At 41.4% G+C, this 57,527-nt stretch carries 64 protein-coding genes and 3 pseudogenes (2 of these 67 running past the window's edge); 56 read left to right on the forward strand and 11 right to left on the reverse strand.

All coding sequences use genetic code 11. The annotated features are described in order from the left end of the window. Positions 1-2, reverse strand: a 2-nt sliver of a protein-coding gene (locus MKX60_RS12360) for a hypothetical protein (protein WP_042190481.1). It extends 340 nt beyond the left edge of the window; only 2 of the gene's 342 nt are visible here; only part of the start codon is in view: it crosses the left edge, with 2 bases visible at positions 1-2; its stop codon lies beyond the left edge, outside the window. Between the two features lie 7 nt (positions 3-9). Beyond that, complete coding sequence (locus MKX60_RS12365) at positions 10-957, reverse strand: DUF1385 domain-containing protein (protein ID WP_371916578.1); 948 nt, start codon at positions 955-957, stop codon at positions 10-12. Positions 958-1,164: 207 nt separating this feature from the next. On the opposite strand from MKX60_RS12365, the gene MKX60_RS12370 reads away from it, so the two are divergent. The 4 genes from MKX60_RS12370 to MKX60_RS12385 all read left to right on the forward strand — a co-directional run bounded on the left by MKX60_RS12370 (position 1,165) and on the right by MKX60_RS12385 (position 4,961). After that, positions 1,165-1,656, forward strand: a complete 492-nt coding sequence (locus MKX60_RS12370) for a YqhR family membrane protein (protein ID WP_076284474.1) — start codon at positions 1,165-1,167, stop codon at positions 1,654-1,656. Between the two features lie 74 nt (positions 1,657-1,730). Further along, a complete protein-coding gene (locus MKX60_RS12375) occupies positions 1,731-2,801 on the forward strand; it encodes a M24 family metallopeptidase (RefSeq protein WP_076300855.1) in 1,071 nt (356 codons plus the stop codon). A gap of 47 nt (positions 2,802-2,848) precedes the next feature. Then, positions 2,849-3,406, forward strand: a complete 558-nt coding sequence (gene efp, locus MKX60_RS12380) for an elongation factor P (protein WP_042190473.1) — start codon at positions 2,849-2,851, stop codon at positions 3,404-3,406. A gap of 301 nt (positions 3,407-3,707) precedes the next feature. After that, positions 3,708-4,961: an aspartate kinase gene (locus MKX60_RS12385; RefSeq protein ID WP_341059963.1), complete on the forward strand. Its 1,254-nt coding sequence runs from the start codon at positions 3,708-3,710 to the stop codon at positions 4,959-4,961. Between the two features lie 880 nt (positions 4,962-5,841). On the opposite strand, the gene MKX60_RS12390 is transcribed toward MKX60_RS12385, so the two are convergent. Beyond that, entirely contained in the window at positions 5,842-6,423 is a 582-nt protein-coding gene (locus MKX60_RS12390; protein WP_341059964.1) for a helix-turn-helix transcriptional regulator, read from the reverse strand. Between the two features lie 34 nt (positions 6,424-6,457). Between MKX60_RS12390 and MKX60_RS12395 the strand changes: the two genes are divergently transcribed. Further along, positions 6,458-7,957 carry an extracellular solute-binding protein gene (locus MKX60_RS12395; protein WP_341059965.1) on the forward strand — a complete coding sequence of 500 codons (1,500 nt, stop codon included), beginning with the start codon at positions 6,458-6,460 and terminating at the stop codon, positions 7,955-7,957. A gap of 97 nt (positions 7,958-8,054) precedes the next feature. On the opposite strand, the gene MKX60_RS12400 is transcribed toward MKX60_RS12395, so the two are convergent. Continuing rightward, positions 8,055-8,921, reverse strand: coding sequence for a YitT family protein (locus MKX60_RS12400; protein WP_081382878.1), 867 nt, complete (start codon positions 8,919-8,921; stop codon positions 8,055-8,057). A gap of 302 nt (positions 8,922-9,223) precedes the next feature. Between MKX60_RS12400 and MKX60_RS12405 the strand changes: the two genes are divergently transcribed. The 28 genes from MKX60_RS12405 (at position 9,224) to MKX60_RS12540 (ending at position 33,282) form a co-directional block, all read left to right on the forward strand. Next, positions 9,224-9,487, forward strand: coding sequence for a YqhV family protein (locus tag MKX60_RS12405; protein ID WP_371915730.1), 264 nt, complete (start codon positions 9,224-9,226; stop codon positions 9,485-9,487). A gap of 82 nt (positions 9,488-9,569) precedes the next feature. Continuing rightward, on the forward strand, positions 9,570-10,571 hold the full coding sequence (gene spoIIIAA / locus MKX60_RS12410; protein ID WP_076284476.1) for a stage III sporulation protein AA: 1,002 nt from the start codon (positions 9,570-9,572) through the stop codon (positions 10,569-10,571). After that, positions 10,564-11,082: a stage III sporulation protein SpoIIIAB gene (gene spoIIIAB, locus MKX60_RS12415; RefSeq protein ID WP_076284477.1), complete on the forward strand. Its 519-nt coding sequence runs from the start codon at positions 10,564-10,566 to the stop codon at positions 11,080-11,082. Before spoIIIAA ends, spoIIIAB begins: the two co-directional genes overlap by 8 nt. Before the next feature lie 13 nt (positions 11,083-11,095). Continuing rightward, a complete protein-coding gene (spoIIIAC, locus tag MKX60_RS12420; protein WP_036682849.1) occupies positions 11,096-11,299 on the forward strand; it encodes a stage III sporulation protein AC in 204 nt (67 codons plus the stop codon). A 7-nt stretch (positions 11,300-11,306) separates the two neighbouring features. Further along, positions 11,307-11,696: a stage III sporulation protein AD gene (spoIIIAD, locus tag MKX60_RS12425; RefSeq protein WP_042129828.1), complete on the forward strand. Its 390-nt coding sequence runs from the start codon at positions 11,307-11,309 to the stop codon at positions 11,694-11,696. A 42-nt stretch (positions 11,697-11,738) separates the two neighbouring features. Beyond that, on the forward strand, positions 11,739-12,974 hold the full coding sequence (gene spoIIIAE / locus MKX60_RS12430) for a stage III sporulation protein AE (RefSeq protein ID WP_341059966.1): 1,236 nt from the start codon (positions 11,739-11,741) through the stop codon (positions 12,972-12,974). Between the two features lie 104 nt (positions 12,975-13,078). Next, positions 13,079-13,840 carry a stage III sporulation protein AF gene (gene spoIIIAF, locus MKX60_RS12435; protein WP_341059968.1) on the forward strand — a complete coding sequence of 254 codons (762 nt, stop codon included), beginning with the start codon at positions 13,079-13,081 and terminating at the stop codon, positions 13,838-13,840. A gap of 40 nt (positions 13,841-13,880) precedes the next feature. Continuing rightward, a complete protein-coding gene (gene spoIIIAG / locus MKX60_RS12440) occupies positions 13,881-14,522 on the forward strand; it encodes a stage III sporulation protein AG (RefSeq protein ID WP_042190462.1) in 642 nt (213 codons plus the stop codon). Positions 14,523-14,589: 67 nt separating this feature from the next. Continuing rightward, on the forward strand, positions 14,590-15,510 hold the full coding sequence (locus tag MKX60_RS12445; RefSeq protein ID WP_076284480.1) for a SpoIIIAH-like family protein: 921 nt from the start codon (positions 14,590-14,592) through the stop codon (positions 15,508-15,510). A gap of 147 nt (positions 15,511-15,657) precedes the next feature. Continuing rightward, positions 15,658-16,167 (forward strand): acetyl-CoA carboxylase biotin carboxyl carrier protein, encoded by a 510-nt coding sequence (gene accB / locus MKX60_RS12450; RefSeq protein WP_076284481.1) that lies wholly within the window; start codon positions 15,658-15,660, stop codon positions 16,165-16,167. 54 nt (positions 16,168-16,221) lie between these two features. Then, positions 16,222-17,565 carry an acetyl-CoA carboxylase biotin carboxylase subunit gene (accC, locus tag MKX60_RS12455; protein ID WP_076284482.1) on the forward strand — a complete coding sequence of 448 codons (1,344 nt, stop codon included), beginning with the start codon at positions 16,222-16,224 and terminating at the stop codon, positions 17,563-17,565. Positions 17,566-17,679: 114 nt separating this feature from the next. After that, positions 17,680-18,096 carry an Asp23/Gls24 family envelope stress response protein gene (locus MKX60_RS12460; RefSeq protein ID WP_042132343.1) on the forward strand — a complete coding sequence of 139 codons (417 nt, stop codon included), beginning with the start codon at positions 17,680-17,682 and terminating at the stop codon, positions 18,094-18,096. A gap of 74 nt (positions 18,097-18,170) precedes the next feature. Continuing rightward, positions 18,171-18,710 (forward strand): alkaline shock response membrane anchor protein AmaP, encoded by a 540-nt coding sequence (amaP, locus tag MKX60_RS12465; RefSeq protein WP_042129814.1) that lies wholly within the window; start codon positions 18,171-18,173, stop codon positions 18,708-18,710. A 15-nt stretch (positions 18,711-18,725) separates the two neighbouring features. Beyond that, entirely contained in the window at positions 18,726-18,959 is a 234-nt protein-coding gene (locus MKX60_RS12470) for a DUF2273 domain-containing protein (RefSeq protein ID WP_042190453.1), read from the forward strand. A gap of 298 nt (positions 18,960-19,257) precedes the next feature. Next, complete coding sequence (gene nusB, locus MKX60_RS12475) at positions 19,258-19,710, forward strand: transcription antitermination factor NusB (RefSeq protein ID WP_042190451.1); 453 nt, start codon at positions 19,258-19,260, stop codon at positions 19,708-19,710. A gap of 144 nt (positions 19,711-19,854) precedes the next feature. Continuing rightward, a complete protein-coding gene (folD, locus tag MKX60_RS12480; RefSeq protein ID WP_042129810.1) occupies positions 19,855-20,712 on the forward strand; it encodes a bifunctional methylenetetrahydrofolate dehydrogenase/methenyltetrahydrofolate cyclohydrolase FolD in 858 nt (285 codons plus the stop codon). 12 nt (positions 20,713-20,724) lie between these two features. After that, positions 20,725-22,104 carry an exodeoxyribonuclease VII large subunit gene (gene xseA, locus MKX60_RS12485; protein ID WP_341059969.1) on the forward strand — a complete coding sequence of 460 codons (1,380 nt, stop codon included), beginning with the start codon at positions 20,725-20,727 and terminating at the stop codon, positions 22,102-22,104. Next, on the forward strand, positions 22,082-22,339 hold the full coding sequence (gene xseB, locus MKX60_RS12490) for an exodeoxyribonuclease VII small subunit (protein ID WP_042129807.1): 258 nt from the start codon (positions 22,082-22,084) through the stop codon (positions 22,337-22,339). The genes xseA and xseB overlap by 23 nt, the downstream gene beginning before the upstream one ends. Next, positions 22,326-23,273, forward strand: a complete 948-nt coding sequence (locus tag MKX60_RS12495; RefSeq protein ID WP_076299520.1) for a polyprenyl synthetase family protein — start codon at positions 22,326-22,328, stop codon at positions 23,271-23,273. Before xseB ends, MKX60_RS12495 begins: the two co-directional genes overlap by 14 nt. A gap of 99 nt (positions 23,274-23,372) precedes the next feature. After that, complete coding sequence (gene dxs, locus MKX60_RS12500) at positions 23,373-25,277, forward strand: 1-deoxy-D-xylulose-5-phosphate synthase (RefSeq protein ID WP_076284485.1); 1,905 nt, start codon at positions 23,373-23,375, stop codon at positions 25,275-25,277. A 46-nt stretch (positions 25,278-25,323) separates the two neighbouring features. Further along, complete coding sequence (locus MKX60_RS12505; protein WP_341059971.1) at positions 25,324-26,226, forward strand: TlyA family RNA methyltransferase; 903 nt, start codon at positions 25,324-25,326, stop codon at positions 26,224-26,226. A gap of 111 nt (positions 26,227-26,337) precedes the next feature. Continuing rightward, on the forward strand, positions 26,338-26,811 hold the full coding sequence (locus MKX60_RS12510; RefSeq protein WP_256716299.1) for a hypothetical protein: 474 nt from the start codon (positions 26,338-26,340) through the stop codon (positions 26,809-26,811). Between the two features lie 146 nt (positions 26,812-26,957). Then, positions 26,958-27,407 (forward strand): transcriptional regulator AhrC/ArgR, encoded by a 450-nt coding sequence (gene ahrC, locus MKX60_RS12515; protein WP_042190440.1) that lies wholly within the window; start codon positions 26,958-26,960, stop codon positions 27,405-27,407. A 59-nt stretch (positions 27,408-27,466) separates the two neighbouring features. After that, positions 27,467-29,194, forward strand: a complete 1,728-nt coding sequence (gene recN / locus MKX60_RS12520; protein WP_341059972.1) for a DNA repair protein RecN — start codon at positions 27,467-27,469, stop codon at positions 29,192-29,194. A gap of 138 nt (positions 29,195-29,332) precedes the next feature. Then, entirely contained in the window at positions 29,333-30,445 is a 1,113-nt protein-coding gene (gene spoIVB / locus MKX60_RS12525; protein ID WP_081382880.1) for a SpoIVB peptidase, read from the forward strand. A 199-nt stretch (positions 30,446-30,644) separates the two neighbouring features. After that, positions 30,645-31,460, forward strand: a complete 816-nt coding sequence (gene spo0A / locus MKX60_RS12530) for a sporulation transcription factor Spo0A (protein WP_042129795.1) — start codon at positions 30,645-30,647, stop codon at positions 31,458-31,460. A gap of 184 nt (positions 31,461-31,644) precedes the next feature. Next, entirely contained in the window at positions 31,645-32,622 is a 978-nt protein-coding gene (locus MKX60_RS12535; RefSeq protein WP_341059973.1) for a tyrosine-type recombinase/integrase, read from the forward strand. Between the two features lie 513 nt (positions 32,623-33,135). Further along, complete coding sequence (locus MKX60_RS12540; RefSeq protein ID WP_341059974.1) at positions 33,136-33,282, forward strand: hypothetical protein; 147 nt, start codon at positions 33,136-33,138, stop codon at positions 33,280-33,282. Positions 33,283-33,782: 500 nt separating this feature from the next. Here MKX60_RS12540 and MKX60_RS12545 read toward each other — a convergent pair whose 3' ends face one another. Continuing rightward, positions 33,783-34,022 (reverse strand): hypothetical protein, encoded by a 240-nt coding sequence (locus tag MKX60_RS12545; RefSeq protein WP_341059975.1) that lies wholly within the window; start codon positions 34,020-34,022, stop codon positions 33,783-33,785. Beyond that, entirely contained in the window at positions 34,019-34,261 is a 243-nt protein-coding gene (locus tag MKX60_RS12550) for a helix-turn-helix domain-containing protein (protein ID WP_341059976.1), read from the reverse strand. The genes MKX60_RS12545 and MKX60_RS12550 overlap by 4 nt, the downstream gene beginning before the upstream one ends. Positions 34,262-34,435: 174 nt before the next feature. Here MKX60_RS12550 and MKX60_RS12555 point away from each other — a divergent pair, with 174 nt between their 5' ends. The 7 genes from MKX60_RS12555 to MKX60_RS12585 all read left to right on the forward strand — a co-directional run bounded on the left by MKX60_RS12555 (position 34,436) and on the right by MKX60_RS12585 (position 39,850). Then, positions 34,436-34,867: a hypothetical protein gene (locus MKX60_RS12555; RefSeq protein WP_341059977.1), complete on the forward strand. Its 432-nt coding sequence runs from the start codon at positions 34,436-34,438 to the stop codon at positions 34,865-34,867. Positions 34,868-35,314: 447 nt separating this feature from the next. Continuing rightward, entirely contained in the window at positions 35,315-35,782 is a 468-nt protein-coding gene (locus MKX60_RS12560) for a winged helix-turn-helix domain-containing protein (RefSeq protein WP_341059978.1), read from the forward strand. A 53-nt stretch (positions 35,783-35,835) separates the two neighbouring features. Continuing rightward, the gene (locus MKX60_RS12565; protein ID WP_341059979.1) at positions 35,836-36,246 is read left to right on the forward strand and encodes a hypothetical protein; all 411 of its coding nucleotides are present in this window, start codon (positions 35,836-35,838) and stop codon (positions 36,244-36,246) included. A 33-nt stretch (positions 36,247-36,279) separates the two neighbouring features. Beyond that, the gene (locus MKX60_RS12570) at positions 36,280-36,840 is read left to right on the forward strand and encodes a hypothetical protein (protein WP_341059980.1); all 561 of its coding nucleotides are present in this window, start codon (positions 36,280-36,282) and stop codon (positions 36,838-36,840) included. 115 nt (positions 36,841-36,955) lie between these two features. Then, on the forward strand, positions 36,956-37,141 hold the full coding sequence (locus MKX60_RS12575; protein WP_312149892.1) for a hypothetical protein: 186 nt from the start codon (positions 36,956-36,958) through the stop codon (positions 37,139-37,141). Between the two features lie 87 nt (positions 37,142-37,228). Further along, positions 37,229-39,076, forward strand: coding sequence for a hypothetical protein (locus tag MKX60_RS12580; protein WP_341059983.1), 1,848 nt, complete (start codon positions 37,229-37,231; stop codon positions 39,074-39,076). Positions 39,077-39,592: 516 nt separating this feature from the next. Then, entirely contained in the window at positions 39,593-39,850 is a 258-nt protein-coding gene (locus tag MKX60_RS12585; protein WP_341059985.1) for a hypothetical protein, read from the forward strand. 82 nt (positions 39,851-39,932) lie between these two features. On the opposite strand, the gene MKX60_RS12590 is transcribed toward MKX60_RS12585, so the two are convergent. Next, the gene (locus MKX60_RS12590) at positions 39,933-41,126 is read right to left on the reverse strand and encodes a protein kinase domain-containing protein (RefSeq protein WP_341059986.1); all 1,194 of its coding nucleotides are present in this window, start codon (positions 41,124-41,126) and stop codon (positions 39,933-39,935) included. Positions 41,127-41,434: 308 nt separating this feature from the next. Here MKX60_RS12590 and MKX60_RS12595 point away from each other — a divergent pair, with 308 nt between their 5' ends. After that, the gene (locus tag MKX60_RS12595; RefSeq protein ID WP_341059987.1) at positions 41,435-42,007 is read left to right on the forward strand and encodes a recombinase family protein; all 573 of its coding nucleotides are present in this window, start codon (positions 41,435-41,437) and stop codon (positions 42,005-42,007) included. 407 nt (positions 42,008-42,414) lie between these two features. Here the strand turns inward: MKX60_RS12595 and MKX60_RS12600 are convergent, their stop codons facing one another. The 3 genes from MKX60_RS12600 to MKX60_RS12610 are packed head-to-tail and all read right to left on the reverse strand — an operon-like array spanning position 42,415 to position 44,058. After that, positions 42,415-43,251, reverse strand: coding sequence for a Swt1 family HEPN domain-containing protein (locus tag MKX60_RS12600; RefSeq protein WP_341059990.1), 837 nt, complete (start codon positions 43,249-43,251; stop codon positions 42,415-42,417). 4 nt (positions 43,252-43,255) lie between these two features. After that, positions 43,256-43,792 carry a restriction endonuclease gene (locus MKX60_RS12605; protein ID WP_341059991.1) on the reverse strand — a complete coding sequence of 179 codons (537 nt, stop codon included), beginning with the start codon at positions 43,790-43,792 and terminating at the stop codon, positions 43,256-43,258. Beyond that, on the reverse strand, positions 43,717-44,058 hold the full coding sequence (locus tag MKX60_RS12610) for a hypothetical protein (protein WP_341059993.1): 342 nt from the start codon (positions 44,056-44,058) through the stop codon (positions 43,717-43,719). Before MKX60_RS12610 ends, MKX60_RS12605 begins: the two co-directional genes overlap by 76 nt. A gap of 133 nt (positions 44,059-44,191) precedes the next feature. Between MKX60_RS12610 and MKX60_RS12615 the strand changes: the two genes are divergently transcribed. From MKX60_RS12615 to MKX60_RS31685, 14 genes and pseudogenes are all read left to right on the forward strand, one after another. Further along, positions 44,192-44,542 carry a DUF6979 family protein gene (locus MKX60_RS12615; protein ID WP_341059995.1) on the forward strand — a complete coding sequence of 117 codons (351 nt, stop codon included), beginning with the start codon at positions 44,192-44,194 and terminating at the stop codon, positions 44,540-44,542. A gap of 90 nt (positions 44,543-44,632) precedes the next feature. Continuing rightward, complete coding sequence (locus MKX60_RS12620) at positions 44,633-45,097, forward strand: hypothetical protein (protein WP_341059997.1); 465 nt, start codon at positions 44,633-44,635, stop codon at positions 45,095-45,097. A gap of 643 nt (positions 45,098-45,740) precedes the next feature. Then, a complete protein-coding gene (locus MKX60_RS12625; protein WP_341059998.1) occupies positions 45,741-46,589 on the forward strand; it encodes a hypothetical protein in 849 nt (282 codons plus the stop codon). Then, positions 46,586-47,809 (forward strand): hypothetical protein, encoded by a 1,224-nt coding sequence (locus tag MKX60_RS12630; protein ID WP_341060000.1) that lies wholly within the window; start codon positions 46,586-46,588, stop codon positions 47,807-47,809. The genes MKX60_RS12625 and MKX60_RS12630 overlap by 4 nt, the downstream gene beginning before the upstream one ends. Positions 47,810-48,096: 287 nt before the next feature. After that, positions 48,097-48,978 (forward strand): DUF5677 domain-containing protein, encoded by an 882-nt coding sequence (locus tag MKX60_RS12635; protein ID WP_341060002.1) that lies wholly within the window; start codon positions 48,097-48,099, stop codon positions 48,976-48,978. Between the two features lie 156 nt (positions 48,979-49,134). Further along, positions 49,135-49,782, forward strand: coding sequence for a restriction endonuclease (locus MKX60_RS12640; RefSeq protein ID WP_341060004.1), 648 nt, complete (start codon positions 49,135-49,137; stop codon positions 49,780-49,782). Between the two features lie 16 nt (positions 49,783-49,798). Then, positions 49,799-50,671: a hypothetical protein gene (locus MKX60_RS12645; RefSeq protein WP_341060006.1), complete on the forward strand. Its 873-nt coding sequence runs from the start codon at positions 49,799-49,801 to the stop codon at positions 50,669-50,671. A gap of 85 nt (positions 50,672-50,756) precedes the next feature. Further along, the gene (locus MKX60_RS12650; RefSeq protein WP_341060008.1) at positions 50,757-52,181 is read left to right on the forward strand and encodes an SEFIR domain-containing protein; all 1,425 of its coding nucleotides are present in this window, start codon (positions 50,757-50,759) and stop codon (positions 52,179-52,181) included. Between the two features lie 127 nt (positions 52,182-52,308). Continuing rightward, positions 52,309-53,175 (forward strand): SHOCT domain-containing protein, encoded by an 867-nt coding sequence (locus MKX60_RS12655; protein ID WP_341060009.1) that lies wholly within the window; start codon positions 52,309-52,311, stop codon positions 53,173-53,175. A 209-nt stretch (positions 53,176-53,384) separates the two neighbouring features. Continuing rightward, positions 53,385-53,516 (forward strand): annotated as a pseudogene (locus tag MKX60_RS12660) (sporulation initiation factor Spo0A C-terminal domain-containing protein); the annotation flags it as partial. Between the two features lie 374 nt (positions 53,517-53,890). Continuing rightward, positions 53,891-54,484 carry a hypothetical protein gene (locus MKX60_RS12665; protein ID WP_076284488.1) on the forward strand — a complete coding sequence of 198 codons (594 nt, stop codon included), beginning with the start codon at positions 53,891-53,893 and terminating at the stop codon, positions 54,482-54,484. A 66-nt stretch (positions 54,485-54,550) separates the two neighbouring features. After that, positions 54,551-54,674: pseudogene (locus MKX60_RS31680) on the forward strand (tyrosine-type recombinase/integrase); the annotation flags it as partial. Positions 54,675-54,878: 204 nt separating this feature from the next. Beyond that, a complete protein-coding gene (locus tag MKX60_RS12670; protein WP_234532344.1) occupies positions 54,879-55,025 on the forward strand; it encodes a hypothetical protein in 147 nt (48 codons plus the stop codon). A 536-nt stretch (positions 55,026-55,561) separates the two neighbouring features. Then, complete coding sequence (locus MKX60_RS31685) at positions 55,562-55,777, forward strand: HNH endonuclease (protein WP_076284490.1); 216 nt, start codon at positions 55,562-55,564, stop codon at positions 55,775-55,777. Positions 55,778-56,178: 401 nt separating this feature from the next. Here MKX60_RS31685 and MKX60_RS12675 read toward each other — a convergent pair whose 3' ends face one another. Then, positions 56,179-56,712, reverse strand: coding sequence for a hypothetical protein (locus MKX60_RS12675; protein WP_341060011.1), 534 nt, complete (start codon positions 56,710-56,712; stop codon positions 56,179-56,181). A 709-nt stretch (positions 56,713-57,421) separates the two neighbouring features. Here MKX60_RS12675 and MKX60_RS12680 point away from each other — a divergent pair. Beyond that, positions 57,422-57,527, forward strand: a pseudogene (locus MKX60_RS12680) (M15 family metallopeptidase); its annotated part runs 239 nt beyond the window's last position; the annotation flags it as partial.

Below are 57,527 nucleotides of genomic sequence, written 5' to 3' on the forward strand. Positions count from 1 at the left end.
ATAGATCACTCATCCTTTCGCAGGATCCAATATGCCGCCTGACACACTTGCCTCCGAATATCCTCTTGCTTCAATCGCAGCATCAAGCTCACGCATACGGTTAAAAGAGGCAATAGATACTTCTACCTGATCGTCTTTTGGCTCTTTGGTTGTAAGGAGTTGCAGCCACAATCCAGGGTAACCCAGATATTTAAGGCCTGGTACTTCTCTTACCGCATTGGTTCCCTTTAGAACTTCGAACGATACACCAATTACGACTGGCAACAAGATAATCCGCTGGATCACTCGTTCCCAAAGATTATCCCATGGGACTACGGAGTAAATGATCACACCGAGGATAATCGTCAGCATCATAAAGCTACTTCCACAGCGGTAATGCAGACGGCTGTATTTCTGAACGTTCTGAACAGTCAGTTCTTCGCCTGCTTCAAAAGCGCTGATGACTTTATGTTCGGCGCCGTGATACTGGAACAGTCGCTTGATCACAGGTGTTTGAGAAATCGCCCATAAATAGACCAGCAAGAGAATCATTTTGATGCCGCCTTCTATGAGGTTGTGCAGTACGTAGTTATCAAATACATTTTTAAATAAAAAATCCTCTACAAATACCGGAACAAGCGTAAAAATGAGCTTTCCGAACAAGAAGGAGAGAATACCCATTACAGCAACCCCAAAAATCATTCCAAGGCTCCAGCCCTCATCCTTTTTCTTCGGCTTCGCTTTTTCCTTCTCGATATCTTCCGGTTCCAATTCATCTTCAGCGTAGGATTCGGCTGAATAGTTCAAGTGCTTAGAGCCTTTAGCGCTGGCATCTATTATACTGACAAGGCCGCGAAGCAGCGGAATCTTGCGCAGTTTCGTGACCCAGCTCTTATCGCTTTTGGGTACTTCTAAAAATGTGATTTCCTGATTCTTGCGTCGCACGGCTGTTACATTGATATGCTTACCGCCGAACATGACGCCTTCAATGACGGCTTGGCCGCCGTAACTGGGAGTTTCCTGGGACAACCAATTCACCTTCTCGTATTTAATATGATTTATATAATACATTGTAACTAATTTTTGAAGACATTACTAGTTGGATCGCCTTTTGCTGTACATACTATCTTCTAGAGAGAACGAGAGATAAATTGGCATTGAAAATAAAGAAAGCGAGGCAATTTCATGAGCAAATCACATCAACAACAATCGGGGCATACAAATATTTGGCTTTTTGCACTCGAATTAGGTTTTTTTGCAGGATTAATTTGGGGTGGGCTTCATTGGCTAGTCTATTGGTTCAGTTTTACCAAAGTAAGCCCTGGCTTTATCGCAGAGCCTTTTTTCAGGCATGCGTTTTTGACAACAGCATTTGGACATTTCGTGGGATATATGATGTTTATTGTATTTTCGGTCATCGCCTCCATGCTGTATGTACTGCTTCTCCGCAAGCTGAAGGGACCTTGGCCAGGCCTGGTCTACGGCGTTTTATGGTGGGCGATTATATTTATTCCTGGTTCGCAGATGTTTCTTATGCAGCCCCCATTCAAGCTGCCGTGGAACACTGTCATTAGTGAGTTCTGCATTTTTCTGCTATGGGGAATGTTCATTGGATATACAGCAGCGATCGAGTATACGGACGAACGGAAGCGTGAGCAAAGTACAGCGCTTGCCTAACGGCGCGAAAAAACTTCTCAAGGGGATATCCCTATGTTAAAATACAATGTGGCTATTTCGAGAGGAGAATGAAAATGGGTAACAAGCGTGTCTCCAAGCTGCGTAAGGTTTTGCAGGATCAAGGATTGGATGCAATGTTGATAACTAGCGGTTATAACCGCCGCTATTTAAGTGGATTTACCGGATCGTCCGGTTATGTACTGGTGACAAGTGATGATTGTTATCTGCTGACTGACTTCAGGTATATGACACAGGCCGCGGACCAAGCAATGGGGGTTAAAGTTGTAGAACATACAACTAAGTTCATTGATACAGTTCGCGAGCTTCTGCCTTCTGGTAAAGAGGTACGTATCGGTTTCGAACAGGATGATGTTTCATTCAGCGCGTACACCTCATATGCAGAAGCACTTAAGCCGGCAGTGTTAGTTCCAATTTCCAAAGCTGTGGAAGACCTTCGTATGTTCAAGGATGAGGAAGAGCTTGCCGTTATGCAACGTGCAGCAGATCTGGCCGATGCTACATTCAGTCATATTCTGAACGTGATCAAGCCGGGCATGACTGAGCGCGATGTTGATTTGGAAATGGAATTTTATATGCGGACCCATGGTGCAACTTCTTCATCGTTTGATACGATTGTTGCTTCAGGTGAACGCTCGTCTATGCCACACGGCGTAGCAAGCAGCCGTGTAATTCAAGGTAATGAATTCATTACCCTTGATTTCGGTGCATTACTTGATGGCTATTGCTCAGATGTGACAAGAACTATCGCACTCGGAGCACCGGATCCGAAGCTGAAAGAGATCTATGATATTGTGCTGGAAGCTCAGCTACATACTTTAGCACATATCAAGCCGGGTATGACTGGACGGGAATGTGATGCCTTGGCACGTGATATCATTGCTAGCTACGGATATGGTGAACAATTTGGACACAGCACAGGCCATGGACTTGGAATGGAAGTTCATGAGTGGCCGCGTTTGTCCAAACTTAGCGACGATATTATGCAGCCGGGGATGGTAGTAACTGTGGAGCCTGGTATTTATTTGCCGGGAATTGGCGGAGTACGTATTGAAGACGACATTGTGATCACGGAGAGCGGAATATCACTGCTGACCCATTCGTCTAAAGAATATACAGTACTGTAAGTAAGTGTGATGTATTAGATTGATTATAAATTTTGGAGGGATTTTTAGTGATTTCAGTAAATGATTTTAAAACAGGTTTGACCGTAGAGGTAGAGGGAGATATTTTTACCGTTATTGATTTCCAACACGTTAAGCCAGGTAAAGGCGCAGCATTTGTTCGTTCCAAGCTTAAGAACTTGCGTAACGGTAATACAGTAGAGCGTACATTCCGTGCAGGTGAAACGATTGGCCGTGCTATTATCGAAAACCGTGGTGTACAATATCTCTATGCCAGTGGATCGGACCACGTATTCATGGATAACGAAACTTATGACCAATTCGAATTGTCCGAAAAGCAATTGGAATGGGAATTGAATTTCCTTAAAGAGAACATGACTGTAAACATCGTTAGTTACAAAGGTGAGATTCTTGGGATCAACCTTCCTACCAGCGTAGAGTTGAAGGTTGTTGAAACTGAGCCTGGCGTTAAAGGAAACACGGCTCAAGGTGCTACGAAATCGGCCAAGCTTGAAACCGGACATAGTGTTCAGGTTCCATTGTTCATCAACGAAGAAGACATCTTGCTGGTTGATACTCGTGAAGGTAAATATATCTCCCGCGCGTAGGAAACAGAACAATAACCTAGATATTACCAGAAGAGCCTCCCCGTTTATACGGTGGAGGTTTTTTTATGAACAGTAACGGATAAAGATGCTATGGAAACCTACATTAAAATACTGGAAGTTGAGTAAAATAAGCACAGCTGAAGGGCAGATGCTGACCTTATCTTTTTTTTGACAGCGGGGAAATTTAATAAATTTTTTATGAAACCATTAACGCAAGGCACTGTTTTCGTATTATACTGATTTAAAGCGGGAAACCGATTAGAAGCAACTACATAGACCGATATGGGGAGTGAATGGGACTTTGTCACTTTATGTTATGAAATTCGGAGGCAGCTCCGTCGGCGACACTGAACGAATGAAACGCGTCGCCAAGCGCATCGCAGACAAGCAAGATGAGGGACATCGCTGCGTTGTGGTTGTATCTGCAATGGGGGATACAACAGATGATTTGATCGATACGGCGAAGCAACTAAACGGGCAGCCGCCCGCACGTGAAATGGATATGTTGATGACGACAGGTGAACAAATCTCCGTCGCTCTATTGTCCATTGCCCTGCATGGGATCGGGCGGAATACAGTTTCTTATACAGGATGGCAGGCTGGATTCCGAACAGACGAAACTCACGGCAGAGCTCGTATCAATGAAATTGACCCGCGTCGTGTATTAGCGTCTTTGGAGCGTGAACAGATCGTGATCGTTGCAGGCTTTCAGGGAATGACTGTGGACGGTGAGATCACCACATTAGGCCGCGGTGGTTCGGACACAACAGCCGTAGCATTGGCTGCTGCTATTCAAGCAGATGTATGCGAGATCTATACCGATGTAGATGGTATTTACTCCACTGACCCACGTATCGTGAAGACGGCACGTAAGCTGAAGGAAATCTCTTACGATGAAATGCTGGAGCTTGCCAATCTGGGAGCAGCTGTATTACATCCACGTGCAGTGGAGTACGCTAAGCGTCATCAAGTTAAGCTGGTCGTTAGATCGAGCTTTAATCATAATGAAGGTACTGTTGTGAAGGAGGAAACAAGCATGGAGCAGGGAATCGTAGTTAGTGGTATTGCATTTGATAAGAATGTAGCACGTGTCAGTATTCTTGGAGTTCCTGATGTACCAGGTGTACTCGCTCAGGTCTTCGGCAAGCTTGCTGAAGAGGGCGTTAACGTAGATATCATCGTACAAAGTGGTGTACAGAATGAGCAGGCTGACTTCTCATTTACAGTTTCTCTTGATGAACTGGATCGGGCGAAGGAAGTAATTAAAGAAATTCATAAAACTTTGCCTTATCGTGAAGTTACCTCCGAGGATAACCTGGTGAAGGTATCCATCGTTGGTGCTGGTATGGTCAGCCATCCAGGGGTAGCGGCTCAAATGTTTGATGTACTCTCCCAAGAGGGTGTAAGCATCAAGATGGTCAGCACTTCTGAGATCAAAGTATCTTGCGTCATTGAATCAGGCAATTTGCCATCAATCATACAGGCGCTGCATACCGCCTACAATCTCGATACAACAGAGCAGGCTTTCGTCGGAGGTCCTAAAGATCGCCGATAAGAGCTGCTGGGGAAATAAAAAGGGATGCTTACAGCTAAATGGCTGTAAGCATCTTTTTTTATTGTTTAGGAAATTATACAATACAAAAAAATGTGGATAACTCCGAAGAAAGAGGAAGGAGGGGTGAACGTGAAGAAGCAGGAGACATGAAATAAACGAGGGGTCATCCGTCAGATTCTAAAAACCGAGCGGACCTTATATCCTCCGAAATGCATGTTTTAGTCGAGCCTACGGACAAATGTATGCGAATAATCGAATACAAATGTGCCGCCGGTAAAGTAAACGAGCCAAATGTATGCGAAAAAGCGAACACAATGTGCCGCCGGTAAAGTAAACAAGCCAAATATATGCGAAAAACCGAATACAGTGTACCGCCGGTAACGTAAACGAGCCAAATGTATGCGAAAAACCGAATACAGTGTACCGCCGGTAACGTAAACGAGCCAAATGTATGCGAAAAATCGAATACAATATGCCGCCGGTAACGTAAATGTGCCAATTGTATGCGAAAAATCGAATACAATGTGCCGCCGGTAACGTAAACGAGCCAAATGTATGCGAAAAAGCGAATACAATGTGCCGCCGGTAGCGTAAACGAGCCAATTGTATGCGAAAAATCGAATACAATGTGCCGCCGGTAGCGTAAACGAGCCAGCGCTGTTATTCGCCCCAGATCACCGGGAAGGGGCTTGTTATTAGGGAATAAGTGCAATACGGTCCGTCCCTAATAGATGTGCTCATTTCATCGAAATAAAGCCATTCGGTCCGCAAGCGGAACCACACTACGAAGGTGTATATGGATACGAGTATGGAATTACGGATGTACTCAGCTTGTAACTCTACCTCCAAGGACGACGTCAGGCGTTTTTCTTGTTTAGACTTACAAACCGAGTTTGTTGCGGTATTCCTGCGGTGTTATGCCATAATGCTTCTTGAATAGATGAATGAAATAGCTAGGTTTTTGATAGCCAAGCAAGGTAGAAATTTCATAGATTTTTTCAGGCGACTGCTCTAGCATGAGGATTGCCTTCTCCATACGAACACGAAGCGTATATTCACTGATTCCTTCACCAGTTTCAAGTTTGTAAATCTTCGAGAGATATGAAGGATTCAGATATACGCTTGAAGATATAGTCTGTAGTGAAGCTGTACCAGGGTTCTGCGCGATGTAATCCTGTACCTTGCGGATAATGGAGTTTCGGGAATCCTTCTCCACACTGCTAACCGAGCGTCGGTAGCTGGCGATGACCCGTTCACTCCAGTTGCATAGCTCATCGACTGTTTGCATAGGCTGCCCGCTAGTAACGGTGTAGAAATCTTCACCGATCGTGTCAGCCAGCCATTTTTTGGTGCGATGAATAAGAGCAGAAATGGAGGAGGCAATGGCGAAATAAGCTTCAAGGATATGCTCCTGTGAGTCTCGCCATTCTTCTTCCAGCTCACTTACGACGGTTAAGGCCATTGGTAATAACTATTACTATAAAACCGGCGAGAGTATGGAGAACAACGTTCTTAACACTTATATGAAAGATAATCTGGGCATTGATGTGAAATATGATTGGGTTGTCACCGACACCAACCAAGCCTATCAGACGAAGATTAGACTTATGTTGTCTTCAGGTGATAAAATGCCGGACGTGATCACTTACCGCGGCGATATGGAAACGGTCAATATGCTGATTGACTCCGGACAGTTCACAGATGTTGGTGGCTTGATCGACAAGTATGCTGGCGATGTATACAAGAAGGGTATGGAGCTGAATCCGGATACATTGTTACCAGTAACACGCGATGGCAAAGTTATGGCGCTTCCGGTTCTGGATTACGCTTATAATGACGACATGGTTCTCTGGCTGCGTCAAGATTGGATGGATAAGCTGGGTCTGCAGGCTCCTAAGACACTTGCTGATTTCGAGAACATCATGGACGCTTTTGTAAACAAAGATCCTGATGGCAACGGTAAGAAAGACACTCTTGGTCTCGCAACCGGTTTTAAAAATACTTACTTGAACTGGATCGCTGATATCAGCTGGTTGTTCGGTGATTTCGGCACCATGCCAGAACAATGGAACAAAGGTACAGATGGTACGCTGAGCTATGGCTCGATCGATCCAGGTGCGAAGCAAGCACTGTCTACACTGAAGACATGGATGGAAAAAGGCTATATCACTAAAGATGCAGGTCTTGTCGATGAAAATGGTGGTTACGAACAATTCACTAAAGGTCAAGCGGGTGCAATTGTAGGCCGCAACTGGCTTCCAGACTGGCCGTTTGGTGATCTGCTGAACAACGTACCTGGTGCAAAATACAAAGCTTATGCAATTCCTGCCGGTCCTGATGGCAAAATTGGTACACAAAGTGGTAACCCGTCTGTTAACGGATGGATGCTGATCAATAAAGATTCGAAGCATCAAGAAGCACTGCTGCGTTATTATAACTTCTTATTCGATAACTGGGCGAATCCACAAAAAGGTGGCATTTTCGAAAATGGCTTTGCTGAAGGTTATGACTATGCCAAGCAAGCAGATGGTACTGTAGTTAAAGACCCGGCGAAATATCCGGATCTATTCCCTGGCTATGGCGACCGGACACATTTAGTTGAACCGATCTACTACTCTCTTACCTTTGACGGTGCCCGTGAGCCGGGATTGTACGCAGAGACGATGAACAAACTGGCAAGCGGTGGTACGCCTGAAACACCGTACGAGATCGCTACAGCTGCGGTTCGTAAACCGGAGAATATTGAAGCCATGAAGATCGTCTTGGAGCAAAAGGATATTCGTATGAAGAATTACTTCCAAGGACCTCTGACTGAAACCATGAAATCCAAAAATGAGCTATTAAAGAAATTGGTACTTCAAACGTACTCCAAGATCATTTACGGTCAATCCCCTATCGAAGAGTTCGATACGATGGTGGCCAACTGGAAGAAATCTGGCGGTGATGAAATTACTAAGGAAGTGAATGACTGGTATATTTCCGCTAGTAAAAAATAAGCAAATAGCATCACTAATAAATGAAAAGGAACGCTGCAGATTTGAATGCAGCGTTCCTTTTCATTTATATAACAGCAAGGGAGGTAGGTCCCTGAATTTATCCTAATCGTTTGAACCGGCCCTGAATCTCTACAGTCTCCACAACATTGACGAAGGAGCTTGGGTCTGCCTCAAGAATAGTTCTCCGCAGATTTGCAAGTTCATACCGAGTCGTTACTGTCATTAGCATGGTATTTCCCTCATGACTGTATCCACCCTCTGCATTGACGACAGTGATGCCATGAGGTAACTCTCTGAGACGGGTCAGCATCATCTCCCGTTCTTTGGTAACGATAAAGCAGGTCAGCTTCACATGGCGAATATGGATCATATCGACTACTCTACTCTTTACAAAAATACAGAGCATAGCGTATAAGGCGGAATCCCAGCTTTTAAAGAAGCCTAAACTCAGAATAACTAATCCATCCATTAAGAACATGATATTCCCCATGGGAATATCCCGTTTACGTGAAATAATCGAGCCTAATATATCAAATCCCCCAGAAGAGCCCCCAGTACGGAGAGAAAAACCAACGCCCCCAGCAATAATTACTCCGCCGAAAATACTTGCAAGAATGGGGTCCTTGGTCATTTGCACCTCAGGAATAATGGTAATGAACCAGGTGGTGGCCACGACGGAAAGCAAGCTTAGTAAGATGTATTTTTTCCCCACTGCAATAAATCCCCAGACAATTAAAGGAAGGTTTATTACAAAATAAAGCTTAGAAATGTACTTCGGATCCGTTAAATAACCGACGACCGAAGCCACCCCTGCTACCCCACCGCTCAGAAGCTGATGAGGAATTAGAAACAATCGCATCCCGCTTGCAATTAAAAAGGCTGAAAAAATAATGATAGCTACTTCCTTGAGTGGTCTGACTACGGTCCGCATGTTTTGCGGTAACCCGTAACTTCGAACTTGCATGACACAAATCCCCTCTTTTTCTTATGTCTTTATAGTCTGCTCTTTTTGAAAATATAAACCCACTATATTTCCAATTAACAAGGATACCACAGATGGAAGTGTTCGTAAAAAATAATTTTATCGTACTGATTATATTTATTTATATAGGTGTGTACTATGAACTCTTTCACAGTTGGACTTGCAATTCTGTCATTTCTCCTTGTCTAAAGTGAGTAATTATCGCATATCCATGGATAAGAGAAGGACAAACAAGCCCTGAATATCATTCTGTGTGAAATAGTAAAAGTTAGGAGTGGAGTGGATTGGACAAGTATGTAAGCTGGATGGCGACTCTTCGGCTGTTCTCGGGTAGTGCGGAGATTATAGCTGCACTGATTATGCTGCGGTTGAATCAGGTAGACAAGGCGCTTGCAGTCAATTCTGGACTAGCTTTGGTAGGCCCGACGATCTTGATATTGACGACAGCGATCGGACTTACAGGGATGGCTCAGCAGTTGTCCTGGAGCAAACTGGGCTGGGTCGGTTGCGGTGTAGCCTTTCTCTTAATCGGGATTCTAAAAAAATGATAGATGATAGGCATATTGAGCGCGTACAAGCATAAATATGGAATAAAGCAATTAGATAGAGGACAACTTGGGGGTACTTTGTATGGCAGATGATTGGTTGCAATTGTTTCCTGAAAAAGTAAGAGCACTATTAAAGTGCCTTCCCCTTCCGCTACTTGGAATGGTGGAAGAGATTCGGGTCCGTGAAGGTCGTCCGCTGGAGATTAACTATTCAGGTAAATATCACTTTCTTAGAGCAAATGGCAGCGTAACGCAAAGGCCGGAAGAAGCCTATAGGCCGGATCGGGAGGACACTCATAGACTGCTAGATCTGATCAGCAACCATTCACTATATACGATGGAAGAAGAGCTGAGAAAGGGATTTATTACGATTCCTGGCGGCCATCGAATAGGACTTGCTGGTCGGACGGTGCTGAGTGGTGGTGGTGTGGAGCATCTACGCGACATTACAAGCTTCAATGTCCGCATAGCCCGTGAGGTTCCTGGAGTCGCGGATAAAGTGCTACCCTATCTGCTGGACAAGGGGAGGCAGCGAATGATGCACACCTTGATCCTCTCGCCTCCACAGCACGGGAAGACAACACTTCTTCGCGATATCGCGAGACAAATCTCATTAGGAGATTTGGGGAAGCGTGAAGGCGGAAGACCCGGTTTGAAGGTGGGGATTGTCGATGAACGTTCTGAGATTGCAGGAAGCAGACGCGGGATTCCCGCCTTTGATGTTGGTCCGCGCACAGATATTCTCGACGGCTGTCCCAAAGCTGAAGGCATGATGATGATGATTCGTTCCTTGTCACCGGATGTATTGATCGCTGATGAGATTGGTCGTCCTGAAGACGCTGAAGCAGTCACTGAAGCGCTGCATGCTGGAATATCAGTCGTTGCTTCGGCTCACGGTAAAGAAGTAATAGAACTGGCTCGTAGGCCCGGGCTTGGCGGGCTATTGGAACAAAAGATGTTCGAAAGATACGTCATTCTGCATCGCTCAGAAGCAGGGCTCTCCTTTCGTGTTCTGGATGGACAGAAACGCGGATTACTTCTTATCTCACCCGGGGATCGATTAGGTGGTGATTTACATGCTTAAGCTATTCGGTGCCGTTCTGATTGTGCTGGCTGGTACGCTAGCAGGGCTCCAATTTGCAAAACAATATGCAGACAGGCCAAGACATATCAGAGGCTTGATAGCAGCGCTACAGCGGCTGGAAACAGAAATTATGTACGGCTTTACCCCATTGCCTGAAGCTATGCGGCGTATTGGGATTCAGTCTAAGGAACCGCTCAAAACGTTGTTTATTAAAACAGCTGAGGAGATGAGCCCACCCCTTGATCGAAGTGCCCAGGATGCCATTCAGAGGGCTATGGACTCGCATTGGAAGTCTACCGCATTGAAGGGGACAGAAAAAGAGATTCTCCGCCAGCTCAGTTGTACTCTCGGTACAAGCGATAGGTCCAATCAGAGCACTCATATCGCGTTAGCATTGCAGCAATTGAAGCAGGAGGAGTCGGTGGCCAGAGAGGATCAAGGCAAATATGAAAAATTGAGTAAAAGCCTGGGTCTGCTGCTTGGAGCATTGATCGTCATTTTGATCTTTTAGCGAGGTGCCAGGAATGAATATTGAAGTCAATGCGATTTTTCAAATTGCCGGCATTGGCATAATTATCGCCATGATACACACGGTGCTTAAACAGATGGGAAAAGAAGATTTCGCACATTGGGTTACCGTAATCGGGTTCGTCGTTGTGCTATTTATGGTTATTCGAATGCTGGACGGACTGTTGCAGGAAATAAAAACGATCTTTCTTTTTCAATAGGCGTGCTATGGAGATCATTCAAGTTGTTGGAATAGGGCTGATATCGACCATATTGATTCTCGTGCTGAAGGAACAAAAACCGATGTTTGCCTTTCTCCTCGCTACTGCCACAGGGATTCTGATCTTCCTGTTTCTAATCGGCAAGATTGGAATGATACTTTCCACACTGGAGCGGGTGGCAGAGTCATCGGGGATGGAAATGATCTATTTGAAGACCGTGTTCAAAATCATCGGAATTTCATATATCGCTGAATTTGGAGCACAGATTGTGCGTGATGCAGGGCAGGAATCGATTGCTTCCAAAATAGAGCTCGCCGGAAAAGTCCTCATTATGGTACTAGCTGTACCCATTATCAGCATCATTATTGAAACGGTCATGAAGCTGCTACCTGCTTAAAGCAATTGAAGGAAGCTAAGCAACGATTAGGGAGGAGAAGTTATGCAAAAGTGCAGTGTTTTTCGTCCTCCAAAATTAAAAATAATACTGCTGCTGCTCCCATGCTTCTTCATTCTATGGTTTGCAGGTACAGCTCAGGTGGCCATAGCTTCTCCAGCGTCAGGATCGGGCGGTAATGCCTCCCCAGTAGACCAGTGGGTCAAGGGTCAGGTGAACAATCTGCCAACAGATAAGGTGGAGTCGTACTGGGATCAACTGATGAAGGATTACGGAGGTTTTTTTCCAGACGGGGCAACACCATCACTTATGGACATGCTGCTTCCAGGGGATAAGGGACTCAGCTTACAAGGTGTATTATCTGGGCTTCTTGGATTTATGTGGCATGAGGTGCTGTACAACGGAAGGCTGCTGGTCACGATTGTCATGGTCAGTGTGCTCAGCATGATACTGGAGACGCTACAAACCGCTTTTGAGCGAAAAACGGTCAGCAAGGTGGCTTATACGCTCTGTTATATGGTAGTGCTCGTTATTGCCGTGAACAGCTTCAATATCGCTATAGGTTATGCGAAGGATGCTATCGACCGGATGATTGATTTTATGATGGCCATGATTCCGCTACTGTTCGCGTTACTAGCTTCCATGGGGAACATTGTTACCGTCTCGGTCACACATCCACTAATTGTTTTTATGATTCATACCGTTGGCACACTGATCCACACCATTGTCTTTCCACTATTATTCTTCTCGGCGGTGCTGCATCTCGTAAGTGCATTGTCGGAGAAATACAAGCTGACCCAGTTGGCGAATCTGCTAAGAAATATCGGAGCCGGATTACTAGGAGTACTGCTCACTGTGTTCCTCGGTGTGATTTCAGTCAGGGGAATTACGAGTTCAGTGACAGATGGTGTTACGATCCGGGCCGCTAAATATATTACAGGCAACTTTGTTCCGGTCATCGGAAAAATGTTCGCAGATGCAACAGACACAGTGATCTCAGCTTCACTCCTGGTGAAGAACGCTATTGGGCTATCCGGAGTGATCATCATTTTGTTCCTTTGCGCTTTTCCGGCGATCAAAATTCTGGTGCTTGCTCTGATCTACAATGTAGCTGCTGCTGTAATGCAGCCATTAGGAGAGACGCCGATTGTGGTCTGCCTCCAGACCATCGGAAAAAGCATGGTGTACGTATTCGCTGCTTTGGCAGCTGTATCGTTAATGTTTTTTATGGCCGTCACGATCATGCTAACCGCTGGCAATTTAACCGTCATGATGAGGTGAGCTTGAAGGCTATGCTAACAAAACTTAGCGGGTGCTTACGAAGCTAGTTTTGTACGAAGAAATTCTCTGAAGGCTATGCTAACAAAACTTTTAGGAGGGAAACGATGAGCTGGTTGGGCGATTGGCTACGAGAGATCATACTTGTCGTGCTGCTAGCATCATTCGTTGAATTACTGCTCCCAAGCAAATCCATGGAGCGTTATGCAAGGCTGGTGCTGAGCCTCCTGATCTTGCTTACCATGCTTAGCCCGATCGTTTCTCTCCTTAAAGGTGATGCAATAGCCGAGCTGAGTATAGCCATGGGGCGACAGGAGAAAGAGGGAGGCTTATTCACAGGAGGGGGAAGTGGAGATCCCTCTTTGGAAAAGATTCTGGCAGATGGTCAAAAGCTTGCACAAGGGCGACAGGATCAAAGCTTAAAGCTGGCCGCAGAAGAGGTTGCTGAGCAAATGAGGGAGCAGATCATAAGCGAGACCGGCAAACGCGGGGTTAATGTCACTGTAACGCTCGGCATGGGGAAATCCGGCAGCTCCGGTAATGAAGATATTCCTGTCATCTCTGCAGTGAAGGTCTCAATGTCCCAAGCAACAGCTAATTCCATAGGGGCTTCCGGTAATTCCAGCGCAGCCGCTGCTCCGCCGATTGCAATCGCTCCTGTAGAGCCTGTAGAAGTAAAGATCGGTACGAATCCAGAGAATGGATCAGCTTCTGCAGATGAGCCCAAAGCAGTGAACGGAAATGTAACAGAAAATAACACGCCTTCAACTGAAACGGAGTCCATCGTAAAGCTGTTGGAACAAAAATGGGATTTAGATCCCAAAGTAATCCAAGTAGATGGCGGCGTTGTGAATAACGTCAAGTTATGAGTCTGTAGCTTCTAAACTATCAATGTTAGGAGGGATAGGAGTGGGCAATTGGCTGAAAAAGCTGGAGCAATGGGCTGGGGGTGGGGCTGGCAGTCCGAAGAGAAGTCATACTTTTCGCTGGCTAATCATTCTGGGTCTGCTGGGCGCAGCGATTATGCTGTTTAATTCCTTCGTCAATGTGAAGAAGATTGATAACGAGAATACGGGGCGTGAGCCACCGCTGAATCAGTCCTCCCAAACGGCGCTGGTACAGAGTGATCCTGGAGCTACTAACTCGTTCGAGAGTATTGAACAGACACTGGAGAACCGGACGAAGGAGATTTTGGAAAAAATCGTTGGTGTCGGTACCGTTGATATCATGGTCACTGTGGAATCCACGGAAGAAATTGTCGTGGTGCGAAATATGAACGACTCCCAGCAGCTTAGTGAGGAGACGGATGCCAGTGGTGGAAAACGTCACACGACACAATATACGAGGGATGGCGAAATCGTAACCTACTCGCAATCGGGTGATGAAACACCTATTGTGACGAAGCGGATTAAGCCTCAGGTACGCGGCGTACTGGTAGTTGCCAAAGGTGCAGAGAACAAAGTCGTTCGTGGACTTATCGAGCAGGCTATCGAAAAAGGCTTGAATGTCCCAATTCAGCGCATTTCAGTAGTACCACGCAAACAAGAGTAGCAGGAGAAAGTCAAGAAGTGAGTGCTTCCGAAGCAGCCACTAGATTAAATTTTAGGAGGAATTAAGAATGAACGGCAAAAGACAAACAATATGGTTGGTTTCTATGCTCAGTTTGATGGTTGTACTCTCGGCATACTATTTATTTACTGAAGATTCAGGTGCATCGGTTCCAAAAGACACAGCAGGAACTATGCAGGTAGACTCCTTGAAAAAAGATACAGCAAACGCAGCATTACCAACGGTTGGCGACAAAGGTATCGTTGTGAACGAAGTGGTCAATCAAGGAGATGTTGTTGCTGATGGAGGCGTTGTAGATAACGCTACAGCCACTGACGATAGTGCAGCTACTGCAACTACTGATGACAGTGCAACTACAGCGGTTAAGGATGATAGCAGTAAAGCTGCAGCAGACAGCGGTAACTCTGAGAAAGCTTCGACGGACACTGCTGCAAAAGACTCCAGTAAAACTTCTGACACGGCAGCTAAGGACACAACAGCTAAGGACACAGCAGCTAAGGATACAGCAACTAAGGATACGGCAGCTAAGGATACAGCGGCTACTACAACATCCAAAACCCCTGCTAAGAATGATAAAGAAATCCTGGATGAAGTAGCTTCACAAAGTGTATCGGCGAGCAGCATGTTCACTAACTACCTGTATGAACGTGAGCAAAAGAATCTAAAGAGCCAACAAGACTTACTGGCTTTGATTAACAATATGGAGAAGACGCCTGCTGATAATGCAGTTGCTCAAGAACAGCTCCTTAACCTTGAAGAAAAAGAATCTAAAATTACGGGCATCGAAGAACAGCTTCAACAAAAATATGGGGAAGCCATCGTGAAGGAAGAAGCTGGGGACAGCTATAAAGTAGTCGTACTGAGTGACAAGCTGGATGTAAAACAAGCGGTTAGCATCGTTGATCTCGTAATGAAGGAACTGAGTGTGTCTCAAGATAAAGTTAGTGTTCAATACGTTTCCGAGAAATAATAAGACGTGAAATTATAGGAAAAATGACGAAAGAGCTCGGGTTCTCCCGGGCTCTTTCCATTTCTAGCGTTTATGATATAATACATAAAGTTATCTTGTCCGCTTAAGAAGTGGCTTCGAGAGAAAGCTGAAGGAGTGAACTAATGTATGTTCAAGTTGAGCGAAATTAAGGAATTAATTAAATTGCTGGACCAGACCTCCTCTGTACATGAGTTGGAGATCGAAAGCGAAGGAATGAAGCTTGCAATTCGCAAACCGGATCGCCCTGAAGCTGATGGAACAGCAGTACTGGCGACTCCTTATAATGCCTATCCCTTTACGCCTGCCCCGCAGCCGCAGAGCGTGCAGCAAGTGTCCTATCCAGTAATCAGTGAGGTTCCTCCAGCACAGCAGCCACAAGCCGTCGCAGAAGGCAATCTACATAAAATTGTATCTCCAATGGTGGGAACATTTTATAGTGCCGCTTCTCCGGAAATGCCATCGTTCGTTAATGTTGGAGACCGTGTTGGTGAGAAAACAACGGTATGCATTATCGAAGCGATGAAGCTGATGAATGAGCTGGAAGCGGAGATTAAAGGTGAAATCGTGTCCGTACTGGCTGAGAATGGTCAGCTTGTAGAATACGGTCAACCACTATTCTTGGTTAAACCGGAATAAATACCGCAGATTACTTATGGAGCGGAAGCTTCGCAAAACTTTGGGAGGAAACGCATGAACATTCAAAAAGTGTTGATTGCCAACCGCGGCGAAATCGCGGTCCGCATTATTAGGGCCTGCCGAGAACTGGGCATTTCCACCGTCGCGGTCTATTCGGAACCCGACCGGGATTCACTGCATGTCCGGTTGGCTGATGAAGCTTACTGCATCGGTCCGATGCCGTCCAAGGACAGCTATCTGAACTTTACAAATATTATGAGTGTAGCCACCTTAACAGAATGTGATGCCATCCATCCTGGTTATGGATTTTTAGCTGAGAATGCAGATTTTGCAGAAATTTGTGAATCTTGCAATATTATCTTCATTGGGCCATCTCCAGATGCAATCAACCGTATGGGTGATAAAGCTGTGGCGAAGGAAACCATGAAGCTGGCTGGAGTTCCGATCATCCCGGGCTCAGATGGCCTTGTAGGTGATGTTGAGGAAGCCGTCATGCTGGGTCGTGATATCGGATACCCGATTATCATTAAGGCTACCGCAGGTGGCGGGGGTAAGGGCATTCGGATTGCTGAGGACGAGGAATCATTGGTGAAGCAGATTACTGCTGCACAACAGGAAGCGCAGAAGGCGTTCGGCAACGCTGGTGTATATTTGGAAAAGTACCTTACAGGTATGAAGCACGTAGAGATTCAAATTATTGCAGATAAGCATGGTAATGTAGTGCATTTAGGTGAACGCGACTGTTCCGTACAGCGTCGTCGCCAAAAGCTGATTGAAGAGGCACCTTGTTCTGTACTTACACCGGATATCCGTGAAGCGATGGGGAATGCAGCAGTTCGTGCAGCACTCGCTGTGAATTATTCGGGAGCGGGAACGCTTGAATTCTTGCTTGGACCGGATGGACAGTTCTACTTCATGGAGATGAATACTCGTATTCAGGTAGAGCATCCGGTAACGGAAATGGTTACGGGTGTGGATTTGATCAAGGAAATGATTTCGGTTGCAGAAGGAAATCCTTTGACATTTACACAGGAAGATATCGTGATTAATGGCTGGTCGATTGAATGCCGTATCAATGCGGAAGATCCAGAACGTAATTTTATGCCTTCACCAGGTAAAATCGGCTTTTATTTGCCGCCTGGAGGTCTCGGTGTTCGTGTAGACAGCGCGGCGTACCCTGGGTATACGATTTCCCCTTTCTATGATTCTATGATTGCAAAGCTGATTGTATGGGCACCCACACGTCAGGAAGCGATTGCAAAGATGAAGCGCGCCTTGGCTGAATTTGCCGTGGAGGGAATCCATACTACGATCCCTTTCCATCAGAAACTGTTGGAGCATCCTGTATTTCTGGATGGTAATTTTGACATCAAGTTTCTGGAAGAGTATGAAATTTAGGACGACTTCGCTTTGTTTGTCATAAAGTTCGTCAAATGATATAGTATGTTTAATAAGAGACGTGCTTTACGCTTGAATTTATGAGAATCTTTGTTGAAAGGTGTGAAGTCTAAAATGAGTACATTGCCGACAGAATACGAACGGACAGAAATCGGTGAGATCCAGATTGCTCCTGAAGTGATCGAGGTGATCGCAGGTTTAGCGACCGTTGAGGTTAAAGGTGTAGCTGGCATGAGCGGTGGTTTCGCCGGTGGTATTGTTGAGCTTCTCGGACGTAAGAACTTGTCTAAAGGAGTTAAAGTAGAGGTTGGACAACGCGAAGCTGCAGTGGATGTTTCTGTAATCATTGAATATGGTAACCGTCTTCCTGAAGTGGCTGCTGAAATTCAGCGTAATGTTAAGCGTTCCATCGAGACTATGACTGGTCTGACTGTTGTGGAAGTGAATGTGCATATTCATGATGTGCAATTCAAGAACAACAACACTGTAGACAAGAACGAGGAAGCTGAAACGGTTCTTCGCGTGAAATAACAGTCGTCGTTCTTCCATAAACCCCCGACAGCAAAGTCGAGGGTTTACTCTAATTTAAGGAGGTTATGAGACTCGTGGCAAAAATTTTGGACAGACTTTTGCTGTTTGTCTACAGCTTAAGTATCGGAATATTATCTGTTATTGCCATCCTCCTCTTGAGCGGTGCTATTCCTAAAACTTTGGAGATTGAGAATGGACCAGCAGCTTATATTACTGCAATTGTAGTAGCAGTTGTCTTGTTCCTTCTGAGCATCCGATTTTTCTACATCTCTTTGCGTCGTGATCGCGCTTCTTTACCTTCTGTTGATCAGCGTACAGAGTATGGGGATATCCAGATTTCAGTGGAGACCATTGAGAATCTGAGTCTGAAGGCTGCCGGTAAAGTGAAGGGAATCAGAGATCTCAAATCGCGTATTCGCGTTTCTCAGGCGGGCCTTGAAATTACAATTCGCGCAGTAGTGGATGGTGAACATTCATTGCCGCTACTAACCACAGAAGTGCAACGTCAGGTGCATGATTTTGTGCAGGAGACAACCGGAATTCCGGTTGCGGATGTGTCTGTATATATTGCTAACCTCACGCAGTCTCCAAGCTTCAAAAGTCGAGTGGAATAGAGGTGAATTTCCCTTATGTCTTGGAAAGAAGTATGGGAAAGTCACGGGGGTAGAATCGCCGGAGTGACTTTCGGCATTGGTCTAGGTTTGATATATTTAATTTGCGGTTTTTGGGATATGTTGTTCTTTGCACTGGTAGTGTTCATCGGATATACGTTCGGCAAAAGAAAGGATAACGCAGAGGCTCCCCTGTTTCAGTGGCAGGAGCTGATTACGCGTCTATCCGGACGCTGGCGTCCCTTCAAGTGAACCGCGATAGTCTTTTTCCCGGAGCAGGAAGCCGTAAGTTTGTGTTGTCCAATGCCCCTGGAAGAAAGACTTTGCGGTTTTTTTAATTGTGAAAGATATCTTTAACGGACATCGGACAATAATCCTCTAAGGATTAGGGATAGAATTCGAAGGATTTGGGCTTAAAATAATTATAGGCGATGTCATTAAAGTCTGAATTATTATCACACTTGAGGTGTGAAGTTATATTTATGGTTGCCCGACGTTATAGAAGTTTGAGTAAAGATGTTAATGCGATATAAGATTTTAGGAGGAACACATGAAAAGACGTATAGCGAGAGAGATTATTGTCCAAAGCCTGTATCAGATGGAAATGAACGATGTAGAGAGCGCGGAAGCTGTGGAAATGCTGCTGGAGGAAGCTTCAGAGGAGAATGAAACAGAGCGTGTAATTACGGACGAAATTCAGCTTAAGCACTATGTGGTGGAGCATGTAAACGGTGTGTGGGAGCACAAGGTTGCAATTGACGATATGCTTGAGCATTACTTGAAAGGCTGGCAAATGAGCCGTCTGTCACGTGTGGATCGTCAAATTTTACGTCTTGCGGCGTATGAAATGGTGTTCGCGAATGATGTTCCGGCTAAGGTTGCTGTGAATGAGGCTATAGATTTGGCCAAGCATTTTGGAACGGATGATTCCGGTAAGTTTGTAAACGGTGTGCTTGGTAAGATGATCCAGGAGATAGATACAATTAAAGCTGACCATTCTTAATTTTTAAAAATATAAGCAAGTATAAGTTATTCACCTATTCTTTATGTTTTATATTTCTAGCATAAACGCTTACCGTCCACGTAAGGACGCCGAAGGCGTTTATGCTTGTACAATAGTAAAGTATATAAAAGGGGAGAGACTATCATGACAGCAGCAATCATCAGTGGTAAACAAGTATCTGAGGAAATTCGTATTGGTATTGCCCAGGAGGTTGCTGAACTGGCGAAACGTGGCGTGAAGCCCGGTCTGGCAGTAATTCTAGTAGGTGAAGATCCAGGATCACAAGTTTATGTTCGCAACAAGGAAAAATCTTGTATCAGCCTTGGTTTCCATTCGGAAGTGCATAAACTGGATGAGTCTACTACTCAAGAAGAATTGCTGGCACTCGTAGCGCAGCTTAATGGACGCGATGATATTGATGGGATTCTAGTTCAACTTCCATTGCCTAAGCATATTGAGGAAAAAGCTGTTATTGATGCGATCTCCGTGGAGAAAGACGTTGACGGCTTCCACCCTGTAAATGTAGGTAACCTAGTGATTGGTGCTGACAGTCTGCTTCCTTGTACACCTGCAGGTGTAATTGAACTAATCAAACGTACAGGAACAGGAATGGCTGGTAAACATGCTGTGGTCATTGGCCGCAGTAATATTGTAGGTAAGCCAGTGTCTTTGTTATTGCAACGTGAGAATGCTACTGTGACGATGTGCCATTCCCGTACAGCTAATATGCAAGAGATTAGCCGTCAAGCAGATATTCTGGTTGTTGCGATCGGACGCGCGAATTTCATTGACGCTTCGTACGTGAAGCCGGGTGCTGTTGTCATTGATGTGGGTATGAACCGTTTGGATAACGGTAAGCTTGCGGGTGACGTTGATTATGATAGTGCAAAAGAAGTTGCCGGATACATCACACCTGTTCCTGGTGGGGTTGGACCGATGACGATTACAATGCTGATGAGCAACACGCTGATTGCGGCTAAACGCCGTCACGGCTTGGAATAGGGGTAGGAATTCATGGCGGCAGAGCGGCAGGTCTATTCGATAAAAGAACTCAACCGTTACATCCGCATGAAGCTAGACTCGGATAATTTACTTTCGGATGTATGGATTCGCGGAGAGATTTCCAACTTTACGCATCATGGTAGCGGTCATATGTATTTCACGCTAAAGGATGAGAGCAGTCGGATCAAGGCGATTATGTTTGCTTCTCATAACCAGCGCCTACCCTTTATTCCGAAGGAAGGTGCTCGGGTAATTGCTAGAGGTAATGTGACCGTATATGAACGGGACGGGCAGTACCAGTTCTATGCCACACACATGCAGCCAGATGGAATTGGTAGTCTATATTTAGCCTATGAGCAGCTGAAGAGCAAGCTTGAGCAAGAGGGACTGTTTGCAGAAGCGCGTAAACGTCCTTTGCCTCGCTTTCCAAAGTGCATTGGCGTGATTACTTCGCCAACGGGGGCAGCTGTGCGGGATATCGTGATTACACTCCAGCGGCGGTTTCCGCAGGTGGCTATTGTAATCTATCCCGTACTGGTGCAAGGCAAAGGCGCCGCGCCATCGATCGTCAAGGCGATTGGAGCGTTGAACCGCATGGATGAGGCCGACGTGCTTATCGTCGGCCGCGGCGGCGGTTCGCTCGAGGAGCTGTGGGCGTTCAACGAGGAGGAAGTCGCGCGAGCGATATCGGCATCAAGGATTCCGGTCATCTCGGCCGTTGGCCACGAGACCGATTTCACGATTGCCGATTTCGCCGCCGACCTCCGCGCGGCTACGCCCACAGCGGCCGCGGAGCTGGCCGTGCCACACGCCGGCGAGCTAGCTGCGCAGCTTCGCCAGCAACAGCAGCGGCTGCGCCAAGCGCTGCAAAGACGCGCTCAGCGCGGACGCGAGCGTCACGCGGGGCTGGAACGCTCGCTGGCGCTGGCAGGCCCGCGCCGCTCGCTGATGCAGCACACGCAGCGGCTGGATCAGCTGCGTGAGCGGCTCCAGCGCTCAGCGGATGCACGGCTCAGCCGTTCCCGCGAGCGCAAAGCTGTGCTGCATCATAGTCTGCAGCGGTTCCATCCGCACGGCAGTGTTGCCGCTGCGCGTCAGCGCACCGAAAGCATGCGCCGTGAGCTGATGGGTGCTATGCAGGCCCGCCTGCAGGAGAAGCGAGCTCGCTATATAGCGGAGATTCGTCATCTGGATGCACTGAGCCCTCTTAAAGTTATGTCGAGAGGCTACAGCTTAGTCTATGACGAAGCAGAAGAACATTTAATCAAATCGCTGACCGAAGTACAGCTTGGCGATCTTGTAGTGATAAAGATGAATGACGGACAGCTGAACTGCCAGGTATGGGGAATGAAGGAGGATGGCAAAGACGATGACGAAGGAAGCGGAACTTGATTTTGAAGGCGCCATGGACCGGCTGGAGGAAATCGTACGTGAGCTTGAACACGGCGACGTTCCCCTGGAGAAGGCCATCGATTTATTTCAGCAAGGTATGAAGTTATCTCAGCTTTGCGGCAGCAAGCTTGAGCAGGTAGAGCGTAAGATCGAAATGATTACCCTAGAGGACGGAGAACTGCGTAAGAAGCCGTTTGGTGCACGTCTGGAAGGGGACGCCGATGACTCGCTTTGAGCATGAGCTTGAGAGAAACGCTGAAGGAGAAACAGTGCGTCAGCCACTGGAGGATTACATCGCGTCCTTAAGCGATCTAGTCTCACATGAACTAGAGGTTATTCTCCCCACGCAATGGATGGTTCCAGAGAATTTACAGCAAGCCATGAAGTATTCACTTATGGCTGGGGGCAAACGCCTCCGACCACTGCTGGTGATTATCGCATGTGAAGCACTGGGAGGAAGTCGAGAGGCTGCCCTGCCTGTCGCTGCTGCTATAGAGATGGTACATACCTACTCGTTAGTTCATGATGATTTGCCTGCCATGGATAATGATGATTATCGGCGCGGGAAGCTGACGAATCATAAAGTCTTTGGCGAAGCGACCGCTATTCTTGCGGGTGATGCCCTTCTGACCCATGCTTTCTACAGTGTGGTACAAGCCTCGCGTAAATTTGGCGTCCCTGCGGAAAGTGTACTATCCATCGTGGAGGATTTGGCGGAAATGGCAGGTCCTCGTGGTATGGTTGGCGGTCAGATTGCAGATATGGAAGGCGAGCAGGGTCTAACCGATCTTGCACAGCTAAAGTACATTCATCTGCATAAGACAGGAGATTTGATTATCTTTTCGCTATTAGCTGGCGGTCGTATTGCAGGTGCTAACGAGCAGCAGCTTGAGGCTTTGCATAAATTCGGAACAGCCATTGGACTCGCTTTTCAAATCCAGGATGACATTCTGGATTTGATTGGAGACGAAGGTAAACTTGGCAAAAAAACAGGCAGTGATGTTAAGCAGCATAAAGTAACCTATCCTTATTTTATCGGCCTCGAAGCATCGCGAGAAGAAGTGAAGCAGCTTACAGAAACAGCCCGAAATGCTGTTCTGAACGGTGGCTTTCATGACAGCCAGCGCCTGCTGGAAATTGCAGATTACTTAATGGCACGTGATCACTAATTATGAACTTTCGAAACGGCTGTATTTCGACAGCCGTTTCGTTTGTGTTATAATGGGTTTTATATAATTTACAACATCTAGGAAAGCGGGGAACTATACGTGCTGCTTCCACAAATAAATGATCCTAAGCAACTAAAATCATTGTCAGTCGATGAATTAACTACCTTAGCGGAGGAAATTCGTCGATTTCTGATTGAGAAGCTTACAGCAACTGGGGGGCACCTCGGATCCAATCTAGGAGTCGTGGAGCTCACTTTGGCTTTGCATTATTGTTATAACAGCCCTCGTGACAAAATGATTTACGACGTTGGGCACCAGGCTTATGTTCACAAGATCCTGACTGGTCGTCAAGACCGCTTCGATACCCTGCGTAAATATCAGGGCTTGTGCGGCTTCGTTAAGCGCTCCGAAAGTGAGCATGATGTATGGGAAGCTGGACATAGCAGTACCTCATTATCGGCAGCAATGGGGATGGCGATGGCTCGCGATCTCAAGGGTGAAGACAATAAGGTTATTGCCGTGATTGGTGACGGTGCTCTTACTGGTGGAATGGCGTTTGAAGCACTTAACCATATTGGCCATGAGAAGCGTAAGCTGATGGTTATTTTGAACGATAATGAAATGTCAATTGCTCCTAATGTAGGGGCGATGCATAATTATCTAAGCAAAATACGTTCAGATCGCCACTATTTGCGTGCCAAAGATGAAGTAGAGGGGCTGCTTAAGAAGATTCCGGCCATCGGAGGACGATTAGCAAAGACTGCTGAACAGTTAAAGAATAGTCTCAAATATATGATGGTACCTGGAGTATTGTTTGAAGAGCTCGGCTTTACGTATCTCGGTCCTGTAGACGGACATGATCTGGAGAAGATGATTGACACCTTCCACCAAGCAGATAACGTGGCTGGACCTGTGTTGGTACATGTACTAACAACTAAAGGTAAGGGCTACAAACCCGCTGAGACCGATTTCTATAAATCACATGCCATTTCACCATACAAAATTGAGTCGGGTCAGGCGCTTAAAGCTGTGGGTCCTCCAATGTACACGGAAGTATTTGGCGAGACGCTGATCGAACTGGGTCGGGAAGATTCCCGTCTGATTGCTGTTACACCTGCGATGCCAGGAGGCTCGGGTTTATTTCCTTTTGCTAAGGAATTTCCCGATCGTATGATTGATGTCGGGATTGCTGAGCAACATGCGGCTACGCTTTGTGCAGCTTTGGCTATGGAAGGGATGAAGCCGGTATATGCGGTGTATTCTACCTTCATGCAGCGTGCCTATGATCAGATTGTCCATGATATTTGCCGACATAACGCGAATGTTATGTTCGCCATTGACCGCGCGGGGTTTGTAGGTGCGGATGGTGAGACTCATCAGGGTGTGTACGATGTTGCTTTTATGCGCCATATTCCGAATATGGTGATGATGATGCCAAAAGACGAAAATGAGCTGCGTCATATGATGAAAACGGCGCTTGAATATAATGACGGTCCGATTGCTTATCGCTATCCGCGTATTAACGGTACAGGTGTAGCAATGGATCCTGAGCTGCGTACTATTCCAATCGGATCATGGGAACGACTGCGTACAGGCGAAGGTTATGCTGTTGTAGCCTGTGGACCTATGGTTCAAGTGGCTGAAGAAGCCGCTGATTTACTGAAGCGGGAAGGGATTCAGGTAGGCGTCGTGAATGCGCGGTTCCTGAAGCCACTCGACAACTCCATGCTGCTTGATTTGGCTCACGCTGGAACCAACATGGTTGTTATTGAAGAGGCTTGCCAAGCGGGAAGCCTCGGCAGCTCGGTATTAGAATTCTACGCAGAGAATGAAATTTATGACGCTCGTGTACATCTGATGGGTGTACCTGACATCTTTGTGGAGCACGGCTCTATTAAAGAACAGCGCCAGGAAACAGGTCTTACTGTAGAGGCGCTATGTGCACGTATCAAGTCCATGATGGCTTTGAGTGCTTATAACTACAAAACAACTTCGTCTTCCTAAATGGAAGCCGGAAATTAGCAACCCTTTGAACGATCGGGAGATGACCATGGAACACCGTAAAGAACGGATAGATGTACTACTTGTTGAGCAAGGTTTTTATGAAAGCCGTGAGAAGGCTAAAGCAGCCATTATGGCAGGACTGGTGCTCGCGGATGAAGAACGCATTGAAAAGGCTGGTATGAAGGTGTCACGGGAGGCTACCCTTAAGGTTAAAGGCTCTGTGCATCCTTATGTCAGTCGTGGAGGACTAAAGCTGGAGAAGGCTCTACGCCAATTTAATATTGATCTTACGGGACGGACCATGCTGGACATCGGTGCTTCTACTGGAGGCTTTACGGATTGTGCACTTCAGAATGGAGTAAGCCATGTGTACGCGATTGATGTTGGCTATAATCAGCTGGATTGGTCGCTGCGTAATGATGAACGCGTTAGTGTGATGGAACGAACGAATTTCCGATATATGACGCCTCCAGATTTGGTGGGTCCGATTCCAGATTTTGCGAGTATTGATGTTTCATTTATCTCCTTAAAAATAATTCTTCCACCGCTCAAAGCTTTGCTTAAGCGCCCGGCGGATATTGCTGCGCTGATCAAGCCACAGTTTGAGGCAGGACGGGAGAAGGTTGGTAAATCAGGTGTAATTCGTGATTCTGCTGTTCATAAAGAGGTATTAATTAATGTACTGACCATGGCGGCAGAGCTGGGTTACCAGCTGCAGGGATTAACTTTTTCACCGATTACAGGCGGGGAAGGCAATATTGAGTTTCTTGCTCACTGGAGACTAACGCCTGAATTGGCGGAAGCTGAAGAAGGTACATTACAGCCTTCAGATGCTGCATCATCAGTCATTCCAGTGGAGGATTTTCCATCCCTAGCGGATGAAGTGATTAAGCAGGCTACGGGTACTTTTAATGTAAATTCGACTCATGGAAACTCATCGCGCCGGTGAGTTTCTTTTTCCATATGGAAAATAACAATTATTCGGAAAGCTTCTAAAAAGGCAGCTTAGAAGAAGGAATTGGCATGGCTTCACGCGAATAAATCACCGAGGTGATTGATAGTGGCGGGTAGCTCTGACAAGGTCGTCATGGCGTTTATTGGAGTAGCATTATCGATTTTTATAATTTATCGGATATATATATGGCTGCAAAATTCTCCGCGTTCTTTCATGAAGGATCAGATCCCGTTTAATAAAGTGATTATTCCTCACCCGTCTATAGACATACTAGAGGATGAAGGGTACGAGGTCGTTGGAGGGAAGCTCAAAATCCCGTTGTCCTTCAACGTAAACGGGGCGCAGATGTATAGCCGGTTATTTATAGATTATGTGGCGACTAAAGAGGAAGGATCAATATATTTGGTTATCCTTTCTAGACCACGCAAACCTTTGGATTTCACAGGCAGTGGCTTACGAGATACCTTGCTTCCGTACTTGCTGATTTATCCGGAATGTAGCGGAGTTTTGTATGTTAATACTGCAGCGGGATCTATTCAAGTGATTAAGCTTGGCAGAGATGACGGAGAATCAAACTGAGTCCATTTAACTAGGTGTATGCTTCCGAAGTAGTTTTGCCGAAGCAATTCGGAGAGCATCGCTTACAAAACTAAGTCCATGCTTCCGATGTAGTTTTGTCGCTGCTAATCTGGAAGTGTCGCTTACAAAACTTTTAGGAGGCAACAATGAAGGGTCAACGACATATTAAGATACGTGAGATTATTACGCAAAAGGATATCGAGACACAGGACGAGCTGGTAGAAGCCTTGCGTGAATCTGGTTTTCAGGTTACTCAAGCTACAGTATCTCGAGATATTAAAGAGCTATTGCTCATCAAGGTGCCTATGGATGATGGAAGATACAAATATTCGCTTCCAACTGACCAACGGTACAATCCAATACAGAAGCTGAAGCGCGTTTTGGTGGATAATTTTGTGCAGATCGATTCATCGGCTAATCTTGTGGTGATGAAATGCTTACCGGGAACGGCTAACTCAGTCGCTGCTTTGATTGATAATATTGACTGGCCACAAATTATGGGGACCATCTCTGGTGATGATACCATTCTAATTATTTGCCGCCAGCCTGAGGACAGTAAGACTGTAATTTCACAAATCATGGGTTACATTTCTTAAATTATAAGAAAGTATAAATTTCATTATATTCTTATCATCTTCTCGGAGGTGCTCTATTAGTGTTAGAAACCTTGTCTATCCGCAATCTAGCCGTCGTTGAGGCGGTAGATGTGCATTTTTATCCTGGCTTCCATGTGCTCACAGGGGAGACTGGGGCAGGTAAATCCATTATTATTGATGCGCTTGGTCTGATTGCCGGAGGGCGCGGCTCCGCGGATTCTATTCGTTACGGTTGTGAAAAAGCAGAGATGGAAGCGCTCTTCAGCCTCCCAAGCGGTCATCCCGTCTGGGATACTTTAGAGCGTCTTGGCATTGAGGCTCAGCGTGAGGAGCATCTTATAATACGCCGTGAGCTCACCTCTCAGGGTAAAAGTACATCACGAGTAAACGGACAGATGGTCAATCTTACTATGCTACGTGAAATTGGCGAGCAGCTGGTTAATATTCATGGACAGCATGAACACCAAAACTTATTGAAGGCAGAACGACATTTGGGACTTTTAGATACATACGGAGAACCCATTATCGGGCCGCTAAAAGCGGTATATCAGGAAAAGTATTCAGCCTTTGCAAAAGTGGAGAAAGAGCTCCGAGAGCTGCAGGAATCCAGCCAAAAGGCTTATCAAATGCTTGATTTGTACCGTTTTCAGTTAGAAGAAATTTCATCTGCAGCATTAAAACCGGGAGAAGATGAATTACTTGCCGAAGAACGGGTCAAACTATCCCACAGTGAGAAAATGATGGATTCCGTATCCGGTGCATATGAGCTTCTCTACGATAGACAAGGCTTAGAATCCATAGGTAATGTCATTTCCAGACTCGAGGATGCGGTTCGTTATGATGAAAAGGGTCTTAAATCCGTGCTTGAGCAGCTGCAATCATCTTATTATCAACTAGAGGATGCTGCATTTCAGCTTCGTGATTACCGAGAAGAGATCGAATTCAATCCACAGCGACTCGAAGAAATCGAGAATCGTCTCGATTTAATTACCGGACTCCGCCGTAAATACGGAGATAGTGTAGAACAGATTTTGGCTTATTATGAACAAATCCATCGGGAAACCGATCTGCTTGAGAATAAAGATGAATATCTGGAGAAACTGACGACCAAACGCGATGCATTGCTGTCTGTATTGATGGAAGCAGCTACTGAATTAAGTGAAGCACGGAAGCTGTGTGCGTCTGATTTAGCCACGCAAGTGGAGAGTGAGCTTAAAGATCTTCAGATGGAAAGAACCTCGCTACAGGTTAAATTAGACACGTTGGAGGACCTACGTGGAGTTGAATATAAGGGTCGGCGTATTCGTCTTACAAGACAAGGGATCGACAGTGCGGAATTTATGATTTCCCCTAACCCTGGCGAGCCGTTAAGACCTCTTGGCAAAATTGCCTCGGGTGGTGAGTTGTCGCGAATTATGTTGGCAATGAAGAGTATTTTTGCGCGTCATGATGCGATTCCAGTTCTGATTTTTGATGAGGTAGATACCGGTGTGAGTGGTCGGGCTGCTCAATCCATTGCAGATAAACTGTATAAGCTGTCCTCCACTTGTCAGGTGTTCTCCATTACGCACTTACCGCAGGTGGCTTGTATGGCTGATCATCAGTACTTAATCCGCAAAAAGGTTGAGGACGGAAGAACCATGACGGAAGTGGAATCACTCTCGAATGATGGACGTGTAATGGAGCTGGCCCGAATGCTGGGTGGGGTGGAAATTACCGAAAAAACATTGCACCATTCGCAGGAAATGCTTAATTTGGCCGAGGCAAGTAAGGCTGCAACAAGCTAAGCGGAACAATGATTGACAGTAATAAAAGCCTGGGGGCAAGGTTATCTTATAGGTACGCAATTGGCGACCACCTTTTTCGTCAAGCGAAAGAAGCAAAAGGGAGCGTGACAGCCATTGAAGCCTAACCTCAGGAAGTTAATGCCAGGCCTTTTATTTGCCTTCTTTCTTAGTTTATCGGGCATAACGGGAACCCACCAAAGTTTTGCCGCACCACTGAACAGTGAACCTGCCAAGGTGACTGCGCATGGAATGAAACCGGAACTGAAGGTGATCCCGGGAGGTCAAACGATCGGAGTAAAGGTGAAATCAGCAGGTGTTCTGGTTGTTGGACATCATCTGATTGAAGTATCCGAGAAATCCAAGCTTTCCCCAGGTGAGGTCAGCGGTTTGGTGCCAGGTGATTTGATGATCTCCATTGATGGAGAGAAGTTGGACGAGTTATCTAAGGTGGCCAAGCTTGTGGATCGTGCTGGAAAAGCGAATAATTCTCTGACGATTGTCTTTAAACGCGCTGGGAAAGAGCATACAGCCAAGCTGAAACCCGCGTATGATATTAATGACAAAGTCTGGAGGTTAGGCCTGTACATTCGAGATTCTGCAGCGGGTGTCGGCACGTTAACTTTTTATGCCCCGAAACAGGGGGTTTATGGAGCTTTAGGACATGTGATTACGGACATGAATACAGGAACACCAATTGTTGTTGGCAGCGGTCATATTGTTCAGTCCAGTGTAACTTCGATTTCTAAAAGCCAGGATGGCGATCCGGGTGAGAAACGAGCCCATTTCTTAAAAGAAAGCCAAGTGCTTGGTAATGTGGAGAGTAACACAGATTTTGGCATCTTCGGTAAAATGAGTCGTAATCCCGAGCATAGTCTTTATAAAGAACCTATTCCTGTGGCAATGAGCAATCAAGTCAAGGAAGGTCCAGCTGAAATTCTTACCGTTGTAGATGGGCAGCAGGTAGAACGATTTAAGGTTGAGATCATTCATGTGGCACATCAGCAGACGCCGGCGACAAAGGGTATGGTCATTCGTATCACAGATCCGCGACTGATCGATAAGACAGGTGGTATCGTTCAAGGGATGAGCGGAAGTCCAATCGTTCAAAATGGACGGCTCATCGGCGCTGTAACTCATGTGTTTGTAAATGATCCTAAGTCCGGCTACGGTTGCTTCATCGAATGGATGCTTAAGGATTCTGGTGTAACCCTACAGGAGAATAGGTATCCATTAAATCTTAAGGCGGTTTAGCCTTAAGATTTTTTTGTCGAAGGATTACGAAGATCATCGAACTTTGAAATAAAATATTTAATTATAATCCATGCCAGAAAAAAAATAAAGAAAAATAATTTTCGACAGAAGGGAATTCAATCTCCATGTCGAAAATGTTAAGAGACAAGAAAAAAATGTTATTTTCGAATAGCAGATATAATTAAGGAGGAAGCAGCCAGTGCAGAATATTGAAGTGTTGTTGGCCGATGATAACAGGGAGTTTACGAATTTGCTTTCCGAATACATTTCTGAACAAGAAGATATGACGGTAACGGGTATCGCCTACAATGGTGAAGAAGTGCTTCAAATGCTAAGCGAAGCACGCAAAGTTCCCGATGTCCTTATTCTTGATATTATCATGCCACATTTAGACGGTCTGGGTGTCTTGGAACGTCTGCGTGATATGGATCTGAATCCTCAACCGAAGATCATCATGCTGACCGCTTTTGGTCAGGAGAACATCACTCAAAGAGCTGTACAGCTTGGTGCATCCTATTATATTTTGAAACCGTTCGATATGGAGGTCCTGGCAAATCGTGTACGTCAGCTTGTAGGGGTCCAAGGCAGCATGAGCTCATCCTCTAACATGTACAACTATTCGTCGACGTCCAGATCGAATGTAGTGCCGCTTACGAAGGGCAAGAATCTTGATGCTAACATTACCTCGATCATCCACGAGATCGGTGTTCCAGCACATATTAAGGGCTATCAGTACCTGCGCGAAGCGATCACCATGGTATATAACAATATCGAGATCCTTGGTGCGATTACAAAAACACTCTATCCAGCCATAGCAGAGAAATTCAAGACCACGCCTTCACGCGTTGAACGTGCCATTCGCCATGCGATTGAAGTGGCTTGGACCCGTGGCAACATCGACTCCATCAGCCATTTATTCGGCTACACGATTAATATCTCCAAATCTAAGCCTACTAACTCGGAATTTATTGCCATGGTAGCCGACAAGCTGCGGATTGAGCATAAGGTTAGTTGAAAGGGTTAGGGACAGTGCGTGGTAAGGAATTGTAGGTTGCTGGTAGTGACTTACAGTCAGAACAATTATGGCGGTAAACATCTTAAATCAGCCGCTTGAAGCCAACTAACTTCTATATGATAAATGTACTGATACCGTTGTTTATTGGGTTTGTCAAAAACCTAATGAAGGGCGGTATTTTTTTATGACAGACATGCAATTTCAATTGGACAACTTTATGCTTTATTGTTCATCCAAGAATTTGTCACGGAAAACACTTGCGAGTTACGAACAGACACTGAAGCTTTTTATGCTGTATCTTAAAAACGAATTCCAAATTGAAGAAGTCAAGAAAATTCAAACAGGACATATGAGGCACTACATCAAGTATCTAAGGGAGCGTGGCAAATACACAGTAGTTGCTGCGTCAAATTCTAATCATAACAACCATCCAGAAGGCAGAAAAGATTACAACTCAGAAGTATCAACGTCTACAATTTCTAATTACGTCCGCAATATCAAAGTTTTTTTCAATTACCTTTATCAGGTCGAAAAAGAAATTACCAAGAATCCTATGGAGAAAATAGAGAATCCTAAAGTTGAACGCAAGTTAAAGCAAACTTTGTCACCTAATCAGCTCAAAGGTATTTTTAATCATTTTGAATCCAGTACATTTCATGGTTACAGAAATCGTGTGATCACCAGACTACTTCTTGATACTGGAATGCGTGTTGGTGAATGTTTGAGTTTATTGCCTGAGAATATTGACTTCCAGCATAAGAGTATCCATGTGATAAACGCAAAAAACAAACAAGAACGTTTCGTTTATTTTTCCTATAAAACTGCAAATGAGTTAAAATCATGGTTGCGGTTCAGAGATAGATATTCTGACAGTCCATTTATGTTTCCTACCACCAAAGGTACGCAGCTTGAAGTGCGGAATTATGAACGTGCTTTACGTCAAGCTGGTGAAAAAGTTGGAGTTCATGTCCACCCACATCTGTTAAGAAACAATTTTGCAAAATATTATATATTGAATGGAGGGGATTGGTTTAGTCTTTGTAGAATATTAGGTCATTCCTCAGTGGAGGTTACTCAAAAAGCATATCTTGATTTTTCAGACGAAGAGATTGGGAAGAAATATCAGAAACATAGTCCGCTGACTTTCATTGAACAGTTATGACGCTGATTAATGTATATGTCAGATTGATATGCAAAGGAAGGTCGATATTAATTCTAATGCTGCAACTATGCCAGAAGATGCTGATGTTGTACGATATATCATTAGATCTTCAATAAACTTAGAGTTTAGAAGAATATCTGATTAGCGGCAAATTAAAGTGTGGAAGGATGATCATTTCTTTACTCTCAGAGACGCTCTCAGAGCGATTCAAATATCAGTGGGTGCCATCTGTAGAAACAGAATAGGTAAATCTGCCCATAGAGGATACAGCGGTATTTAAATGATGTGGGATGGTTGTGGTGAGGTGTGATTTGATTTGTGGTTTTGGGAAAACTTGCATTTTTATATTTTTGTGCTATTCTTTTTCCTGTTATCCCTTGTTATTTAGTCACAAAGAATAATCCGTCACTTTTGTAGGGTGGGCGGATTATTTCTTTTTGTTCAGCCTTTAAGAAAAAACGCACCAAAAAGAGTAATCCATCAACTTTCTCAGGGCTGGGGGTGGATTACTCTTTGTCATTTTACCTGTATCAACGTATTTCGCTTCCGCAGGAAGCCTTGGGCGAAGCGTCCAAAGGCGAAGCCGACAATTGGGGAACTCCGTTCACCAGAGATATAGAAGAGAATATTAAAGATATAAAAAAGAATATTATATCCTAATTTTGGAGGGTTGAATCACGCCGCAGAGCCTCGTCAGAGGGTAAAACGGAGGTTTCAATCACGGAGCAGCGTGTCAAAATTTGCTCTTAATCCCTTGTTACATATAGCTTAGATCAATATCCGCTGGCATATCCTAATTTTTTGGGTTTCGATCACGTTCGGAGCCGCCTAGAAACCGAAGAATTTAGGTGTGAATCAAGGGGTATAAAATGCCTTTAAAGTATTTAACCATTCCTTATTTTATACCACTTTATGTTGGATATTTGAGTAGAAAAGCAGCGCACTTAAGTGGAATTTGAAAGCTGAGTGTGTTGCTTTTTTGACTTTAATGGAATTACAGGGCGTCGATAGCACTGAACATGGTGCTGAAAACGATTCATATATAGCTTAGCGCTTCCTAAATCTCTTGGGCAGAGGAATGATAGCGGAAGTAAGAAGGAGTGTTACAACGTGTATGAGCAGCTTCGTAGCTATGAAGCGTTACTGAGCGAGAGGTAAGCTTATTCCGCTTCAACAACTCTATGCTTTAGGTATTTTTGTTTCGTTCCGTCACAGATTCCTAAATCAAGCTCCAGATGAAAAAGGAAATTAGATATCGCATTATGTTCTTCGTCAGTTAAAACAGTATTTTCAGTTTGATAATGATTTAATAATGATACTAAACAGAAGTCTTTCGGAATGAAAACCCCATCTTCGCCCTTGATAACTCCCATCTCATTCAATGAATTATCTGAGATCATAGTTGATCCTCCTTCTTGTCGCCTACGATAGTAAACAATTCGTCCAACGTAATGTTCAAATATCCGCAAACGTTTGCTAGTAAAGAAGCTGGAAGTCTTGCTCCTTCAATATCATTGTTAGCCAACTTGTAAATTGTACCTATTCTTTCGCTGATTTCTTTTGATAGCTTATATGGAGTAATTTCTTTTTCGGCAAGGATTTGGGCGAGATTGCAGTGAAGAGAAAACATATTTTTCATAATACCCCTCCAAATAAATATAATAACTATTGACATTAAACGTCTATAGTCCTATAGTTTAATTATAGTCTTTTAACGTTTATAAACATAAAACGATCATATCATTTAAATGAAGGAATGTATACATATTTCCTTGTTTAACTATGCCCATTTTACGAAGGAGAATGAATAATAATGCTGAGAAACGGAAAGAGCTACGAATCAATGCTAAATGACCTTGGAAACTCAAAGGAAACTTGGATAAAACTTCTAGAATACAACAAGATACATTCTATCTGGAAGCAAAAACTGGACTTTTTATTACAGAACGAAGCTGATCTGAGAGAGTGGAACACCTTCTGGAGTGGTAACATCGACACAATTCCTGCTGATATCAGTGACTTTCGTCAGCGTAAAATGCTACATATGCAGAATAGCCTGACATTTTCGCAATTTGAACTAATGTATCAAGGCAACAGAAAAGAAGCGTTAGAAACTCTATTCGTCGAAGTTGTTCCTGAGTGGATGATAGAGAAGTTGGAAGCGAAAAGGATTACTTGTAAAGTCATGTATAGGGCAAGGATAGAGGGAAAAGAGCATATATGGAACTTGATCAATGTTGCATAGTGTGTTCAAGACTAATAGTATAAAAAAAACCGAAAAAGGGCGACCTAAAAGGTCGTCCTTTACATATTATAGGAGTTGTTTTATGATATAGTTGGTGTATTTTTGGGTTTGTAATTTGGACAAAAATATACCATTTTATTATTTTCAATACCTGAGATTATATTAACCTTTAATAAAGGGTATTGTCAATACCTTTAAATGAATTAAAAGGTATTGTCACTCTCTTTTAATGAATGGAGCTGATAGAAGGGTGTGAGATTGTACTAGGAGATGAAGAGAAGGAGTGAAGGTGATTGGATGTAATTGAGCTGACGAATGAGAAATTTCAGATGTCCTTCCTTAAGGGGTTTGGATTAGGTGGGTGCTTTGTTATTATCGTTTATTTGATATGGAGGGCTTGGAACAACAGGAATAAGTAATACAACCAGAAAGAGTGTGACAATAACTATGGTAGTTGATAATAAGGTTAGATTTTTAACGGAGTTAGAAATGCAACAAAACAATTTTGAAGTTGAGAGAGTAGGAGATAGGGTACTCACTACGGTAGATATTGATATTTTTAGAGGAACAGCTATGGATGATTATATCGGTAAATACTGGAAGGTGATAATTGGTTGTGAAGCTTTCAATATCTTTCATTCTTTTCTAATGAGAACTACTAGTACGAATAATGCAATTCAGGTTTCGAAAAAAGAAATAAGTGAGGAGTGTGGCGTTAGCATCACAAGAACGAGTGAGGCTGTAAGAAGATTAAAGGAACTTGGATTTATTCAGGAAATTTCATTGAATGAATATGTAAGAAACGTCTATGTTGTTCGCAATCAGACGATACCAATAATCCCGCAAAAGGAGTTTGAGAAGTTTCCTGAACATATGAAACTTGAGCATGATGAGTACCTGAGTAGTAGGATTTAGCATGACACTTCGTAGGATTTGGAACAACAAGGATTAAAGGAGACTGATATTTCATGGAAAAAATGGACTTAATGCAACTAGTACTAGATCAAATGACGGATCTGTATGCCAATGACACTCAGCTTTCTCCTGAAGATAGAAAAAAACTGCAAGCTGAATTTGAAAAGAATATGGAAGAGTTATCGCATTATAACAATGAATCTCGAAAAGAAAGAGATAAGCGGAGGCAGGAGTCCAAGCCTATTCAACCAAAATCTTCATTAGACAAGTTGGCAGCTGAACTTAAAGAGGTAAAGGAGCAGTTGGTAACCATTCAGAGTGAAGGGATTGAGGATACCTCCCACTTTGACCTACCAGCGCGAGTAAGAAGACTTGAACAGCTTCTGGCAACCAACGTACAGGATATTAATACCTGTTGGGAGCGATTGAGAGAGTTGGAGCATGAAATTGGTCGATTGAAGTGAAGCTCACTGGAAGAATTGGAGGGATAAACTGACATGCAAATTACAATATCAGAGGACACAATGATGTATATATACCTCAAAGACCGCAGCAAACATAAATACGCGAAGAATAAATCACGCTCAGATGTAATTTGCTATCTCCTTTACGATGCTGCGGACAACTTATTGGGAATTAGAATCATAAACAAGCATGAGGATAAACCATCGATTGATATGCAGTTACCCAAAGTTGGTAAGGTAGAGTTTCCAATGCACAACGCACAGATCACAGAAACAGAGCAGGAGATACTCATTGTCTTTAATCAGGATACTCCTATTGCAAAGGAAACGGCACATACATGCGTTCTTGATGTTTGCAAATCAGGCATTATAGGAGTTGAACCAATGCCATATGTTTATATTGGTGGAAAAGAGATGATGAAACCTTTCATAATCAGAGACGAATCTGTTCCAGTACATCATGTGTTTTCTCCTCCTGTCAACTGCACCTGTGGCAATAATAGCTTTACAGATATAGAACGAGAAGACTCGATTTTTGGATTTCAAAACGGATGGAAGTGTGCGGAGTGTGGACATGTGTATCTTCTCATGTGACAGGAGCTTGGCAAGCCACCTAAAAATGCTGGGTTGCCTGTAGAAGAAGCGAAACGCATATCAAGAGAAGAGTGCGTATAGAAGATCAATAATACAAAATGGAGGAATGAAAAACATGGAAACAAATATAAATGAGAAATTGTCTAAGCTTGAGCAAACGGTGCATCTCATGAAGATGAAAGATGTGCGTAACGATATGGCGAAAGATGCTATGCTGCATCTGTATAATGAACTAAAGGGTAAGTACGACAATATTCAAATTGAAATGAAAGAAATCAAAGCAAGGCTTGCTACTAAGTAGGTTGAAAAAGTGGTTGGTGCGTAACAATACGATTGCCCTTGCGCACCAATCTTCTATATAAAGAATTTTTTAGGAGGAATAGTATCATTGAGTAGTGTATCGAACGAATTTTTCAATTTAATTCCGCAAAGCCAAAAGGAAAACCTTCTTCCAATTGCTTTTATGGAAACTGCAAATGTAATAAAAGAATATATAACAGCTTCTAGAATAGGTGAAGATGTACATTGGGTTTGCGATTCTGCCCCTGGTCATGGTAAAACAACAGCTCTCAAACAAGTATTGATGAAGGAGTGTAGAGAGCCGCTGCTTATTGTGTTTAATAATAGAGATACAATGCGTAGTTTTTACAATAGTGTTTTTCAATACTATAAAGAGGAAATAGGCGCAACAAACATTATTCAATATGTCGATGCAGACAACTTGGATAGCGTTACAGAGAGTTTAAGTGGTTATCTCTTCGTCTGTATCACACAACAACGTCTTCGTGATCTGGCTATTGGAATGGGTAATAAAAACGTCTATATGTCATATCAGGCTCAAGAGGGTATGAATAGGAGATTGAAAAAACGGCAACTCATAATTGACGAAATGCCTATATTCTTTAATGACTGTGAATTTGACATATCAGAAGAGAATAACAGTGTTGCTTGGTTTGATGAACTTGCGAAAAGTAGTGATTTGGAAGAGTTTGAAGCTCAAAGTGCAAGAATCACTATCATGAGCTTAATTGTAAATGAATTAAAGTCTAAGGTGCAGCCATCTACTATGCGCTTAATTAGGACTATTGAAGGCTCTAAGGAAGAGATGAACCTCCGAAACGCTTTGGGGAAGTTGACCAAGAATTGTGATTCTCCAACATTATTGAGACAATTTGAATGGTTCCTAAAACTGCTTGATGAAGATGGGAGTGGTTACATTGACAGGCAAAGAGGTCTACAAAAAATTCTTTGTTCTGTGAGGATTGACTATAGGAAGCTGGGAAGTGTTTTAATACTAGATGGTTCGAGTCCATATTCAAAAATTCTCTATAACAATGAGTACCAATTCATTGAAATGGAGAACTATCACGATTATAGTAGGCTATTTGTTCATTGGAGAGACATCAATACTAACTTAGATGCTCGAAGAAGCCCAAGCAAGGGAGTTCAACAGGCAATCTCAGATGATATTAAGCTTTTACGTGATAATGAGTATGATGTATTTCCACTGATGCACAAAGGAGATACAAAGGACTATCTGAACTCAGGAGTAATTACCTCAGATCAGGCAAAGCTTTTTAATGAACGAGAGAGTGATAATGACTTGCCTTTGAATTTGCTAAATACTGTAGGTAAAAACGTGCTAAGTGGATATGACTCGCTTGCTCTATTAAATCTACCAATTCGTTATCCTGTTTACTATAAGAAGATTGCTATTGGTATATACGGAACAGATATTGATTTATCAATGGCAGAGAAAGGTATAGGAAGATGGTTTCAGGATATAAGAGTTGAGCAAATATATAATGAATGCCTCATATCAGAGTTAATTCAGATCATTCATAGAAGTGGCTTGAGAAATGTTACTGCCACATCAGATGTAAACATATTCATATACTCGAAATCAGAGCAAGTCGTAAAACGCTTGTCTGAATCATTAAACGTTCCTTCTGATAACTTCACGACAACTAAGTTGAACAATAATTCTCTTTATGGTTTTGGTGAAAAATGCAGAGAATGGGCAGTGAAGACAAGGGAGTTCTGCCTCAAGCATGAGTCTGATTTTAATAATACTCTCCATCTTGCGCGTAAAGTGGGAGGCAGACCCTTTAAGGAATGGCTCAATAGCAATTGGGTAAAAGCAGAACGAAGGAGAACAATAGAACAGGAGTTTTCAAATATGGGGCTAATAATACAGGTAGAGAAGAATGGCTATAAGAAAATTGGTTTAGCTTAAGGGAATTATAGGGAAGAGATGAAGTGACGGGTGGTTTCTTATATATAGAGAAAAGTCTCGTCGCTTTTTTGTTTTACATTTTCAGATGTTCTTAGTATAGATAAACAAATGTAATACCTTATCTTTATAGGGATTGGTATGGAATGAATTTAATATAATATAGTTGGGGGTGCTGGACCAACTATTTGAGATTTTTCGTTCGCTGAAGCTCCGCAAAACTCAAATACCTCCCGCACCACCCCCACGTGCGCAAGCGCACTTCCCCCTCACGGGTGCTTTTTATCCTTTTTACAGTTCCACGCCGCGCCGCCTGTTACCTAGCGATAGAATGTGTGAAAAAGAGTTGAAATGCCATCAATTCAATCGCAAAAATGCTGCTAAATTTGAGTGAAGCTGAGATTGGAAAAATTCAAAAATTGGCTGAGGTTTACGTGAATTGAAAATAACGAGCGATAGCCAGTATCGTACGAAATTCTATTATTCATATTGCCAATTATGAATAAAGATATCAAGGGTTTGCAGCTTGAGTTACAGGATTTTATAAGGGAACAAAGAGAGAGTAATAAGCGAGTAGAGGATATGCTGGCAGAATTGGTAGAGAATCTTGCGGTTAGCGATGGTTCAGTGCTGAGGGAAGAACAATTTGGGAAAAGATTGAAGCAATTAGAAAGAGTGATCATGCTTCTGAAGACTGACATGCCAAGGTTGACCAAAAGAGTCAATGAGCTGGATTCAGATTTTACTGATATGAGGTACAAATGTAAGAAAGACTGAGTAGTGGAATGGAGCCTAGCGATAGGCTCCTATTTGATAGGGGAGGGGATTCCTAGCCTTTCTACGATACATCACCTCTGTGTCATTTGCGGAGTGTTGGGTATACTTTTTGATAAAGTTCTTCTTTCATTTCTGTAACATTCGAAAATCGCATGCTTTTGATCGGTGATATCGCTTTTAGTATGAACTGTTTTAGTGGCTCATTCTTTTCCGAATGATAGTTACTAGTGCGTCCAGTTAAGACGAAATAAATAACCTTTCCAAGCGCAAAAGTTTCATGTCTTATCTCGTAGTTTTCAAATCCCACGACTTCGAGATCGTTATAATCATTTAAAACACCTTTTATTTCAGTGCCTAGTCTGGTAAGGGTGCTATTCATACGTTTGACGTTTCCGAAATCTGAAATTTTTGCATAGGTTGAACCATCATCGTAATGTTTGACTAATATATTGGTTAAGCTGATATCTCTATGAAGTATACCTTTGGCGTGAATGTACATGAATGCGCGAAACAGTTGCTCAATTAGCACTCTCCTATTTTCGAAAAGAAGGGTATTGTTGCTTCGGTTTATATATTTGCTTAAAGTTTCGTCAGCATACTCCATTACATATTCATTTTTTTTATTATCGAAGGAAAACGCCTTAATGATAAAAGGACTCGATAAAGAGTTTAAATCATTGTATTCATTTCTGAATCGTTCTAGTTCATCTGAGCGTAGGTCGTTTTTAGCTCTCTTCACTGCATAGTAAGCATTATAAAAGGGGTCTTTGTACTTGAATACAGTTGCATAAGAACCTTCGCCAATTAAGCGCATTTGTACAGATGTACTGCTTAATGTGCTGGATAACGATTTTGTATTAGCTATGTTGAAAATGGGTTGATCTTCAATAATGTTAATGAGATCAAAGTCCTCAGGTATCGTGCTTCCTCCACTTGTTGAAAGGAAGGAGATACACTTGTTCATGATGTCCTCATAATAATCGTTTATGTTAAATGCATATTCATCTTTAAGGTTCCCATGAAATGATTTAGTGAATTGAATTAATTCTTTAAGTGATCTACTAGGTTCTGCATTGTAATGTCGATTGAATTGTGTTTTTTCATTCATAAAAGAAAATAAATTATTGAATTGTGCGTGAAGTATTGAGAAAATCTTTTTTAAATTGATGTTCTCAATGTTTTCGTAATATCCACTTAAAAGCACAACTTCATCAGAGTCATATCTTGAAATTTGATTTAATTTTAATTGGATAAATCTTGCTTGATGATTAGTCAATTCAAGTCACCTCATTTAGTTACATTTCCAACCCTCCTATTATCCTACCTCAGAACAATATGATTTTCTATTTATTAATTCCTTACATTTTTAGTGTGAAGTAAAGTTGAGTAAGTGAATAATTTATGCCAACTATCACCGAGGGAATGTCTCAAAAACCTTCGTATTTCAGACGAATGGAAAACGCAATAGAAGAAGCCGGAAAAGGAAAGAAAATAGTTCCTTTAATCGTTTCTAAATCTATGTTGTAAAAACGTACATTAATGGTACAATGAGTTTATATATAGACATTACGGAGGGATATTAATATGAAGATAGGGTATGCAAGAGTTTCAACGGCTGATCAGTCTTTGGATATGCAAATGGACTCTTTAAACAACGCTGGGTGTGAACGTATATACACTGAAAAAGCTAGTGGGGCAAAGGATGATCGAGTTGAGTTACAGAAGGCTCTTGATGCACTACGGGAAGGAGATGTGTTTGTTGTCTACAAGCTTGATCGCCTAGCGCGCTCCACTAAGAAGCTGATTGAGGTCTATGAGCAGTTGGTGAAGCTGGGAGTTGAACTAGTGAGCGTCTGTGATGGATTGGATACTACTACACCTACAGGAAGAGCCATGTTCAAGATGATAGGGGTCATTGCTGAACTGGAACGAGAAATGATAGTAGAGCGAACTAAAGCTGGATTGGCGGCTTCCAGAGCTAGGGGGAGAAAAGGAGGGCGACCTAAGACTGATTCAAAGAAAATTGAACGTGCTTTGAAACTTTATGACAGTCAGGAACATTCTATTGCTGATATTGAAACAATGACTGGTGTGAAGAAGGCAACTCTGTACAGGGAATTGAACATACGAAAAGGCAAGCTGAGTAAAGTTGAATAGAGACAAAACTTGAGAGCATCCACAGGATGTTCTTTTTCATATACCCCCCATACCTTTAGATCAGAAAGGTGTTTTAAATTACCACAATATCCCATGCACTGTTCTGCCTCGATAGGTCAAGTGAATTGAGCGCACCACCTAGTGGAAAAATTCCACTACCCCCTAATAGGAATATAAGCAATAAATAGAATGACTATGGTGAATTTGAGAGCATAAATAGGCTTTTTTTGCTGATCTATCCACATAAAACAGTATATCTTTATTAAGAATGGGGCAAAGAATTATATTTGGCTCTCCAATTATCAAATACCCTAGTGGAAAAATTCCACTAGGGTGAAAAGCACTTAACGTAGGATGTGCCATATATGAAATATGAATTTTATGTAAAACAGGGTATTAGATCAAAGCTAATGAATTTGATTGATTTGACGTAGAATACTGTTGAAGTTAACCCTGACAACATCTTTTTCATGTCTTCCCACATAACTATTATGTGCAACAAGGTTTCTACATTCAGCCATTTCGTTTATTTTGGTTATTATCCAATTTTGGTCAGGGAAATACTTAGAGAAAAGAGTCCAATTGTTACTTAATATCATTCCTAGTTCTTTGAAGTCGAGGTAGAATAATTCGGAGTTCGCTCTAACCCTAATCCATTTATTCTTTTCTTCTTGCTTCTTCCTAATGTCGATACTATCTTTGATGCTCTTATTTAGGTTTATCATGCTGAAGTAATCAACCCCATAAGTTTCTTGACAAACTTTCTCTATAAAAAACCTTATGGAGTTTTCAACACTATATAGGTAGATGTAGGCTTCTGCCATTTCCTTTCCTTTTTCTTTTACATCTGATGGAAGTAGTTCTTCAATGCTATTTGAAAGCTGGTTGACAGTATCATCTAAATCTTCGATCATAGATTTTTCAACACTGTATATCTCTAAATTTGGAAGAAAATCAACGCTCATCACATCAAATCCAGCTTCAGCAGGGATTAAACGATGACATACACTTATGAGTTTCTTATTAAGTTCTTTGTCAACTAAATCTAAATTATCAATTAGGATATAGAAGGCAACCTCTGTCCACTTTGCGTTCCATCTTTGTCCAGAAAATTCACGATCACTTCGGATAGAACATTTCCCGCCCTTCAGCAACTTAACTAGCTTATCCTCCTTTGTCTTTTCCAAATACTTCATCAAAGTAGAAAAGAAAACTTCTTCATCTGGTTTTTCATATGTAAACACGATATCACACCTTTTCATTTGATTTGTTCAGATTGTCGTTGATGATCATAGCAGTATATTCGTTCATTGAAACGTTTGGGGTTAGACAAAAAAATTCTTTGGTCTTATTCGTGACAGGCTTACCGCATCTGGCAAAGATATAAAGGTCTTTTTCTGGATTAATAGGAAAGACAACATTTGAAATGGCATTTTCACTTTCAGGCTCCTGATCAGTTGAATTTATCGTTTGAGCTGCATTCACCTTCGACATTTTCTCTATCAGAACTTCTCTGTCCCATAATTTTACTCCAAGACGCTTCGCACTATCTTTAGCCTGAGCTTTAAATCCACTGTTGGTTATGACCCAAGCTTCGACACAGCCATATACATCTTTGCTCGTGTAAGCTTGCTGAATGGCTTCGTAGCCTGCGTTCATCTTCCACCGCTTGACTTGAATGACAACTTTCTTTGTTGCTGAGGTCAAAATCAGGTCAGCACCATAACCACCTTTCCCACTAGTACGCTTAACTTGCCATCCTTGTCGTTTGAAAAACTGCTCCAATAGCGTTCAAACATTGTGCCGCTCATTTTGTTGATCTCGTTGATGGTAGCCTTCTTTAGCTTTTCTTGAACATAGGCAATACGCAAGGTAATTGATATAACCAACGTAATAATAATGATGATAAGTAGTGGATTCAGCCATGCTCCACCAATTGATGTTCCATACTTACTGAAGGTGAGGTTGAAGGCAAATACAAAGGCACAACCCACTGCTAATTGCATTGCTAGTTCTACTAAAGAAGGCTGCTTTTCACGTCTTCTACCCAATTTGCTATGCTCTTATTCATATGGAGTATGGTAGTATATGTATAGGTCATTATAACTATATTTGTAGATTTGTGGAATACATGAAGTCACATATAATTGCAGAATTCGAGGGGGACGCCATCTATGAATAAGTATGGATGAACAGTCTGAAGCACTTACTAAATGGAATGTGGTTGCTTCAGAGGTTTTCGGAGAGCGGAGTTCGGCACATCTTAAGGGCTACCCTAAGAACGCGTTCCTAGGGCTGTGTGATGCTGGTATGGTTAAGGGTATCGGAAAAGGTAATTATGCTAAGCGGAGTACGTCTCAAAAGAACAAGGGCTACGCAATCAAGGCGGTACAACTGCTGACGGAGAAGCCAGAGTTGACAGTTGATAAACTCAAGCTGTGGAACGAGGTCACGAAAGGCGTGAACCTGACACAGAACTCGCAGATGAACCTTGTAATAGCTCTATGGAAGAACAATTTAATCGTTTTGGAGTAGTGTGATTGCTCAATGTATAGAAACTAAAGTGAATTTTATGATTCTGAAGGATGTAGTAATTATTTGTTTTATTTAGCTGAGGAGGAATTCATGAAAGGTTCTACAAAAGTGGTCATAGGAGTAATTGTTGTAGTTTTAGGTATTCTTGTAGGGAGTGGGATGAACGGAGTGGCGACTCCGAACGTTGATCAACAGACAACAGCAAAAAAAGACCCATTTAAAGAACTGCGAAGTGATGGAAAGCATACTGAACGAGAAAAACTAATAAAAGATAAAGTTGATAAGTATATGTACGAGAACTTTGGAGGGACATTCAAGACTACATGGTTTGATTCAATATCAGCTAGCGGTGCTGTAATTAATGAGTACGGAAAGTTCTTTATAGTAGTATCAAAAGGGGAAGATGAAAAAGCGATTGATTATGTGAGCGGTCTTTTGAGTTTCTTCAATGATAAAACGATTGATAAAGACTATAAGGTAGCAAAGGTTATTCTTGTAGATGAAGAATACAAAGTATACAAAGTGATTAAACAAGTAAATACAATAGAATGGTAGCTTGCTTATCGAAATGGACTAGTGGAGCAGGTGAAATGCTAGAAAGAGTCTTTATAGGGTGTGAACATGAAAGCATATACAGGATGCGGTTATTCATAGACCCCGGGTATTTTTAGATCAAAAAGTGCTTACAATTTCCACAATATTCCACGCACTGTTCTTCCGCGACAGGTCTAGCGAATTGAGCTTGCTACCTAGTGGAAAAATTCCACTACCCTTTAGACAAAAGTAAGCGATTAATAGACCAACTCTAGAGAAAATCGAGTATGTGATAAGTTTTTTTGCAGTTATATCCGTTCCAAACAGTATCTCTGCTAATAAAAATGGAATGAGCAGTACAGATGGTACTCCATTTAGCAAATACCCTAATGGAAAATCTCCACTGGGGTATTACAAACTGCTTGAATACTGAGTGTGAAAAAATTTTTACTATGTGTTTATTGATGTTTTTATAGCACCATTTAAAAACCATATATTAACTCAATAGTAATTTATTGTTGACTTACTGAATACTATGTGTTATAATATTCATGCAAAAGAGGTTTCTTTAATCATTTTTGTAAGCGCTTACAAAAATGATTGTAAAAAATAAATGTTTTTGAGCAATGGGAATACACAATAAGAAAGGGAAATGAAGAGAAGTATGACTATTAAGAAAAAAAAGACAAAAAGTAACAAGATGGCAAAATGGTGGAGAAATTTGAATAGTAGATTTTGCAATGATATTGCAAAGACTCAAGCGATTACAAGTTTTGAATTATCCGAAGAGGATAATACAGAGTTGGTTATTCTGTTGTTAAAATCATGTAGAAATTCAATCATGAGAACTAAAGACAAAAATAAACCGACCTATTACGGGTTGCCACATTATTTCTCTGATTACAGGAAGATGGCGACAGCTTTAATTAAGAGAGTAGATTTTCTCGAATGTTGGGTGAATTGCTATAAGGCGTATAAGGATAGTGATAGAAGAATGAATTTAAGACCAACATTAGGACGAATTAATCACAACAAAGGGTACAACTTGGCGAATATTGAAGCACAACCATACAGCCAGAACACATCAGACAGAGCAGTGGAGAGGTTTTCAGCGCCATGCATAGCTGTAGTTGCCACCAAAGCAGACTCTACGGCAACTGTGTTCGAATCTCCAAGCGTGGTCAACGCAATTTTCCGAATTGATGAAGTCATGGAATTAGGAGTCACGCGTAATATGATGCATGGCAATCTCAACAATGGTATCCGGCGTGTCACAGAGAACTATTCAATGTTCATCATAGGTAGAGAGCGACTTATGGATGCGCCAATAATTGTAGATATGGGTATTCCAGTTAGCGTTGTAACGGATGATCTAAGTGTACGCTATGTCCATATACCAGTTCTTCAAGAAGAAACGAAAAGCTGCTTGGAACTGAACGTTGATGATTTTGGGGTTGTTTATATAAAATTTGTTGAAAGTATCGAAAATATGAAAGAAGAGGTAGCAGTATGAGTTTATGTTTTAGTTATTTTGGTAAGAATCAGATTTTTGTGTGTGCGGATAGTCGTGTGTGTGTCGGAGTTAATGGGGAGAATCATCACGTTACAGATGATTATAGGAAGATTAGGAGAGTTGGCAATAAAGTTCTTTTTATAAGCGGCGAAGTAGAGGTCGCTGAGAAGATATTTAATAATATTGGAGCTTCATCCACAGTTCAAGACATTAAAATTGAAGCTGAGAAGGAATTTCGTTATTATGAGAAACTTCATCCACATGAGGATGCTGGTATAATCGTAAAAATCCTCCTAATGGAAAAGCAGATGCCAGCATATTACTTTTTGAATAGCAAAGATTTCGTTTTGGAGAAACAGGATAGCAGTGAAGGGCAAATTTACTCTATTGGAGCGCACCAAGAGGAAGCTATGGCATATTGCCTTGGTGTACAAGGTTGTCAGTCTGGTATTGGTATAGATGAAGCGATAGTAAGCGCTTATCATCATGTAGCTGACGAGACAGTTGGTGGCAAGCTGCATTGCTTCATGATATCTAACGATGGCATTGCTGAAGGACAAAGTAAAATCAAAGATAGTAAGCCTCTAAAGAAATCCAGAGGAAGAACATTCCCTTACCATTGTTCGCTTGACGGCAATTTGGTTGCCAGAAACGCGACACTGGTCAATGCTGACATCAGTGGCAACATCAACATGACAAGTGGCACAATGTCTTGGAGCAATATTAACAGTGATCCCACGATTTCAACCGCACAAACGACAGCTAACACAGCGATAAATGGAGTTTCTGCTATTGCAAGTGGAACATACAGTGGTACTTTTATCAACGGCAAGATGATCTACTCTCCAACTCTCCAAGGAGGAAGAATCATCGGTAACTCAATTGAAGGTAGTACTATCACAGGTGCAACGATTATAGGGGGATTGTTCAAAACTTCTGATTCAGGGAACAGGATTGAACTAAACTCTTCTGGACTTAATTCTTTCAATGGAAGTAATCAATTGCATGGTGTGAGGATTGAAAGTTCGAACTATTCTTCATTAGGTTTTTGGAGTGATGGAACCTTTAGAGGCTCAGTTGAAGCAATTAATGGAGATTTGCAGATTAAACCTTCTGGTGGGAATTTAGTATTGAACGCAAACACTAATACGGTGGTTCTACAAGGCAAGGTTGATTTTAGTGACGCGATAGTAACAGGTCTTGTTCCTGTGTTTGGCTAATAAATTTCTTCTTTCAGTGATAGAAACGTTTTTAAATAAACTAGAAGGGCGTCTAATGCCCTTCTAAATTAAGATGGTCTGTAATTTTAATCAGAGTTAATTTTGAATTATTACTCTGGGAGTATTCTACTATAAATTAGGTGTCATAGGTGTCATAGGTGGCAAAGGTGTTATCCTTAGGGGATTTTGAATTTTAACTTATGTTATTATAGTTAAGGATAAATCTGCTCTGGAATAGAAGTAATTCAAAGGAATTATAGAAGTCTATCGTGTTAGGGGTGAGATGTTTGGAATTGTATGACTTGTTTTCTTTAGGTGACGTTGAGGAGGAATTTAAGCGTTACATATTAAATATTGAACAGACTTTCCCAAAATGGCTAGAAGAACAGAATGAAGAACATGATACAGCACTATATTTACTTTTGACATACTATTACTTTCTTAATTATCTAGCTGACTCAGAAGTGTTGTCGCATGCAGATCAAGGTAGTTTCTTATTAGCATCAAAAACTTCAACAGATGTATATGCGATTTATAGTTTTTTGAAAAGCGGCTGCGTTCATCAAGCTTCAATTATACTCAGATCATTATTTGAGACAGCAGTAACAACTAAATTCATTTATGGCGACCTTAAGTATCGAATGGAATTGTTTTTGAATTATAAATACATAGAAAAGCATCTAGCAATAAAGAAAGATAAACGCATAATACCAGCAAATGAGCATGCTGAAATCGGACGGATGTTTGAGCAAATAAAACATCAATATAATCTAAAATCAAGTTGGTATAGTAAACACCTGTGGGGAATAATGGAACAGGATTCTAAGTTGAAGCATAAGTATCGTAAAGCAAATTTCAAAGCATTATGTGAAGTAGTTGAGATGAATGGCGATTATGATAAGTTGTATGGTGCATTGTCTATGACTGTTCACGGTTCTCCAGTGGTAGATCATTTGTTTGTTTCTAAGGGGAATTTCACTGCCGCACCAGTATTTAATTCCATGCAGATTATAACAACTTCTAGTCTTGCGATTCATTATGCTCATACAGTGTTTCGTTATATCGTGGAACATTCGGAGAATCAGAGAGCTAAAAAGATGATTGATTATTCTACATGGTTATCATATGCAAGTGCGAAGGTAGCGAAGGAAGCGAATTTTTTAGATTAATAGTAAAAGTGTAATGCATACAAAAACAAAGCAGTGTTTTACAGAGAGGCAGTCGAATGTGACTGTCTCTCTTCTATGTCGAAATATCCAATAAATTGATTTATTTCCAAGAGTAATATGGTATGATTTTACTAGTTTGTATTGGAGGTAGCCCTAATGGTCTATGTTTTACTTGTATCAATGGTTGTAGTGATTGTTGTACTTGGTTTGTTATTCTTGAATTTTCAACGTAAACAAAAGAGATCAGCAGTTTTTATTGAAGAGAATTATGATTTAAAAGCCATCACCATTGCTGAAATAGACAAAATGGAAGATGGTACTGGCTTTGAAATGTATCTTTACAGACTGTTTATGGAGCTGGGCTACTCAGGTGTCTACAAGACTGTGGGAAGTAGGGATTTCGGAGCTGATGTGGTTTTCACTGATCGTGAAGGTATAAGGAATGTCGTGCAAGCAAAGCGGTATCACGTTGACAATCCAGTGGGAATTAGTGCTGTGCAGGAAGTCTTCTCCTGCATGCGGTACTACAAAGCTAAAAAAGCCATAGTGATCGCTACAGCCAAGTTTACAGAGCCATGTGAGACGCTTGCTGGCATCAATCATGTGAAACTGCTTGATCGAGCTGACTTGATGCATGTCATTGAGGCGTTCAGAAGTGGTGACACTATTGCAGCGCGTGACATCATTGAAGGAGAGCCAAGGATGATTTTGGAGTCGTGGTCTGAAGCGAATAGTGGTGTTCTACATGAAGTGCGTAAGGATTACAAGGCTGAGAGACACGTAATGAAGGTTATGGGGAAGTAAGGAGGAGAATACATAGTTGAATATATGGATTAATATTGGTTTTGTCGGAGGATTAATAATTGTCTTGATACTAATAAGGAACGTGTTAGATGAGCTGTTTTCCAAATGGCTTATGCCAACTGCTGAAAGAATTGGCAAACGCGTAGGTACAAAAGTACAAAAACAATCAATGATTGTTTTTGTTGAGATATTTACTCTTTTAATACTTCTTATGTTTGTAATAGGACATTTAATGCTTTTCTTAATTATGGGGACGGAAGGCTTCTTTATATTATACTCGTTTTTAATGATGATTGTCCTTTTTGTTTTAATTCTTGTTTCAAGTGCTGTAATTCAAGAATATAAACGATTAAATCCTCAATATGTATCAAGCATCGGTAAGGGACTTAGGAGGATTGATATTGGTAAGAAGTTTAATAGTAACTATTTGCTGAATCGTTTATGGCTATTAATGGGACAATCTTTAGACTTGTTTAAGTCTTTGATGATTTTACAGATATCCTTCATTTGTTTAATTGTATTACAGTGGTCGCCAAATTTTTACTTCTTAAGTCTGTGTTTCATTCCTTTGTATGCTAATTATTGGGTGTATTTTGTAAAAGTCTTAACTCCTAATAATAATTCTGAAGGGGTCTTTATAAGAAGAGCATTTATGTATTTAATTTTAATGGCATTAGTGATTTTTGAAGTGTTTAAGAGATATCAAGGATACCTTATTGAAGTACCCTATACTCCAAGTATTGACGTCTTTTTATTAACTGGTTCAGGAATTCTATATATTGCTCTCGATAGAGTTTTAAAAGAGATTCTGGGCGATTATTTGAAGTTCAAAAATGAACGTACAAAAGCAATTAAACTAAACGAGAGACAAGGAGATTGGTCGATTTAGTTAATCTGATTTAATAATACTAGATGTTATATGTGAAGCAAATTGCATGTTTGGAAGAGAAAAAGCGAATAAAGGAGCGATAGGGATGAATCAAAGAGTTATCGAGAGTCCTAAAGTATTTATATCTTACAGTTGGACAACTCCCGAGCATGAAGTTTGGGTTGTAGAATTAGGAACTAGGTTGAGAGAAAATGGAGTTGATGTGACTCTAGATAAGTGGGATTTGAAAGAAGGACATGATACAACTTTCTTTATGGAGAGCATGAAAGCGGCAGACAAAGTTTTGATAATTTGTGATAAAGGTTATAAAGAAAAAGCAAATGGTCGAAAGGGTGGTGTTGGAACAGAAGCTCAAATAATTACTCCAGATGTTTATGGCGATGTCTCCCAAGAGAAATATATTCCCATTGTGGCGGAGAGAGACGAAATGGGGCAGCACTATATCCCAACATTTATTGAATCTAGGCTTTACATTGATTTATCATCATTTGATAGTTTTGAAGAGAGTTATGAAAAGCTTTTGCGTAATATATATCAAGCACCCTTGCATAACAAACCAGCCTTGGGAAAGGCTCCTGAATACTTGTTCCAATCTGAAGCAAGCCATAGTAAGACAGCTTCTATTTTGAGACAAATGAAATCAAACGTTGATAGGTATCCACAAAGATTGAAATATCAATGGGGAAATTTTGTTGATGCTTATATAGAATCCTTGAAATATTTTACAATTGAAAAAGTTGACAATCCGAATGAAATTGATGAAGTTATTGTTGAAAAGCTTTTAAGTATGCTTCCTATGCGCAATGATTACATCGAAGGGTTAGAACTGATGGTATTATCAGATTCATTAGAAGTAGATGATATTATCGACTTTTTTGAAAGAATATACATTTTTACTGAATTTCAAAATGAGGGTTCATTTTATGAAGTTCAGTTTGATCACTACAAGTTCCTAATTACTGAATTGTTTATGTATACGACACTAATATTGCTAAAAACTAAAAAGTACAATTTACTATCACAGTTAACTAATGCTGAATTTATAATTAATTCCAATAATAATCATCGGGTGCTTAAAAGCTTTACTCGGTTAAGGTTCTATCCTTCTTCTCTTGAAAATAGAAATAAAAGGTTGGAATTACGTAGGACAAGTTTGTATGCAGATATTTTAATTCAAAGAGCAGGAACAAGGTATAAACAAGAATTAATTGAATCAGATATTGTTTTATACAACATATCAAAATTTCTCGTTGAAGAGGCTTGGGGGCGAGTCTGGTTTCCATCGACATACATCTATGCAAGTGAGTATGGTACGATTAAACTCTTTCATAAATTAAAGTCACGCAAGCATTTCGAAGAAATAAAGGTTTTGTTTAATAATCCTAAAGAGGATGTTTTTAAAAGCAAAATAAATGAAATGTCTGTAGAACAAGGTTATCCAAGTAGCTGGAATGAAGTTCCACTAATTAGAAAGTATATAAATCCAGAGGAAGTTTGTTCAAAACCGTAATTTTTATATAGTATGAGAATTGAATCAAATCCGAATTTTAAGGAGTCGTGTGAGAGGCTGCTGAAACGTGTTTTGTGTACTTAGTTTTTCTTTTGAGAAAAGGTTTGTCAAACAGGGGGATTTCTATATGAGTGATACAGATGATAAGACTTTTCTTCTCGGATGTATGGGTTCAATAGCTTTGTTTATATTGTTGTGGATGATCACAGGGAATCCAATATTGGCATTTTTTATTGGGCTTGGCACATCAGGGGTCACTTTATGGTACGCTAAACGGAAAAAAACAGAACAAAATTATAATGCCGATAAACAATTGTACGATTATTTGCATGATGTTAAAGATTTCAAAGTTTCTGACTATCATATTTCAAAGGATAAGAAGTCTTTAATCGCTGTAGATGAAAGTTCCCAAAAAGTTTGCTTCATTGATAATAATCATGGAGTTGCGAAAAGAGTATATTCCTATAAAGACTTAATCACATCGGAAATTGCGGAAGACGGAGAAGCTGTTACAACTACATCTAGAACGAGCCAATTAGGTGGGATAATACTTGGTGGTATGGTTGCTGGAGGTGCTGGAGCAGCAGTGGGTGCTTTATCGGCAAACAAATCTACAAAAAGTGAAATCAAAGCAATTACACTGCAAATTACGGTAAATGATACTAGAAATCCTGTCTATTATATTAAGTTCTTGTATGTTGTTGAGGCGATTCGTAAAAATAATCCTGAGTACCAATATGCAATTAAACAAGCGAATCATTGGCATGGGCTTATTAGCGTGTTAATTAGAAGGGCAGATGCTGATACACAGGAAACAAAGCAACAGGAGTTGGTTTCTGCTGTAGCTTCGAATACATCTAGAGAAGAACCTCCTGCCTCGATAGCATCTACATCTGTGGCTGACGAGTTAGTTAAACTAGCGGATTTATTGAAACAAGGATTGATTACGTCTGAGGAGTTCAGTGAAATGATGAAAAAGTTAATTTCGCAATAATTGAATTTCATGAAACTGAGTAATGAAAATTATTTTTACGCTTAATAGTTTTCTTCATGAGTGGCATATTGCGAGTCACTCTTTTTTTGTTGAGGGTTGACATAAGAATGTGAATAATATACATTCATCCTGTGAGCAAGGTTAGCAACCAATTTTCACACTCAAACCCAATAAACAACCTAAAATTACATAACTTATATAGAAGGAAGACCCGTGGCAACATCGACTCCATCAGCCATTTATTCGGCTACACCATTAATATCTCCAAATCTAAGCCTACTAACTCGGAATTTATTGCCATGGTAGCAGACAAGCTACGGATTGAGCATAAGGTTAGTTGAAAGGGTTAGGGGCAGTGCGTGGTAAGGGATTGTGGGTTTCTGGTAGGTGTTTAGGCTGAAACGATTTTGCCTATAAACTTCTATTTGTATATGTATAAATTTCACTCCTTTATTGGGTTCGGTAAATCCAATGGAGGAGTGTTTGTTTATGACTGATTTTCAATTTCAGATTGATAATTTTGTTGTACTGTACTTCGCAGGGAATATCTTATAAAACATCTTGTGAAAAATGAATTAGAAGCAGATGAACAGTTAACTTTCTTCAATAAAGTTAATTATAGAGATTATCTAATGGAACAATTTAGCATCTGATAAAACAAATATTTTATCTAAAAGGAGACATCTGAACTTGAAAAAATAATGGGAGTTGAAATATGAAAAAAATATTATTGGTTTGTATTATGATAATGTTGATGCTAGCATCGGCTTGTGGAAATGTTGAAATGACATCAAATTCAAATACTTCTAGTGAGCCTAAACCTGCAACGGATGAGTCTATTATTCCAAAAAACACATCCGTATATTGTGCTCAGGAAAGTATAAATTTGGATAGTGAAACTGAAAAATATTTCTATGGAACTTGGAAAGTTGAGAAGCTTTTAGGATTTGCAAATTCATATAATGATGCTTCTGAATATCCAACAGGGCAAAAATTTATTGGAGATGAAATTATCATCAAAAAAGACTTTTTTTCATCAAAAGGACTTAAAAACTATAGTGTTTATCAATATGAACTAAAAAAACCATTATATGAGATTACAGCGACATGTTATAACTCTGACTCTTTTTATAGATTATATAAAATAGATATCCCAGACTTAAATATAAATGATGTAGTAAAAGTAATAAATATAAGTGACCCTTCTACAAACCTTGGAATACCTTTAAGTTTTTTTGTTGTTAATAACGATAGGCTTATCTTGTTAGCAGAGGCAACTATTTTTGAGCTTAAAAAAATTACTGATTAAATGAATGCGATTCTGAAAATGCCTGTGAAAATTAAAGGTTTACTTAAAAGAGTTAATGGGGAATTGAGTCTTTGTAGAATATTAGGTCATTCCTCAGTGGAGGTTACTCAAAATGCATATCTTGATTTTTCAGACGAAGAGATTGGGAAGATATCAACTACATAGTCCTCTGGCTAGTATGGATATATAATTATTCAAAAAGACAGCTAACTCTATTGTTTAGAATTAGCTGTCTTTTTGTTGTTTTATATTCTATTCCATCTGAAACCAAACTTACATACTCTCGAACTATTCATGTGGTGAAATAATGAAAATATTCTATAATAAAACGATTATTTACTCAAAATAATAGTTAAATATTAATGGCTTCTTAACAAAATTGGAGGGTGTAAACGTGAATCGATATGTAGTTGGTGAAAATGTTACAACGCCAGATGGTAAAGGAAAGGTTTATGCCTATAGTAATAACTGGTATACAGTAAAGTTAGAAAAGCATGGTGAAATTAAATATTACACAGAACTGCAATTAAGCAAAGTATAATAACACTGCTAATTAAAAAATGAATCCGAAGGAGATTACATAAAATGGGCCTATTGAAAAGGAAGCAAAGAAACGAGAGGCAAAAGAGCTGCGTAAGGCACTTGAAGCCGCTGGTCGCACCAATTACGTTATGATTCATCACATTTCTAGGTTCCCCAAGTCTGAAGCAAATGTAGTAATGGGGATGGGCAGGGAGTCGAAAAGAACACAATTAGAATAAACGGTGAGACTGTAACTGTCACAGGTTTGGAATGGCGTATAACGAACTATGACAAGCATTTAGAAAGCGTAAGGAAACACGATTCTCAAGAAAAAATAAGAAAAAGAATTAGTTCGAAAACAGAAGGATTAATGGAAAGTTTAAGAAATGGACAAAGGAAAACAAGGATAGGTTAAGGGTATATAGAGATAAAAGGACTGCTAAAAATTATATTATTACTGACATAGAGTGGACTAATTGTAAAAATTATTTTGATAATTCGTGTGCTTACTCTGGATTAAAAGCAGATGATCATTATATTCCAAGAGGCGCTACCATGCAAAAACATGATCTACACAAAGAACATGTGAACGACGATGGAGCAAACGATTTATCCAACTGTGTACCAGCTTGTTATAGTTGCAACAGCCAAAAATGGAAATTCTGTTTTGAGGACTGGTACAATGAAAGCAACAAAAGCTATACTGAGGATCGGATTAATAAGATACATATTTGGTTAAAAATTGACTTTAGAAGATATCTGGAAAGTTAATAAATTTTTTGTTTTACTAAGATATATATAAACATGGTTAAGTTGAAAAAGCTAAAGATAATTAAACTTGAGAGAGCATTAAACATACATAAAAAATCAGGCGCGTTACAGAATTTACTGTATAGTGCCTGATTTTTTCCATAAAATTAACTACTCCATAGAATTCCATTAGTATTAATTAATTCTTTTATTTCTTTTCTGTATTAAGTAGAGAATTCCGCCAAATACGAATCCACAAATTACTCCAGCCAATAATGATTTAAGTACAGCGAGAGCAATTTCTTCAGTTGATGAATCAGTTACTGCAATATTAATAATAAATATTAAACTGAATAGTACTGTCGATACAAGGAAAGACTTTGATTTTAGAAAATTAATCATTTTTTCTCCTCTATTGTTTTTTAGTTGACAGTTTTATCCCAAAGTACTCCTCCACTTTTATCGCCTTCTTGGAATACATTATAAAATTTATCCTGAACAGTTAGTCCATAACCTGCGATTTCAAGTCCGAAATGAAATTTACCCTTTCCGAAAATTCTCACTTTTCCAGTCATTTCATAGGTAACTCCTTCTTCCCAATCGTCAACCTGCCAAATTGACAAAGTGCCTTTGTTATACCAAGCATCGACTAGATGAGGATTAACTGCTGTACCATTATAGGTAAAGTACCCTTGTACACTAATTGAAAAAATTGTGTTTCCCAGTATACTTTTAACATCGAGAGTATATGTTTTTGTTGGTGTTGCTTGACTTGCTGCTAATTTAGCCATATCGCTCGATAATAAAGCACTATCAATGACTTGTTCATCATCAGTTACTGTCTCGACAATAAAGAATGGGGAATCAGTTAATGTAATTTTAACATTATCTGAGATAATATGTTCTTTGAAATTTCCATTCTCAATGTTAGTTCTTAAATAACTTTTGAGATCCATGTCGCTATCAGCTTCAGTTTCTGGAAGAACAGTTTTTTTGGTTTGTATTAACAAAGTAATCCGTTATTAAGGATTCATTCACAGGATTATTTTGAAAAAATGAATTGATTGCTTGATTTGCTTCTTTCGTATTGTCAACATCAGCCTGTTCCAAATTCTTGATAAGATTATCTTGAATACTTTGTATTTCTTCAAGATATTGAGTGTTCACTGCTGTAGCACCCACAGTAGCTGAGAATAAACTGAACAATAGTAAACAAGAGAATAAAGACATTAAACATTTCTTCATAACATAATCTACTTTGTGGTATATTTGTAATAATATGGAGTGTATGGAAGCCGAATCTAAAACTAAAGAGTAATATTAAAGCCCTTGAGGATTATCTCAGGGGCTTTAATATATGTGTCTATTTCATATACTTTATTGAGTAGTTCTCAGTAATGACCACAGTTTAGATTTTAATCTCCTGGCTATAATTGTTATATGCAATTACGAGGGAGAACGTTTCATATGACTAAAAAAACCAACAAGAACGAATATAAACTTGTTATTCATTACGCCACTCCTGAAGCACATGATAAAAAGATCGGTAAAAATCAGATGAGCAAAAGGAACTATAAAATGAATTTAAGTTAGTTATTCACTATGCTAGCGAGGAAGAATCTAAGTCTATTGAATACTTTGAGGAAGAACTGATAAAGCGGTACTGATGAGGCAAAAAAGTTGGGTTTCGAATGGGGCGGAGATTGGACTTCGTTTAAAGATTATCCACATTTTCAATTGACGTTTGGACTGTCTACAGCAGATTATCGTA

Origin of the sequence: Paenibacillus sp. FSL R5-0914, assembly GCF_038004525.1 — a bacterium.
Lineage (GTDB): Bacteria > Bacillota > Bacilli > Paenibacillales > Paenibacillaceae > Paenibacillus_AQ.

Bases quoted from the DNA above. Each gene is read 5' to 3' on its own strand.
- accC (WP_076284482.1), top strand. From the start codon at position 16,222: ATGAACATTCAAAAAGTGTTGATTGCCAACCGCGGCGAAATCGCGGTC.
- xseA (WP_341059969.1), top strand. From the start codon at position 20,725: ATGGCGGCAGAGCGGCAGGTCTATTCGATAAAAGAACTCAACCGTTAC.
- MKX60_RS12570 (WP_341059980.1), top strand. From the start codon at position 36,280: ATGCAAATTACAATATCAGAGGACACAATGATGTATATATACCTCAAA.
- MKX60_RS12665 (WP_076284488.1), top strand. From the start codon at position 53,891: ATGAAAAAAATATTATTGGTTTGTATTATGATAATGTTGATGCTAGCA.
- MKX60_RS12460 (WP_042132343.1), top strand. From the start codon at position 17,680: ATGAGTACATTGCCGACAGAATACGAACGGACAGAAATCGGTGAGATC.
- MKX60_RS12535 (WP_341059973.1), top strand. From the start codon at position 31,645: ATGACAGACATGCAATTTCAATTGGACAACTTTATGCTTTATTGTTCA.
- MKX60_RS12640 (WP_341060004.1), top strand. From the start codon at position 49,135: ATGGTCTATGTTTTACTTGTATCAATGGTTGTAGTGATTGTTGTACTT.
- MKX60_RS12400 (WP_081382878.1), bottom strand. From the start codon at position 8,921: ATGCAAGTTCGAAGTTACGGGTTACCGCAAAACATGCGGACCGTAGTC.
- nusB (WP_042190451.1), top strand. From the start codon at position 19,258: ATGAAAAGACGTATAGCGAGAGAGATTATTGTCCAAAGCCTGTATCAG.
- MKX60_RS12595 (WP_341059987.1), top strand. From the start codon at position 41,435: ATGAAGATAGGGTATGCAAGAGTTTCAACGGCTGATCAGTCTTTGGAT.
- xseB (WP_042129807.1), top strand. From the start codon at position 22,082: ATGACGAAGGAAGCGGAACTTGATTTTGAAGGCGCCATGGACCGGCTG.
- MKX60_RS12370 (WP_076284474.1), top strand. From the start codon at position 1,165: ATGAGCAAATCACATCAACAACAATCGGGGCATACAAATATTTGGCTT.
- spoIIIAD (WP_042129828.1), top strand. From the start codon at position 11,307: ATGGAGATCATTCAAGTTGTTGGAATAGGGCTGATATCGACCATATTG.
- MKX60_RS12550 (WP_341059976.1), bottom strand. From the start codon at position 34,261: ATGAAAAATATGTTTTCTCTTCACTGCAATCTCGCCCAAATCCTTGCC.
- MKX60_RS12555 (WP_341059977.1), top strand. From the start codon at position 34,436: ATGCTGAGAAACGGAAAGAGCTACGAATCAATGCTAAATGACCTTGGA.
- spoIIIAB (WP_076284477.1), top strand. From the start codon at position 10,564: ATGCTTAAGCTATTCGGTGCCGTTCTGATTGTGCTGGCTGGTACGCTA.
- MKX60_RS12620 (WP_341059997.1), top strand. From the start codon at position 44,633: ATGAAAGGTTCTACAAAAGTGGTCATAGGAGTAATTGTTGTAGTTTTA.
- MKX60_RS12505 (WP_341059971.1), top strand. From the start codon at position 25,324: ATGGAACACCGTAAAGAACGGATAGATGTACTACTTGTTGAGCAAGGT.
- MKX60_RS12375 (WP_076300855.1), top strand. From the start codon at position 1,731: ATGGGTAACAAGCGTGTCTCCAAGCTGCGTAAGGTTTTGCAGGATCAA.
- MKX60_RS12545 (WP_341059975.1), bottom strand. From the start codon at position 34,022: ATGATCTCAGATAATTCATTGAATGAGATGGGAGTTATCAAGGGCGAA.
- folD (WP_042129810.1), top strand. From the start codon at position 19,855: ATGACAGCAGCAATCATCAGTGGTAAACAAGTATCTGAGGAAATTCGT.
- MKX60_RS12615 (WP_341059995.1), top strand. From the start codon at position 44,192: ATGGATGAACAGTCTGAAGCACTTACTAAATGGAATGTGGTTGCTTCA.
- MKX60_RS12575 (WP_312149892.1), top strand. From the start codon at position 36,956: ATGGAAACAAATATAAATGAGAAATTGTCTAAGCTTGAGCAAACGGTG.
- spoIIIAE (WP_341059966.1), top strand. From the start codon at position 11,739: ATGCAAAAGTGCAGTGTTTTTCGTCCTCCAAAATTAAAAATAATACTG.
- MKX60_RS12655 (WP_341060009.1), top strand. From the start codon at position 52,309: ATGAGTGATACAGATGATAAGACTTTTCTTCTCGGATGTATGGGTTCA.
- MKX60_RS12470 (WP_042190453.1), top strand. From the start codon at position 18,726: ATGTCTTGGAAAGAAGTATGGGAAAGTCACGGGGGTAGAATCGCCGGA.
- MKX60_RS12675 (WP_341060011.1), bottom strand. From the start codon at position 56,712: ATGGATCTCAAAAGTTATTTAAGAACTAACATTGAGAATGGAAATTTC.
- spoIVB (WP_081382880.1), top strand. From the start codon at position 29,333: ATGCCAGGCCTTTTATTTGCCTTCTTTCTTAGTTTATCGGGCATAACG.
- spoIIIAF (WP_341059968.1), top strand. From the start codon at position 13,079: ATGAGCTGGTTGGGCGATTGGCTACGAGAGATCATACTTGTCGTGCTG.
- ahrC (WP_042190440.1), top strand. From the start codon at position 26,958: ATGAAGGGTCAACGACATATTAAGATACGTGAGATTATTACGCAAAAG.
- MKX60_RS12390 (WP_341059964.1), bottom strand. From the start codon at position 6,423: ATGGCCTTAACCGTCGTAAGTGAGCTGGAAGAAGAATGGCGAGACTCA.
- MKX60_RS12495 (WP_076299520.1), top strand. From the start codon at position 22,326: ATGACTCGCTTTGAGCATGAGCTTGAGAGAAACGCTGAAGGAGAAACA.
- MKX60_RS12630 (WP_341060000.1), top strand. From the start codon at position 46,586: ATGAGTTTATGTTTTAGTTATTTTGGTAAGAATCAGATTTTTGTGTGT.
- MKX60_RS12650 (WP_341060008.1), top strand. From the start codon at position 50,757: ATGAATCAAAGAGTTATCGAGAGTCCTAAAGTATTTATATCTTACAGT.
- accB (WP_076284481.1), top strand. From the start codon at position 15,658: ATGTTCAAGTTGAGCGAAATTAAGGAATTAATTAAATTGCTGGACCAG.
- MKX60_RS12365 (WP_371916578.1), bottom strand. From the start codon at position 957: ATGTTCGGCGGTAAGCATATCAATGTAACAGCCGTGCGACGCAAGAAT.
- spoIIIAA (WP_076284476.1), top strand. From the start codon at position 9,570: ATGGCAGATGATTGGTTGCAATTGTTTCCTGAAAAAGTAAGAGCACTA.
- MKX60_RS12560 (WP_341059978.1), top strand. From the start codon at position 35,315: ATGGTAGTTGATAATAAGGTTAGATTTTTAACGGAGTTAGAAATGCAA.
- MKX60_RS12625 (WP_341059998.1), top strand. From the start codon at position 45,741: ATGACTATTAAGAAAAAAAAGACAAAAAGTAACAAGATGGCAAAATGG.
- MKX60_RS12565 (WP_341059979.1), top strand. From the start codon at position 35,836: ATGGAAAAAATGGACTTAATGCAACTAGTACTAGATCAAATGACGGAT.
- MKX60_RS31685 (WP_076284490.1), top strand. From the start codon at position 55,562: ATGCAAAAACATGATCTACACAAAGAACATGTGAACGACGATGGAGCA.
- spoIIIAC (WP_036682849.1), top strand. From the start codon at position 11,096: ATGAATATTGAAGTCAATGCGATTTTTCAAATTGCCGGCATTGGCATA.
- MKX60_RS12395 (WP_341059965.1), top strand. From the start codon at position 6,458: ATGGAGAACAACGTTCTTAACACTTATATGAAAGATAATCTGGGCATT.
- MKX60_RS12445 (WP_076284480.1), top strand. From the start codon at position 14,590: ATGAACGGCAAAAGACAAACAATATGGTTGGTTTCTATGCTCAGTTTG.